Below are 44203 nucleotides of genomic sequence, written 5' to 3'. Positions count from 1 at the left end.
AAGCAGAATAAGCACATAGAAAACATGAGCCTATAAAATGCAAATAGCGTGTAACTCATTGAGCTACACGCTATTTGATAGTGTTTTGTTATGTCTTTACTTATTGGTCTCATTTGACCTCCTCGAAGTCTGCGTCCTGAACGTCGTCGGCACCGTTGCTCTGTGAGCCGGCGTTGTTCTGGGTGCCACCGGCGTTGGCTCCGTTGAAGCCGGCACCTGCGTCAGCACCTGGCTGAGCACCCTGATACATCTGCTGTGAGGCAGCCTGCATAACGGTGTTGAGGTTGTTGATGGCAGTGTCGATGGCAGCCACGTCACCACTCTTGTGAGCATCCTTGAGCTGCTGGAGAGCCTGTTCGATGCCTGGCTTCTTGTCGGCAGGAATCTTGTCGCCATTGTCCTTCAGGAAGTTCTCTGTGGTGAATATCATAGAGTCAGCCTGGTTCATCTTGTCGATCTTCTCGCGCTCAGCCTTGTCGGCAGCGGCGTTAGCCTCAGCCTCAGCCTTCATGCGGTTGATCTCATCCTCGCTCAGTCCTGACGAAGCCTCGATACGTATTGCCTGCTCCTTACCGGTGGCCTTGTCCTTTGCAGAAACGTTGAGGATACCGTTAGCATCGATATCGAATGTCACCTCAATCTGTGGCACACCACGACGAGCCGGTGCGATTCCCTCGAGGTTGAACTGACCGATACTCTTGTTCTGGGCAGCCATCGGACGCTCACCCTGCAGCACGTGGATAGTCACGGCAGTCTGGTTGTCGGCAGCTGTAGAGAATGTCTCACTCTTCTTGCAAGGGATTGTGGTGTTTGCGTCGATAAGCTTTGTCATCACGCCACCCATTGTCTCGATACCGAGAGTCAGAGGAGTAACGTCGAGCAATACGATGTCGCCAACTCCCTCTTCCTTGTTGAGGATGGCACCCTGGATAGCAGCACCCACTGCAACCACCTCGTCTGGGTTAACGCCCTTTGAAGGCTCCTTGCCGAAGTAGTTCTTCACGAGAGTCTGCACTGCTGGTATACGGCTTGAACCACCTACGAGGATTACCTCGTCGATATCTGAAGTCTGGAGCTTTGCGTCGCGGATAGCGTTCTGGCATGGCACAAGACAAGCCTGAATCAGGTTGTGGGCCAGCTGCTCAAACTGTGAACGTGTGAGAGTCTTTACCAAATGCTTTGGCACACCGCCTTCTGCCGTGATGTATGGCAGGTTGATTTCTGTAGACGAAGAGCTTGACAACTCGATCTTTGCCTTCTCGGCAGCCTCTTTCAGACGCTGCATAGCCATAGGATCCTTAGAGAGGTCGATGCCCTCGTCAGCCTTGAATCCGTTCACGAGCCAGTCGATGATCACCTGGTCGAAGTCATCACCACCGAGATGTGTGTCACCATTTGTAGAGAGCACCTCGAACACTCCGCCACCAAACTCGAGGATAGAGATATCGAATGTACCGCCACCGAGGTCGAACACAGCGATCTTCATGTCCTTGTTAGCCTTGTCCACTCCGTATGCCAGAGCGGCAGCCGTTGGCTCGTTCACGATACGGCGAACGTTCAATCCTGCGATCTGTCCAGCCTCCTTGGTTGCCTGACGCTGAGAGTCAGAGAAGTATGCAGGCACTGTGATGACAGCGTCTGTCACCTCCTGTCCGAGATAGTCCTCGGCAGTCTTCTTCATCTTCTGCAGCACCATGGCTGAAATTTCCTGTGGAGTATATTTACGTCCTTCGATGTCTACACGTGGGTAACCACCCTCGTTAACAACGGTGAATGGCACACGTCCTGTTTCCTTTTCACACTGTGCGTAGGTCTCACCCATGAAACGCTTGATAGAATAAACCGTATTCTTAGGGTTTGTGATGGCCTGACGCTTTGCCGGGTCACCAACCTTACGCTCACCGTCTTTTACGAAACCTACCACTGATGGAGTGGTGCGTTTACCTTCGCTGTTAGCGATTACTACCGGTTCGTTACCTTCGAACACTGCAACACATGAGTTTGTTGTACCCAAGTCGATTCCAATAATCTTTCCCATAATTGTATCTATTTTTTATTATTTCTTTGTTAACTGATTTCTCAGACTGCTTTCGCAATCCGTCAATCATTTTGCAAAGCCTGTGCCAATGTCACATTATGCCAAAGATATGACATCTTGTCAGACAGGAAGCGGCAATTTCCACTTCTGCCGCCCTTTCTGCGACATTATTTCATGCCCCATAGATACAACACTCCCCACCCTCTCATGCGCATCATCCGAAAATTTCATTATCAATCGTATTCTCCGCTCGGTTTAGATAGTTTGCCGCCCTGCAGCTGTTCCAATACTCACACATGAGCTATCAGCCAGTGAGCAGCGTTTGCGTTTTCGAGGGCAACGATGCCAAGACCGTGGTGGGAAGTCTGTAAACGCTGTAGACGCCATCTGGTATCGTGCCGCAGAAAAGACATAGCGGACAAACAATAAACCCAAATCGGTCATTAGGCCGTTCAATGTAATATCGACAAGGGGGATGACCAGTCAGTGCGACCGGTCATCCCCCATTTTTTTTCAGTTTCAGACGGTCATTATGCCGTCAGTGATAACAAATCAGCCTCATCCCACCCAGAAGATATAGGCAAGACTGACACAGCTGATGCTCACCCAAAGCAGCACGCCCAGAATGAGCGGCTTGATGCCAACGCTGCGCAGCGTCTCCCTGGTGAGCGACGCTCCGATGAAGAACAGCGAGAGAGTGATGAGATGCTTGGCGAGTTTCGCTACGGCACCGCTGAACTCGCCACCCACCGACGCTGCAGCATCACCGATCAGCGAGGCGTTGCTCAGGATGTAGGTATTGAAGATTATCGCCACCACAAACCAGATGATGAAGCGAGGCACACAGCTATACCATGGTTTCGAAGCCCCCTCTGCCTGAGCCAGCGAACGGCGGAAGAAGAACGGAGTGACCAGAGCGAGAACCACTATCCACAGCGCCCGTGTCAGTTTGATGGTGGTAGCCACCTCCAATGCGCTCACGCCCTGGCTCGCCACCAGGTCGGGATGCATCTGGTCGTATGCCGCACCGGCTCCCACTACAGAAGAGGTGTCGTGGATGGCAATCGCCGCCCACATTCCGAACTGCTTCATCGTCATCCCCAAGGCATCGCCGATGGATGGGAAGATGAATAGCGCTATGCCATTGAGCACGAACACAACGCCAAGTGCCACCGACATGCTCTCTGCCTTAGCCTTGATGATAGGGCCGACGGCAGCTATCGCCGAACCGCCACATATCGCCGTGCCGGAACTGAGCAGATAGCTCGTCTGCGAGTCCACACCGAGCAGTTTTCTGCCGAACAGCCATCCCAGGGCGAGCGTGCCGAACACGCTGACCACGGTGAATATCATTCCCTCGCTGCCAGAGGCGAGCGCCTTGTCCACATTCATTCCAAAACCGAGTCCGATGACGGAATACTGAAGGAGCTTTTTCGACATCGTTTTGTTGAACACCGGGAACGCCTTGCCCAGCAGCAACGCGAAGGCGAAACCGATGGCAAGAGCCACCGGCGACGACACCCAATGTGCTATCCACGACAGCGAACCCATGTCGAGTCCGAACACTTCTTCGGCGAATCCCAACAACAGCGACACGCCGATAACAGCCACAACAACGATGTAGCAGATTTCATTTCTTTTCATTACGATTGATGTTTTATCGATTGTTTCAAAAAACTTGCAAATTCATGCAAAGGTAATCATAATTAGTATATTTACAATGTTGCCTGCATTTTTTGTTTCTTTTTTATCTATAACCTTGATTCTGGAACCGATATTTTTCATAAATTTGCAGGATTGTATCGCAACGACAAGCAAAAAGAAGAACAAGGAAGGAGCATACTGTAAATGAAAAACAAATATATGATAATCGCCATACTCGCTGCCGTATGCTGCGCAGCGGCAATAGTCTATGCCCTGCGCTGGCGGATGGAAGAGGAGCTTCCACAGAAGCCCACCGCCGTGCGCCGCATAGCGACAAGGAAAAGGCAGGCACCGGAAAGGAAACCGGAAGAGAAGAAACCAGAGGAAAAGAAGGAGCCCACCACCCCACCGTTCATCAACGGCACCGTGACCGATACGGAAGGCAACCCGATGGCCGGCGTAGTGGTGAGCAACGGCATCGACTGCACCGCCACAGACTCGCTGGGACGCTACAAACTGCCCAACGACTCCACTGCACGCTTCGTATTCTTCACCGTGCCGGCAGACTGCGAGGTGCCCGTACACTCTGCAAAAGACCACACCGCACATTTCTACAAGCCCATCATCAAAGGTGTGTCGCGATACAGTTTCACACTGAAGAAGCTGGCGGGAGGAGTGGAGAAATACTACAAGATGATAGTGCTTGGCGATCCACAGGTGACCAACGACTTCAACCCATACTACAACGGCCCCGACGACAAGCCGCTGGAAATCGGCGATGTGGAGAGGTTTGCCACGGAAACGATGGCTGACATAAGGCGCACGATACGTTCGCTGCCACAAGAAACGCCGATCTACGGACTCAGCATGGGCGACGACGTGCAATACTACGGCGGTTTCAACCCGATGCTCGAACAGCAGATACGAGAAGTTCTCGGTTCGTCGAATATGAGGATATTCTCCGTCATCGGCAACCACGACCAGGACAACAACCCGGAATATCTGAACAAATGGGAAGAGGCATGGGGACCGACAGACTATTCATTCGACCGCGGCAACGAACACTATGTGTGTTTCAACAACGTGAGGTTCCACGGCAAATACGCCTCATACTATTCGCCCGGCGAACTCTCCGACAGTCAGATGAAATGGCTGCGACAAGACCTGGCGCTGACGCCCAAGAGCAAGAAGGTGGTGCTCTGCTACCACATCCCCTTCACCTTCGGCACCAGTCCCTTCGGCAAAGCCCGTCCTCTCAGCGCCGCTCATGAGAAGGGCCACTACTCATCATCGCGCCTGCCGGCATTGCTCTCGCTGCTCAGCGAATTCAGCGGAGGCTACGAGCTGTTCTGCGGACACACGCATTTCGCCATCAACCACGAGACGGAGATTGACGGCCACCACGTGATAGAACACTGCCATGCCGCCGCCTGCGGAAACATCTGGCAGTCGAACATCAACATCTGCGGCACTCCGAACGGATATTACGTTTACACCTTCAGAGGCGGCCGCATGGTGAGCTGCTACTACAAAGGCACCTTCTGGGACGCCCACAAGCAAATGACACTGTTTCATGCCGACACCGACTTCAACGGCGAGTCGTATGCCGCCGACTGGGACCTTCCTCGCGACCGCAGGATAATAGTAGCCAACGTATTCAATGCCGACTCCCGCTGGCGCATCACTGCCGAAGAGAACGGAGTGGAATATCCCATGCACCGCATCAACTCAAAGGGACAGGACGCCTTCGCCACCGGCTACCACCACAAATATGCCGTGGCAACGAGCTTCCGCTTCATCAGCAAGCAGAACAGCTATCTCATCATGAACCACCTATATTATTATGAGCCGAAGAGCGCCGAATCCAAGATAAGGATAATTGCCCGCGACCCCTACGGCCACACATTCACGGAAGATGCCGAAAACATCGTCACGGAACCTTTCTTCAACTATGCACATTATTATAAGTAGACGAGTTGACAAGTTGACGAGTAGACAAGAGGCAAGTTAACGAGAGGGCAAGAGACAAAAAGACGAGTAGACAAAGAACATTAGTATTGAAAACTTGCTATCACAAGCAATACTAATCTCCTTGTCTACTCGTCTACTTGTTTACTTGTCTACTCGCCAAGAATCACTTCCACATCACCTTGCGGCAAGTGCCATCAGAATATCTCACGATATACATTCCGCCATGACGAGGAGCGTCAGTCAGCTGTCCGCTGACAGTATATACCGATACCACCTTGGCATTCTGCTGCACATCAGAGCCGGCGGTCACTATGCCGTCCACCTTGCCCTTGTATTCCACACATGGAGCGATAGCCATCGACGTAGGGTCGTCGGTATTCTCAAACCACTTGAAGGAGCCGAGTCCGTTGCCATTTTCGTCCTGATCCTCCACGAGCTGCCATGCCGTGTTCTTGTTGCCTTCACCACGGCGCAGACAGAAGATGGAGATGTCGTCGCTGGTATACGGCGATTCTTCGAGAGAAGAGTTAGGGAATGGTCCCACCACTACAAAGAACTCCTCGCCGGCCTTCAGTTCCACCGTAGTGTCGAGATTGAACTTGGTGGCAAGATAGTCGTCGTCGCTATATTGCAAGTCTGCCGTCTTTACCGTAGATGTGGCGAGCACCTCTCCCGGTTCACCGTTGTCTGCCACGGCATTCACCGTGAGCACGATAGGACAATCGGCATCGAGAGCCGTTACCGAAGCGAAGTATACCGCAACCTCTGAAATGATGGCATTCGCCAGAGGCGCCTTGTATTTCTCTGCAAACTTGTTGATGCCGAGCCAGTTGCTACCGGCATAGTTGCCATACCAGCCCAGAGTGATCTTCTCAAGACTCTTGTTCTCCTCGCTGCTGATATTCCACACATACTGTGCGCCACCTGCCTGCACCGCATATTGCAATACGTCGTTGCTCTGTCCGGCGGCATTCTTCGCAGTCAGGCCCACGCTGACGGTGCCCTTCTTGATGAACGTCACCGTAGGATTCTGCTCCGTGCTCGTCTCCTTGTCGGCAAACTGGAACACCCAGTTCCATTCCGTAGGATTTCCAGTTGACAGGTCGCGGAACGTCACCGGAACGTCTGTAGGCACGAACACGCCAACCCACGGACTCTCATATCCCTCTTCCGGCAATCCGATGAGAGCCGTTGGAGCTTTCTGTGAAACCACCACCAGACCCTTGCGCTCCATCTTGTCGCTTTCGTCACCACGCTTCACGGTGAGAGTGACATCATAGGTTCCTGCCACGTTGTATCTCACCACAGGATTCTCCTCTGCAGAGGTCTCCGTGTCAGCACCAGGGAATTCCCATTGCAGCGTCTCCGGACTGCCCTTGGCAAGACTCTTGAACGTTATGCTCTCACCTTCGAAGATATGAATCTCATCTGCTGCGGCAGGGTCTGACTTGACAAGGCGGAAACCATCAAGGGCAAGATCCTCGCCTCCAAACGGATAGTCGAACACGAACTTCACTTTCTTGCCTGTGTATGCAGCAAGGTCGAACGAGAATTTATTCCAGCCAGGTCCTGTATAAGAATTATCCTGCGCCCAGTCGAAAGCATTCAGCAGAGTGGCGCTCTCATTGGTTTCTGTATCAATGATGTTGAATGTCCACTTGCCGAAAACGAGGTATGGCGCCTGGAAGTATGCGTAGAATTCAACGTTGCTCCCCTCCTCTATTGTCAGCTCCGGACTCGTGAGCTCTGCATTGCCCGTTTCCTGAGCATTATAGGATATTGCGATGGAATATGCGTCGTCTGCCTTTATAGAACTGAACTTCTTGTTTACAAGATTCCATCCGTTGTCTGCTGTCCAATCATTCATCTCCTCTGCAGAGTCAAACCCCTGGTCGTAGTATGCCGTCGCCGCCCTGTCGGTGGTGAAATCGGCCTTCAGCGGTTCGTTGATGACGAACTGTGCCGTAACGACCTCACTATTCTGGTTGTATCCACGTGTCATGACATACAGAGTGCAGCTCTTGTCTATAGTAAACGAGGTGGTCTTGCCTTCCACTACAGTGCTCTTCGTATAGTCATCCTGGAATTCCTCGGCATCCTTTACCTCGGTGGAATACCATATCGTCACGGCATTCTCGTCATCGGTAGTCACCGTAACCTCCTGCGGAGCGTCGAACGTGCCGCCCGGCGGAGTCACCACCGGAGTCTTCAGCGGCTGCTTGGCCTCAACGGTGACAAACATCTTTGCCGCTCCCGGCTTGAACTCGTCATTGCCGGCAAAGGTGGCAGTGATGATAACGGTCTGAGTGAACTCCACATACGAAGTGGCAAGAAATCCCTTGTCGTCAACCGAACATACGTCCCATTGCGACGAACTGTATTCTATCGGTGACAGCTTGTTCGGATTGAGCAGGTCGGCATATCCGTCATCGCCTGATGTGAGCGTGATTCTCTGCTGATAGAAGCTCAGCTGCGGATCTTTGCGTATCACATACTTTGCCTCAACCACATCACTGTATTCCTCTCCTTCCTGCGCCACGGCCTTTACGACGGTGGTCTCCGCGATATCCAGAGGAGCGGTGTAGGTCATACGGGAGCCGTCGGCCAGTTTAGGATTGCTGCCGTCGGTGGTATAATATATGATACGGTCAGCCGCCGTTGTCGCCTCTGTGGTTATCGCCACGCTCTGCGCCTCGTCGTAGGTTCCGGCGGCTGGTGTGAATACCGGCGGCATGACGGCAGACTGCTCCTTCTCGTAGTCCACTTCTATCTTGCGCAGATAGACAGGTCCCTTGTTCTCGCTCGTCTGGTTTATCGTGATTTCTATCTCTCCTTCCCGGGCATCGGCTATGGTGAATGCAAACTCCGTCTCTGCGGCAGAGAGACTTGCCGAAGCCGACTTGCCGCACTGATAACTGCTGCCGTTCACCTTCACTGAGACATCTCCGGCATATTCAGCTTTCTGCAGATAGGCTTTGACGCGCACTGCCGTCACCTTGCCGACTATGCCGCCGGTCCAGAGCCTGACGCTTGATGGCGGTTCGGAAGCAGAACCGACATACTGTCCTTTGTTTGCCGTATAAGCATAAGTTGTGGTACCCACTGCAGAGATGTTCCACTGCAGTCCGTTCAGCTCTGCGGTATAGAAATCCTTTTCCACACGGTTTGTGCCGAAGTTATAGAATCCCTGTCCGCCATTAGTTTTTGAAGTATTCCACTCAAACGACCATGTGTCGGCATTCACCACCTGGGGCAGCAATGCGAGCAGAAATGCAAATAAGAATAGATAGTTCCTCTTCATAAGCATAAATGTTGAGAGTAAGACAAAAATGTTTCTTTCTGTAAGCGAAACAACGCTACAAATATACAATAATTAATCATACAAGCAAAAAAAATTACGATTAATCAGTATATTTCTTGATAAATCCATAAAACCGAAATCGGCCAAGCAAAGATTACAACTCTTTGCTTGACCGATATCCTATTGTTCTTCCTTTAAACCCAAATCGACCATTAGGCCGTTTCAATGTGATATTTTACAACTGCTTGCAGTCTTTTGTCATTTATAAGGCGTCTTTTGCCTGTTTTTAATTCGCAATAGCCCGCTATTACTCATTAAAAGCCAAACAAAATCCACTCTTTTAAAAATCAAAATCCAAGCAAGCCCTAATGACCGTTTTGGGTTTATAGTGCCGCATCTGGAATCAATATGTGCTGCGAAGTATCATAGTATCATTCTTGGCCGCCGCCAAGCCTCTAAAGCTCTATAGACTAAAGACTTAACCAGATGATACTTTTCTGGATATTTTACAGAAAAGCATCACAGATGTATCATAGAAGTATCATGCCTTTCGGCATCCCATATTTTCCCCCACGCCAGGGGGAAGACATCCCCACATTAGGGGGTTCTGTTCCCCACGGCGTGGGGGAAATCCGAGGTCAATATTTTACGAATTACAAGTCTATGTTTTACGAATAGCAAGTCTATGTTTTATTCATGAAATGCCGGTTGTCCTTGTCATTGTTTATGGTTTTGTTTTGGCAAACATACCCAATAACAAAAATACAGGCAAAATACGTTCGTAAAGGAGATGCCAAAAGCGGACAAATGTAAATAAAACATTAAACTGTCCAGACAATTACCAGATGGTTTTTTCGCCATAAATAACACACAAGTATCTGATTCATAAGCACTTCCACTTACACGACCAAATGGTTGACGGTTTTCTTGAAAATTTCGTTGATATATGGAAATTCGCAATAGACTGTCATCACTCCACATCTCCCGGTCTCACTCCGTATTCCTCCTTGAATCTCTTGGCGAAATACGACGAAGTGGTGAAACCTACTTCGTAGGCTACTTCGGAGATGTTCTTGTCGGTGGTTTCGAGCAGGCGCTTTGCCTTTGCCAGACGGGCTTTGCGAAGGAGGTCTACCACAGAATAGCCGGTGAGCGCCTTCACCTTGCGATAGAGCTGCACACGGCTGAGGCCCATCTCGCTGCCAAGGTCTTCTACGGAATAGTCGGCATCGGGGATGTGGCGCTTTATGGCATCGCGCAACTGGGAGACGAAGGTCTGGTCTTTCTCGCCGAGAGCGTCCTGCTCCTGCTGTTCCTGCTGCGAACCGGAGAAGATGAGCTTCAGCTGCGAACGGCTCTTCAGCAGGTTGGCGACACGTGCCATAAGGGTGTCGACAGAGAATGGCTTGGTGATGTAGGAGTCGGCTCCCGTGTTGTAGCCCTCTATCCGCTGATCTTCCAAGGTTCTTGCCGTGAGAAGTATCACGGGGATGTGGCTCGTGGCGATGTCGGTCTTCATGCAGCGACAGAATTCCAGTCCGTCCATCACCGGCATCATGACATCGCATACCACCAGCTGCGGCACGTTCTTCTTTGCCACCGAGAGGCCCTCTTCGCCATTCTGCGCTTCCATCACATTGTATGAAGACGAGAGAACGGAACGTATATACGACCTCATGCCGGCATTGTCGTCGATGACGAGTACGAGAGGGCGGTCGCTGTCGTAGTCTTCGCTGCCTGTCACCAGCGAGAGGTTTCGTTCCGCCACGACATCCTTCACCGAATAATCGTCGATGAGCTGCGTGTCGGACTGTATCTCGGTCTGCTTGTCAAGCGTGGCGTCATATCCCGGCTGGGAGTCGGGGATGACGAAGGAGAAGGTGGATCCCCTGCCCTGCCGGCTCTCCACCTGCACCGTTCCATGGTGTAAGTCTACATAAGCCTTCACGATGGCGAGTCCGATACCCGTGCCACCCACGGAGTCGGCAGTCTGATAGAAGCGTTCGAAGATATGGCGTTGGTCTTCCTCCGACATTCCCTTTCCGGTGTCTGCAACGCTGACCGTGCATCTGCCGCCGGCATGAGCCAGCGTCACGGTGATGGTGCCCTTTGCCGGAGTGTATTTCAGGGCGTTGGTCATGAGGTTGAAGAACACATGAGCTATCTTCTCACGGTCGGCAATCACGATGCTGCGGTCCTCGCTTGTCTCCACACCTACGCTGATGCCCTTTCTCTCTGCCACGGCACTGAAATCCTCTGTCCATGCCTTCAGGTCGGCGGCGATGTCGAAGCGGTTGAGAGAGAGTTTCGCCTTCTCGTTCTGTATCTTGCGGAACTCCAGTATCTCACTCACCATCTGGGAGAGGATTCCAACGTTGCGACGTATCATCTCAACGAGTTTCCGCATTTCGCCACTGATGGTGGGACTATCCGCCAAGCGTTCGGCAGGTCCGGAGATGAGGGTGAGCGGAGTGCGCAGCTCATGTGAGATGTTGGTGAAGAAGCGCAACTGCGTCTGAGTCATCCTCTCCATGTCGTCGGTCATCTTCTTCTGCTTCTGAATGCTCTCCTGCAGCTGGGCATTGTATCGCTTCTTTGCCAGATATGCCTTCAGGGCAAGCACACAGACGATGATGAGCATCGCCACGAGGAAGAGCAGCATGAAGAGATAGCTGCGCTGGGTGTCGAAGGCATTGGTGGTGTTTTCCACCCTGCGGCTCAGCGATATCAGATTGTCGCTCTGGCGCTTCATTTCTTCGTCTTGCATGAGCAGCACGTTAGCGTTGTCGGTGGTGACGAGCGCCGAGGAGAGGAGGTTTTCTCTCTTGAACTTCCTCTTCTCTAATATGTCCAACGCCAGCTGCAACACTTTGTCGCCCCGTGTGGGATAGATATACGAAGCCAGCAGTTCGCCGTCTCTCACCATCTGCAGTCCGCCGCCTTCGAGCGCCACGGCGTCGATGCCGAGAAACTTTATCTTGCCGAGATCCAGATGATGCTTCCTGGCTGCCTCTATCGCCCCTTTTGCCATGCGGTCGTTATGGGCGAAGACGTAGTCGAACTCGGCATGAGGGCCCGACAGAAGGGAGTCCATCAGATGGTAGGCTCTCTCTTGGGTCCAGTCTGCCATCAGATGGCCCACGATATTCATGTTGGGATGAAGGGCTGTCTCATGGTCGAAACCGTCCAGACGGGATTTTGCCGGCGACGACGACTGCAGGCCGCAGATCTCGAGAATGCGTCCGCTCCCGTCGATACGAGAGGAGAGGAACTTTGCGATGTTGCGTCCCATCTCCTCGTTTTCGGCACCGATATATGCGGTGTATTTGGAGGATGACGTGCGGCGGTCGAACATTATCACCGGTATTCCCTTGTCGTAGGCTCTGTCCATTGCCTTCGCCACATCTCCCTGTATCGGCGCTACTATCAAGAGGTCTACGCCCTGTTCCACCAACTTGTCTATCTGCTTTATCTGTTTATCCACATCATCGTCGGCAGAGACGATACGGAGTTCTATGTTGTCATGGGGTAAGGTGGCGATGCGGAGTTCATCGTTCATCTTTTTGCGCCAAATGTCCTCGCTGCACTGCGACACGCCGATGACGTATTTGGGAGTGCGCTTTCCGCATGATATGAATGCGATGACGAGCAGTGCCACCAGCATCCAGCGTATTGGATTCAGAATTTTCATAGGCAGTAGTATTATACGGTTTTGCATCAGCTGATGCTTTTTTATTGGATATTATCTTATGGGTGTCTGCAACGGCTATTTCTTCCGGGTATCCGGAAGCAGTCCGGCCACGATGCCGAGCAGCGGGAGGAAGGCGCTGACACGGAAGATATAGTCAACGCTGGTCTTGTCGGCGAGCCATCCGAAGAAGGCGGCCCCCAGACCGCCAAGGCCGAACATCAGTCCGAAGAAGATACCGGCGATGAGTCCGAGCTTGTCGGGCATGAGGTCGGTGGCATACACCACGATGGAGGAGAACGCCGAAGCTATGACAAGTCCTGACATGAACGCCATGACCACCGTGAGCCACAGGCTATCTACAAACGGCAACGCCAAGGCGAAGGGAGCTGCACCGAGGATGGAGAACCATATCACGTACTTCCTGCCGAAACGGTCGCCGAATATGCCGCCAGCCACCGTGCCGATGGCGAATGCAGCGAGGAAGGCGAAGAGGCAGAGCTGTGAGGTCTGCACACTGACATGGAATTTGTCGATGAGGAAGAATGTGAAATAGTTGGTGATGCATGCCGTATAGAAGTATTTTGAGAATACCAGCACCACGAGGATAATGAGCGCCATGTGTTTGCGACGCTCCGAGATGCTCGTGTTGGGAGCTGGGGCGGCGATGGAATGATCCTCTCGGTAGGCTATCAACGCCTTATACCATCTGCCCACCTTCAGCATTATCAGCGAAGCGAATATTGCAGCGATGGCAAACCAGGAGATTGCCCACTGTCCGAAAGGGAGCACTATGACTGCCGCCAACAGCGGTCCGACGGCCGACCCGCCGTTGCCGCCCACCTGGAAGATAGACTGCGCAAGACTTTTCTTGCCTCCCGATGCCATCTGCGCCACTCGGGAGGCTTCGGGATGGAATACAGTGGAACCGAAGCCGATGACGCTCACCGCGAGGATGATCATCCAGAAATTGCCGGCAAAGGCAAGCAGGAGGAGTCCGGCCAGTGTGAAGCACATGCCCAGCGAGAGGGCATAAGGCCGCGGATGGCGGTCGGCATAGAGCCCGGTGAAGGGCTGCAGGATGGATGACGCCAACTGAAACACGAAGGTGATGAGTCCGATCTGGGCGAACGAAAGCGAGAAATCTTCTTTTATCATCGGATATATCGATGGTACCACCGACTGTATCATGTCGTTGAGGAAATGGGATATGCTTATGATTATAAGTATGGCATAGGCTGTGCCCTGCATAGCCTTCGTATTGTCAGCATTGCCGCCTGACGTTGATGTTGATGTAATAGTTCCTTTATCGTCCATCTTATCCTTTTCCATTTCAATTTAATTTGATTGTTATGCTGAGATGCAGCTTATCTTATGCAAAGATAATCCAAACCGAATGCAGAACAACAAGCTTGCTTGATTGTTATGCTGAGATGCAGCTTATCTTATGCAAAGATAATGCAAATCGAATGCAGAACAACAAGCTTGCTTGATTGTTATGCTGAGATGCAGCTTATCTTATGCAAAGATAATGCAAGGCGAGAGCAGAACGAAATAAATGTATTTATTTCTTATGCCTAGCCGAAGCTTATCTTATGCAAAGATACAAAATTCCGCGAATTACAAAGATAATTACACTAATGATTACAATGATAATTATGGTCCAACGGATTTGGGATAAAAAAAACTCGCTATCGGATGGATAACGAGTCTTGCTTTTGGTGGGCGTTGACGGATTCGAACCGCCGACCCTCTGCTTGTAAGGCAGATGCTCTAAACCAGCTGAGCTAAACGCCCGATTGTTATGTATCTTGGAATCGGACCAAGGCTTGATGAAGAGTTTGGTGGGCGTTGACGGATTCGAACCGCCGACCCTCTGCTTGTAAGGCAGATGCTCTAAACCAGCTGAGCTAAACGCCCTTGCTCTCATTAAGCGGTTGCAAAGGTAAGGAGTTTATTTTAAACTTCCAAACTTTTCTTGATATTTTTTTCACTTTCATTAAAAAAAGATTGTTTCCCGCTGAAAAGAGATGTCTACAAGACCGCAACACCATATTATATTTTAATCCAAACGACCGTTAGGCCATTTATCCCAAATCGGTCGTTAGGGCTTGGACTTTAGGTTTCAGAAGAGAGAACCGGCTCGGGGTTTAGCCACCAAAAGCGCTAAAGGAAAGCAATCGAGGTCAAGTAATCGACACTATTACACATATTATTAATAGGTTTGTTTGTACAACAAAATTATTTTTCATAATTTTGCAGCAGTAATTTTTCAAAAGCAAGTAAGACTCTATTCTGCCCATATCGTTTGCCGAGATGCGAATGTCGGTTACACGACAAGTGACTTGGGAAAAGACATTTTAAAAAGGTACAATAAGCAACGACATCAGACACAATAATCATTATTTAATTAATCAAGCTTAGCACTTTCCGTTTACGTCACACTGACAGAGCGGGTAGAAGTGTATTAATGCTTAACAAGTAATTAACATGACACTCAAACATTCAGGAAAATCAAAAAAATGGCACATATTGGCTGCCGCAATAGCACTGACGTGCTCTCCACTGCTGGCTGAAGCACAAAGGGTGGCACTCAAGACGAATGCGCTCTACTGGGCGGCGGCGACACCTAACATCGGTGCGGAATTCCGTATCAACCGCCACATCACATTCAATTTTGAAGCGGCTTACAACAGAATAAAAGTATTCAACATCGACACCCGTGGCGCTGCGATAACACCGGAGGTGAGATATTGGTTCAGCGCCCGTCCGCAGGCGGGACATTTTCTCGGCATTGCCGGAATAGGTTGCGACTACAACTTCGTTCACAACGGCAAAAGGCACATTGGCGACCTCTATGGAGGAGGACTCACCTATGGCTACAGCTTCGTATTGTCGAAACGCTGGAGCCTGGAGGCTACTATCGGAGCCGGAATGGCACACTGTCATGAAATGAGCTGGAACAAGGAGGAACCACAACCCAACTCAGCAAACGTGAAAGAATGGAAACCGATACCTGTGAAGGCAGGCATCTCATTTGTATATCTATTAAGGTAAAGTTACTTTTATGAACAATCAGGACTTTTTATCAAAGACGCTTCGAACCACTTCTATCATAATATTGCTATTCTCGCTTCTCTCTATCAATGCCTCCGCACAGGACGTGATAAGAGTGACGGGACTGGTGGTGGCAAAAAGCGACAACAAACCTTGCATCGGAGTGAATGTAACAGATGCCAAAGCACGCCGTGCACTCGCCACAACGGATCTGGACGGAAGGTTTGCCGTAAACGTGAGATCCAACGCAAGACTCCGCTTCTCAATGGTGGGAATGAAAACAAAAGAAGTGGACGTGAAGGGAAAGACAAGACTACACATCGTTCTCGACGAGGAGAACATCTCGCTCAGCGAGGTGACGATATCACAGAAAAGGATAACGGACAAGATCATGCCGGAGCCTACCGACATAGAGGTACACGGCAACTACTTCTACGTGAAGACAAGGGTGAGAGTGCCGAAGGAGATGTTCTCCCACAACACAAGACTCGTGGTGCAGCCGATTCTGAACAACGCCACACGCAACGAGAAGACTCTGATGAAGCCTATGGTATATGATGCCGGAGTATACAACAAGACCCAGGACAGACTATACAACTTCGACATGAACAATGAAGATAAAGGCGACCCGCTGGCGAAATACATCACAGTGAAGAGCAAGGGCACACGGGAGAAGGGACGAAGCAACGACATCATCGGATACAGCGACTCTATATACGTGGAGCATATCAAGGATGACTTCTCATGCGATGTGTATATGGCGATAGAGAACTACAACAGGATTCTATACCGCGACACCACGGTGATAGCACGCGGAACAGTGAACCCGCTGCGCTTCCTCGACTATAGCTTCGCATCAAAACAGCTCTCCGACTCGGCATTTCTACCAAAACCGGAGGCGCAGCTCCGCGACAGCAAGGGAGAGGTGAACCTGAAATTCCCTGTCGGCAAAGCGGTGTTCGACAGTTCAGACCCTCAGAACGCTGAGGAGATAGAGAAATTGAGTGCGCAAATCGAGACTATATCCCAATCTAAAGGAGCGACACTGAACTCTCTGGAACTGAGGGGACAGTCATCGCCAGAAGGAAAATACCGCCAGAACCTAACATTGGCAAAGGAGCGTATGGACTATGCTCTCGGCTTTCTGAAAAAGGCCCTGCCAAGAGGAATGACAAACGGCATGGAATTCAAGAGCCACGCTAATGTGGCACCATGGAAAGAGGTGGCTGACATGATGCGCCGCGACAGTCTGACCGACCAGGCCGCCAGCATTGAAAGAATCATTGACCGGCAGAAGAACATCGACATGCAGGGACAAGCGGTGAGAAAACTGCCATACTACAAGAAGCTGATTGCCAAGAACTACCTGCCGCATCTGCGCCGGGTGGAATACACGCTGCACTACAACATATACCGCACACTGACGGCGGACGAGATAAACGAACTGTATCAGCAGGACTACAAGCAGCTCTCTAAATTCGAGTTCTTCAAACTTTACCGCTCTGAGACCGACTCGCTGAAGCGGCAGACAATCATGCGACAGGCACTGGAGGTGTATCCATCATTCATGGCGGCAGCCAACGACCTCTCAGCCTCACTCATCAGCAGCAGAAAGGCTGACCCGTCGCTGCTGAGACCATTCGCCGGAGAAAAGGCGCCACAGGAGGTGAACATAAACCAGGTGATAGCACTGCTCAACGAAGGTCTGTTCACGGAGTCCGACTCCGTGGCACGCTTCATCACCGACAATGACGCAACACACACGATGCTCGCCGTGAACGCCGTGCTGAACGGCAGATTCGACGACAACTACGCAACGATAGCCAAGACAAGCACACGCAACGAAGTGGTGATGCTGCTCGCCATGAAACGCAACGACGAGGCTCTGAAACTCAGCAAGCAGCTTCCCGACGAGGATGCCACAACACACTATCTGCGTGCCATCTGCCTGAACAGGACCAACGACCCGGCTGAGGCATACAAAGAACTGAAAAAGTCGTTCGACATGGATCCATCGCTGAAAGAAACGGCAAAGGTGGACGGCGACGTGAACGACCTCTTGTCTATGGATAAATAAAAGGACATAAACATGAAAAGAAAAAACATCATCATAATATGCGCACTGATGGCAGTTGGCGCACCACTCAGCTCCTACGCACAGCTGGACAGCAGTGCGCTGAACTATATGCTGCAGAGACCACAGGTGGCGAAATCATACAAGAACAAGAAGTTCATGGACCACATGTTCATGGAATTCGGATTTGGCGGCAACCTCATGGGACGCCACGACGTAGCACTGGGACCTACGGCAGAACTGGGCATCGGTGACTGGATATCACCAGAACACGGACTGCGCCTCAACTTCAATGGGGGTGCATACAGAATTGCCGACAAGAAAGTGAAATTCGCCACTGCTGCCCTTGACTACATGCTCAACATCACGGCGATAGCACAGCCGGGAAGCACTTACCGCCAGAAGCCTTTCGAACTGTATGGCATCGCCGGAATCGACGCCACATATTCACGAGCATACAACAACAACGACCACGGATTCGGTGCGCACCTCGGAATGAGGGGACAGTTCGCATTCTCTGACATCACATATTTCTATCTCGAACCGCGTGTGGGAGTGGCACAAGACAATGTGGCGCAGACTGCCACATGGCGCAACCTGCACCCCATGGCAAGCGTGACAATGGGATTCGGAGTGCGTATGCCCGACGAGAGGCGCAGCAACACCCGCGGCAACTACGTTTCCCCACATTCTTTCGCCGACGGCTTATTCGCCAGCGTCATGGCAGGACCAATGTATATGGGAAGTGCAGCCATCGACGAATGGAAAGAGAATATGGGAATGACCGTAGGGGTGTCGCTCGGAAAATGGATGGACAACTGCAACGCTCTGCAGATAAACCTCAACACCACAACGTTTGACCAACACAACGGCACAAGGGTGAGAGCCATAGGAGCAAGACTCGACTATCTGCTGAACCTGCACAATGCCTTCGGCGGACTGAATCCGGACCGCAGATTCTGGATGAACACCATAGCGGGTGTGGGATACAACTATTCGAGAGACGCTCGTTCAAGCAACAGATATACATGGAATGCCGGTGCCGGACTGCAGGCAAACTTCCGCCTGTCGCGCGACATCAACTTCGTGTTGGAACCGCGCGTCGACGCATACAACCACAGATGGGCGCCTAAAGCATATACCTTCGGCAACATCGACGCCACGGCATCTCTGCTTGCCGGATTCGTATATACATACCACGAGGGACTGTCAAGGAAGATACACGACAACGAGGGAGCAGCGGCAATGAGGAGGAGCAGCTTCGCCCTGACTGGAGGAGCGGCAGTAAGACTGTTCCAATACAACGAATGGAAACGCTACATGCCTGTCGTCAGAATGAGCTACACTCATTGGACAGCACCGATGACGGGATGGAGATACAGTCTGCAGGGTATGTTCGGCAGACCGATAAACAAGAACTACTATGGTGTGGCTACGGCTGGCTTCGACTGGATGACTGACCTCACTGCACTGACTTATGGATGCGACAACACAAGAACGCTCTCCGTGAGATCTCTATTGGGTGTGAACCTCGGTGCTGACCACTCCGACTACACTCGTCTGAACACCGATGTGCATGGTGGCGGACAGCTCGCATTCAGGGTGTCGCCGAATGTGAACATACTGGCAGAGACACAGTTGGGATATGAACTGACATCACGCTACAAAGGAGCACGCTCCCACCGTCTGCAACCACAGGTGCAGGTGGGTGTGGAATATTTCTTGCAGCGCAGCGACCGCAACAAGGACCTCGACGAGGCTCCGACGAAGAAGAACTTCGTATTCCTCGGTGCAGGAACGGGTATATACTCCGGAAACCTGGCTTTGGGCGGCAGCTTAGGAAGAAACCTGACGATTCTTACCGATGTGGGATATGGCCGATGGTTCAATCAGGTGAGTGGTATACAGGCTTCGGTGGGCAACACGGTGGTGCCGTCGCACAGATTGGGAAGCAAGACCGTAACTGCTCTACGTGCCGACTATATGATGAACCTGAAGAGTGCCATAACCGGAGAATCTACTGAAGACCAGTCTATACAGCTGACTGGACTGATAGGAGCTCAGGTGGCAGCAAGCACCAAGAAACACCGCTCAACGAACTTCGCTCCTGGAATCCACGCCGCCATCCAGACCGGTGTCATGGTGACGCCCCATACGGAACTGTATTTCGAACCTTCAGCCACAATGTATACAAAGAATCTCGAAACATCCGTCTGCTGCAGTCCGATAAAGGTGGAACTGCGATTCAGCATCGGTACGAAATATCACTTCTAATATACGAACGATTTGTCCGGTATCACAGCGTGGCAAGTTCAGCTTGCCACGCTGATTCTGAAGACACAAACAGTATGACGACACAGATACTGGAGCACAAACGGTCTGACGACGCTGATAATGAAAGCGCAAACAACCTAACGATGCTGATAATGGAAATACAAACGCTCTGACGCCGAAAATACAGAAAACGCAAACAGCCTAAGACAGAGAACATATCAACTGTCTTAGGCTGTTATTATTTTGCCACAATCAGCCAGATATCAGGCTTGCCTGGGCTTTGTCCCGAAATGGTCAGCCGGCCGCTTATTGTAGTAGCAGTATAACTGCTTGCAAGTAAGCCCTAATGACTGGTTTGGATTTGTTTCAGAAGAGTGGAACGTCCCTACTCCATTGTCCACAGAGAGGAAGCATGGTCTTTGGCGTTCTGATCGGGCACTACTGCTCCCGGATGATAATATCCGAGAAGCTTGATGTCCCATATCAGCACACTGTATGCCGGAATTCCATTGTAATCCGTTGTGCCATATCCCATTGTCCATGGCATATACACACGCCAGCGGTCTCCGATGTGCATGCGCTGCAATGCTGTGACATATCCGTCAACCAATATGTTTACCGCCCATTTCTTTGCCCGTGCCGTCAGCGGATTGTAGCTGTCGAAGTCTCCCTCGTAGCTCTTCTCGAAGAAATATCCCTGCGGATGGCTTGTAGAAGGCAGCAGTTTACCTTGGTTATGCACGAGCACGGAGTCGGAGTATAGCGGACAACCGCTTCCGGTGCCCACCTCCTCTTTGTGCACCACGATATAGTTCGTGCGAGAGAGCGTAGTGTTGTTCTCGCTCATCGACCAGCAGCGTATGGTATCCCACATACCGTCTCTGTTCTCTATCGCCACATTGTAGATACTGTCGAAATAGGCAACGTTGCGTTTCTCCCAGTTGGGATATTCAATCAGTTCGTTGTCTGTCTCGCTACATGCCGTGACGAGTCCGAGTGCCATTCCGCACAGGATGGCTAAGGCGAAAAAATATTTGTTCTTCATCTATAATCGTTATATTACTGCAATTTCTTGAGCAGACTTGCAATGCTCACCTTGTCTTCGATGATGCTGTTGAGATCGTCGATGCTTACGCGCTCCTGTTCCATTGTGTCACGGAAACGCAGCGTCACGCAGTTGTCCTTGAGTGTGTCGTAGTCAACGGTAACGCAGTATGGTGTTCCGATGGCATCCTGACGACGGTAGCGCTTGCCGATGGTGTCCTTCTCGTCGTACTGGCAGTTGAAATGGAACTTCAGGTTGTTGATGATTTCGCGAGCCTTCTCTGGCAGTCCGTCTTTCTTCACCAACGGCAATACAGCGAGTTTCACCGGAGCGAGTGCTGCCGGCAACTTGAGCACAACACGTGTCTCGCCGTTCTCCAGCTTCTCCTCCTCGTATGAGTGACACATGATAGAGAGGAACATACGGTCGACACCGATACTTGTCTCGATGTCATACGGAGTATAGCTCTCGTTTGTCTGTGGGTCGAAGTATTTGATTGAACGGCCGGAGAATTTCTCGTGCTGCTTCAGGTCATAGTCGGTACGGCTGTGGATACCCTCAACCTCCTTGAATCCAAACGGCATCTTGAACTCGATGTCGGTAGCTGCATTGGCATAGAAGGCGAGTTTCTCGTGGTCGTGGAAACGATAATTGTCAGCTCCGAAGCCCAGTGCCTGATGCCATTTCATACGGAACTCCTTCCATTTCGAGAACCACTCCTTCTCTGTGCCCGGCTTCACGAAGAACTGCATCTCCATCTGTTCGAACTCTCTCATACGGAAAATGAACTGGCGTGCCACAATCTCGTTGCGGAATGCCTTTCCGATCTGTGCGATACCGAATGGAATCTTCATACGTCCGGTCTTCTGCACATTGAGATAGTTAACGAAGATACCCTGTGCTGTTTCAGGACGCAGATAAATCTTGCTTGCTGCATCAGAAGTGGAACCCATCTCTGTAGAGAACATGAGGTTGAACTGACGCACGTCGGTCCAGTTCTTTGTTCCGCTGATAGGGTCAACGATTTCCTCGTCAATGATAATCTGCTTCAGAGCCTCCAGGTTTGGTCCCTGCATTGCCTCTGTGTAGCGTGCATGAAGGTCGTCACGCTTCTTCTGATGCTCCAGCACGCGAGGGTTGGTCTCGCGGAACTTAGCCTCATCAAAGCTGTCGCCGAAGCGTTTGCGTGCCTTGGCGATTTCCTTTTCTATCTTCTCCTCATACTTGCCGATCTGGTCTTCGATGAGCACATCAGCACGATAGCGCTTCTTTGAGTCGCGGTTGTCGATTAGCGGGTCGTTGAAGGCGTCAACGTGTCCGCTGGCCTTCCATATCGTAGGGTGCATGAAGATTGCAGAGTCAATGCCCACGATGTTGTCGTGGAGCAACACCATGCTCTTCCACCAATATTCCTTGATGTTGTTCTTCAGTTCCACACCATTCTGTCCATAGTCATACACTGCTGCCAGTCCGTCGTAGATATCGCTGCTTGGGAACACGAATCCGTATTCCTTGCAGTGAGAGACGATTTTCTTGAAAACATCTTCTTGTGCCATAATCTTATATAGGTTTTATTTATTTTCTTTTCTCAATTGTCAGCATCCTGACCGTCAAATGTCAGTATCCTGATTCTTAATTGCCTGTATTCTTATTGTCAATCGTCATTATTCTGACGAAATCATTTTGCAAAGTTACACTTTTTCCAACATTTACGTGCCGCATTCTCGTTAAATGTTATCAAAATGGGGTTTCAATGCCTGTTTCATTGCCTTGCCAGCATACGGGCAAATTCTATTATCGTGTCGATGCCGAGAGCCATGTCGGCATCGGAAATCTGCACATTGTAATCTGGTTCTATGCCGAATTCCGTGCTTTGCCTGTCGCGGTTGTACATGGGGCATGCACTGAACCTCACTCCCCACCCGTTTGGCAGTTCGCTGCTGAAAGGCATCCCTGCTCCGCCCCCCGTCTTGTCGCCGACAACGATGCATTGTGGAGCACATTTCATGTATTTCACGAATTCGTTTGCGGCACTGTATACAGAACGGTTTGTCAGCACAAACACTTTCTTCTGCCAACGCAGACGGCCTGACGGTTTCAGTCTCTGTTCTCTCATGGATGAGAAGTCGGAGTGTCCCGTTCCTGTCTTATGCTGCATATATCCCACAAGTGTCTCATTGTTGATGAACCGTGCAGCCAGACGCTCCGCCATAGTGAGTTGCCCTCCCCCATTGTTGCGGATGTCAATGACAAGGGCATTGCATGGAGCGAGATACATCAGCACGTCGTCAAGGTTGCCGTCGCCAATGGCTGCATCAAAAGATGAGCAGCGGATGTATCCCACGTTGTCGTCGAGACGGCGATAGCGCAGCGCCCCGGCTATACGATAATCGGTGGCGAGATAGCGGCGCTCCAGCGAGTCGCTGAAATTCTTGGGATAGTCTTCATGCCATCGCCAATAGCGTGCTGAATTGAAACTGGCATACATGTTGACATGTCCGTCACGCAGTTCGCCGAGCATGTTTCCCAACACTTCGAAGAGCTGCTCGTCGTTCATCCTGTCGTCAATCTGACAGGAATAGCGGTCGTGTACCTCATCCCAATCGAGACCGTATGCCTGCCGTTTATAGTCGAAAAAGCAGTATCTCTCATTAACTATCTTCCATAGCGCCTCAAAGTTTCCGCGTGGCGTGTCACTCATCTCCTCCTCATCCACACACGACGGGAATGACACCGCCACGGAGAGCAGCATGGCGAGCAGCAACAATGCATGGGTTATCTTTCTCATGGCTGCAGTCTTGTTAGTCTGAACGTCCGCGTCATTCCGATGACGAACAGATGTGAGTAACTGTGATATTTCAGATTGTTCACCTTTGCCTGTCTGTAGTCGCCCATATATCCGAGGCGCAGAGTAGTCTTGGCAATGTTGAAGTCGAGAGAGAGGGTATTGCGCAGCGAGGGTGTGGCGATGAATGTCGTGGGCACTGCGTTGTGGTCGTAGTTGCCTTTTGAGAATATCTCATAATACGACTGTCCGTAGTTGGGACTGAACATCAGTCCGCAGAGCGGCACACTCACCTCATAGTTCAGCGTGAATGGTTTTCCCGCTACAGTGAACTTGTATGCAGCCATCGCCACTGGGGAGATGTCGAAGCTCAGACGAGCCTGTGCCGGATTGTTGCCGTTGCGGGTATTATAGAGGAATCCGATATTGGCATCCGCCATACCGCCGGCTCTGACGGTCAGTCTGTCGCCGAAGAGCGTCCATCGGCGCAGGAAACCATAGCAGAAATCGTAGGAACCAGCCATTTCGTTGGCATTGTCGGCACGGTTGCGGGAAAACGATGCCATGCCTTGATGCACGATGAGTCGGCGCCACTTCCGATGTTCGCTTCCGCGGACAGTCTGTGATATGTAACGAAGCTCCGTACCCGAATATTTCTCCGGCGAGAGATAGGTATCAAGGACGTTCACGCCTCCCACTCCCAGAAGTCTCGTGTTCGTTATCACCTTGCCTCTTGACCAGGCGACGCTGTCGTTGCTCTGGGCATGACACGACAGACCGCTTCCGCACAATGGCGGAAGCATAAGCGAGAGGACTGCCAGAAGCAATATCCTCTGCGGTTTCCTGACATACTGCCGTAGATGTTTCATTGTTGTGTATCGCTATTGGGAATCGGGTATAAGCCGTGTGTCATCGTCATTCATCGAAAAGACTCAGCTGCCCTGTTATCTCGTCTATTATCTGCTGTTTCGACTTGCCTGCATCCGGGTCGAGATTCTCCGAAGCCTTATTATCGGCTGTCCCGTCAGCATCTGCCGGCGGCACATCGCCGCCATCAGCAGGTTCAGAATCCTCCGGTTCGGCAGCTACAGGTTCCAGTTCTTCGATCTTTGCAAGTTCAAAGGTGGTGAGTCGTTTGCCTCTTGCCTTGTATCCCTTGACGAGGGCGAATTCGTTGACATCCAGTTCCAGCGTTCCTCTGAAAGCATCGTTGCCGCCAAATGTGAGAAGCAGATGTGGAGCCGGAGTGTCGGTCAGCAGCAGCAGTTCATTCTTCGGGTTCTCGCCGATATAGCTCTGCCTGCGTTTTGTCATCTCGAAAAGGAAACGCTTGATATATGGCGTTCCGCCCTGGTCGGCATCCCTCACCACGGCACACCACACCTTATGAGGAACGAATTTCTCTATCCTCATGATGTTGTCCTCGTAGTGGTTGTTGGCATCGAAATTGGTCATATAGTATTCTCCGCTCTTGAGCACCACGAGGATATGCTCGCCCTCGTTGAACTCGCCGAGCAGAGTGCCGTGGTCGTCGTAGTTGAGACGGTTCACGTCGGCGTCGAACCACACCTTCCTGCCGCCCAGCGTACTGTGTCCGTGGCTCTTCAGCGAGATGCGGTGCACAGGGTATTTCGTCAGTATGTTTCCCATTGCCGTTCTGCTCTTCACGAGGATTTTCGAGAAATCCTTCTCTATGAATATGTTCTTGAGTTTCGGCGTCGGGTCGAGCGTCACTTTGATTATCTCTGCCTCACCGTTAGGATTGGCTGTGAAATAGTTCACTCTTGACCCTGGTTTGCCCTGCGTCAGGTCGTAGTCGCGATCGCGTGTCACGGTAGGCACATTAAAGCGCTTGATATAGTAGTTGCCCTGCTTTCCATCACGATACACCACATTATATATCGTGCGCTTGTCGTTCTTCTTGAACACGGCTACATGAATGATATTCTTGCCCACGAACACCTTGTCGGCAACTTTTATCACCTTGTATTTTCCGTCTTTATAGAAGATTATGATGTCATCGATGTCTGAACAGTTGCACACGAACTCGTCTTTCTTCAGACCAGTGCCCACAAAGCCTTCCTGGCGGTTGATATAGAGTTTCTCGTTCGCCTCCACCACTTTAGTCGCCTCGATGGTGTCGAAGTTGCGGATTTCGGTGAGACGGGGATGGTTCTTGCCGTATTTTTCCTTGAGGTATGTAAACCAGGCTGCCGTCACCTCCACCATGTTCGAGAGGTCGCGGTCGATGCTGTCTATCTCCGCCTTTATCTTCGCCATCAGCTCGTCGGCTTTGTCTTTGTTGAATTTCAGGATGCGCTGCATCTTGATTTCCATTAGGCGCAGGATGTCGTCCTTTGTCACCTCTCTGATCATCTGAGGATAGTATGGCGTGAGCCTTTCGTCTATATGTGCGCATGCAGCGTCCATGTCGGGAGCGTTCTCGAATTTCTTGTCCTTATATATGCGCTCCTCGATGAATATCTTTTCGAGCGACGCGAAGTGCAGCTGTTCGAGCAGCTCCGCCTTGCGTATCTCAAGTTCCTTGCGTATGAGTGCCTTTGTGCGCTCCACCGAACTGCGCAACACGTCGCTGACGGTGAGGAACTGTGGTTTGTCGTCCTCTATCACGCAGCAGTTTGGCGATATGTTCATCTCGCAGTCGGAGAAGGCGTATAGGGCGTCGAGTGTCTTGTCCGACGACACTCCCGGGGCGAGATGCACCTGTATCTCCACTTCGGCGGCTGTGTTGTCGTCCACTTTGCGCGCCTTTATCTTTCCCTTCTCGATTGCTTTCAGTATTGAGTCTATAAGCGTTGTAGTGGTCTTGCCGAACGGTATCTCGCGGACGACGAGGGTCTTGTTGTCGAGTTTCTCTATCTTTGCTCTCACCTTGAGCACTCCGCCTCGCTGTCCGTCATTGTATTTGCTCACGTCGATGCTGCCGCCAGTGGGGAAATCAGGATACAGCTGGAACGGCTCGCCATGGAGATAGCTCACAGCGGCATCGCAGATGTCGTTGAAGTTGTGGGGCAGTATCTTTGACGACAGTCCCACGGCGATTCCTTCTGCTCCCTGTGCCAGGAGAAGCGGGAACTTGGCAGGCAGAGTGATAGGTTCCTTGTTTCTGCCGTCGTAGGAGAGCTGCCAGTCGGTGGTCTTCTGGTTGAACACCACGTCGAGGGCAAACTTAGAGAGTCTCGCCTCTATATATCGCGGTGCGGCGGCACGGTCGCCGGTGAGGATATTTCCCCAGTTTCCCTGACAGTCAACGAGCAGGTCTTTCTGTCCGAGCTGCACCAGGGCGTCGCCGATAGAGGCGTCGCCGTGGGGATGGAACTGCATGGTGTGTCCCACGATGTTTGCCACCTTGTTGTAGCGTCCGTCGTCCATGCGCTTCATGGAGTGCAGGATACGTCGCTGCACGGGTTTGAGTCCGTCTTCGATATGCGGCACGGCTCTCTCCAGGATTACGTAAGAGGCGTAATCCAGAAACCAGTTCTTGTACATACCGCTCAGGTGATGTACGGCGGAGGCATCGAAGCGGTTCGTCGGCTTGTAGTCGGAATGCTCCGCAGGCTGGTCGTCGGCATCGTTGTCTGTCTGCCCATCGCTGCCCTCGCCAGCCGGCTGGTCCTCGCTGCCGGCTGCCATGGCTTCGCCGTCTCCGGGCATATCGCCGTCGTTGTTTCGGGTCAACTCATTGTCGTCTCTTGTCTCGTCATCTCTTGTCTCGTCGCTCATATATGTATTTTCTGATACCTGTGGTTTGTCATGACACCGCAAGCGTTAACCCCACTACCACATGGCGGGCAGCCCACACTTGCGAAACTCATGTCGTTTGTATTATCTCATTGTTCCATCTCCCGCCATCGGCAGGCTTCCACACTACGGCAGACTGCCTCAAATTGGCAAAAAGGAAAATTTCTTCAAAAGTACTGATTTTTCCCGACAATGGCAAATTTATTTTTCAAAAGCCCCATCACAGTGCCTTCAATCTTCCACATTCCCGACAAATCAATGATAATGAACTATTTTTCAATGCTTTTCATTGCTCTGTCGAATAATTGTCTTATATTTGCAATGCCTTACCGCCAGTGCCGCAGAGCGGCGAGCAAAACGATGAAAAACAAAGCTGTCATGACGGAGACAAACGAGAGAAAACTGCCTGTAGGAATACAGTCGTTCAAGAAAATCAGAGAAGAGGGCTACCTCTATGTTGACAAGACCGAAATGGTATGGAATCTTGCCAACAATGGGGCGAGGTATGACTATCTGAGTCGTCCCAGACGATTCGGCAAGTCGGTGCTTGTCGATACTCTGCAATGCTATTTCGAAGGCAGGAAAGAACTGTTCGAGGGTCTGAAAATCATGGAGATGGAAAAGGACTGGACCTGCCACCCCGTGATACGCCTCGACATGAGCAACGGCAGCGACAACGCCAAAGACCTTGAGGCTTATCTCGACTTCGTGTTCTCAAAATACGAGAAGCTCTACGAAACGAAACTCCCCGACACGGCAAGTCTCACGGTGCGTTTCAGCAATATTATAGAAACGGCAAACAAGATGACGGGCAAACAGGTGGTGATTCTCATCGACGAATACGACTCTCCCCTTCAGCATTCGTGGAAGACTCCTGAACATGAGAATTGCACACGGGTATACCGCAGCGTGTTCTCTGTATTGAAGACTCTCGACGAGATTGAGCGCTTTGTCTTCATAACGGGCATAACGAAATTCACACAGATTTCACTGTTCTCGGTACTCAACAACTTGTCGAACATCAGTTTCGATGCTGAATATGCCGGCATTTGCGGCATCACGCAGCAGGAGCTTGCCGACAATTTCATGCCTGAAATCAACCAGATGGCTGAAGCCAACGGATGGACTACGGAGGAAACCTTGCGCCAGCTGAAGGCGTATTATGACGGATATCATTTCTGCCGCAAGAATATGATTGATGTCTATAACCCATATAGTCTCGTACACGCCTTAGCGACAAAAGATCTCCGGAGTTTCTGGGCATCTTCCGGTGCCACAACAGCCCTCGCCAAGTTTGTCAACGACATGGAGATCAGACTGAAAGACCTCGACCAATGCGCCATCATCAGCACCACAATAGAATCTTCCGACGTTACCGGTGGAGGAGCGGAGCTGTTCATGTATCAGTCGGGATACCTCACGATAAAAGGATACACCGGAGGCACATACATGCTCGGCATACCGAACCACGAGGTGAGACAGGCTCTCTACGAGATGGTTCTTCCTGCATTGGCGATGCGAAAAGGCAGCGACATACAGTCGGCACAGGCTTTCCTGAATCTTAACCTCTACAACGGCAACATGCCCGAGGCGATGAAACAGCTGAAGGCGCTCGTCGCCGATGTGCCATACAGCAACAAGAAGCTTGCGAGCATGGATATGGAAGAGCGCTACCGCCTCATCATAAGCACTATATTGAATGCCATCGGCTTGAGGGTGGAAGTGGAGAAAATGATTTCTACAGGAAGGATTGACATCGTGGCTGAAAACAGTACATTTATATATGTAATGGAATTGAAACTCACGAAGAACGGAGGTGTCAACGCTGCCGAAAAGCAAATAACCGACAACCGTTACACCGAGCCGTTCAAAGCTGACAAACGCAAGACCATAGCCCTCGCCATCGAACTCGACGACCTGGGCAAGGGATTGCTGGAATGGAAACAACTTTGACAAATAAGGCAAAAAGGGAAAACACACGGCAAAGAAACCTGCCGCCCGACTGTCCACAAGTGCAATTCTACGAGAGTTCCGCCACAATAGGAGAAGCTGAGAACGACAGAAGAAGCATACGGGCGAAACGTTTCACCTGTTAACCGACAGCATATTGCTGACATGCAAAACACTCTAATGAAAGAAAGAGAAAAACAATATAAACAGATAAAAGAAAAATGAACAAGAAAATTTTCCTCGCGGGCCTGATGCTCGCAGCAATGTCGATGAACGTATCGGCACAGAAGAAAGACGGCGGCATCTCGCAGCAGATGCTCCAGCAGATCAAGGGATCACAGTCGAAGGGTGCGGCAGACAAGGCTATCTTCAACGCCATCGCAGCCAACAACATCAACGACCTGGCAAAGAACTTCGCCAATGCAGGAGAGTTCGACACTCACTTCAGCGTGGAGACCAAGGCGCAGAGCATCATGAACCAGAAGCAGAGCGGAAGATGCTGGATGTTCAGCGGATTCAACGTGATCCGCGGTAACTTCGCACACGAGAGCGACTCGCTCAAGGTGGAGCTTTCACAAGACTACCTCTTCTTCTACGACCAGTTGGAGAAGGCTAACCTCTTCTTGCAGGGAGTGATCGACTGCGCCGGCAAGCCTATGGACGACACAAGAGTGCAGTTCTTCTTCAAGAACCCAATCAACGACGGCGGTACCTTCTGCGGTGTTGCCGACCTCACCGAGAAGTATGGCGTGGTGCCGACAAGCGTGATGCCGGAGACTTACTCTGCTGAGAACACCAGCAAGATGGCTGCTCTCGTATCTTCAAAACTGCGCGAATACGGACTGAAGCTGCGCAAGATGGTGGCTGAGAAGAAATCCAAGCAGGCTATCCAGACAGAGAAGACCAACATGCTCGGCACTATCTACCACATGCTGAAACTCACTCTCGGCGAGCCTGTGACAGAGTTCACATTCGCTTTCAAAGACAAGAACGGCAAGGCGCTGGAGGCCAAGAAATACACTCCTAAGTCGTTCTTCAAGGAACTGACCGGCAAGGAGACTCTCAACGGCACATTCATCATGGTAATGAACGACCCTCGCCGCGAATACTACAAGACTTACGAGGTGGACTTCGACCGCCACACATACGACGGACACAACTGGAAATATCTCAACCTGCCTATGGACGAGATTGCCAACCTCGCCATCGCATCTCTGAAGGACGGCAAGAAGATGTACAGCTCTTACGACGTGGGCAAGTTCCTCGACGGCAAGCGCGGATACAGCGACATCAACAACTTCGACTACGGTTCGCTCTTCTCTACAACATTCCCAATGAACAAGGCTGACCGCATCGCCACATTCGACAGCGGTTCTACACACGCCATGACTCTCGTGGCTGTCGACCTCGACGCTCAGGGCAAACCTACAAAGTGGAAGGTGGAGAACAGCTGGGGACCTGAGTGGGGACACAAGGGCTGTCTGATTATGACCAACGAGTGGTTCAACGAGTATATGTTCCGTCTCGTAGTGGACAGAAAATATGCTTCTGAGAAAATCCTGAAGCTCGCCGACCAGAAGCCTATAATGGTAATGCCAGAGGATCCTCTCTTCGGTGCAGACAACTAATACCCGCCACGTCCTTCTCTTGAAGACAAGGACCGGACGGCAAAAGAATGAGCAACCTGTCGCAATAGCGACGGCATACTCATGACCCAACCAACAGAATCGGAATATGTCAAACGTATCTGGCATATTCCGATTCTTGCTTTTTTGACAAGAATATCCATACCACATGCCCGGCACAAAGCCACAATTTATTTATTGACAGTAAACAAAATCACCTGTTTTTATTTATTAGCGGTAAATAAAATCATGCAAATACGACGAAAAGGACCACATCGTCGAAGACAAACTGTATATTGATGTAGTGCCTGTATGGAAGTGGCTGCTGACTGATTTCGTCTAAAAATAGGAAAAAACAAAATTTCGTCCAAAACTGTCAGATTGTCTGGTTTTACCTCATAATACACTGGCATACAGATAAATACAGACCTGACAATTGCTTTCAATTGTCTGGATGGTTTGCCAGCACGAAATTTTTCCATTTCTCATCAAATCATAACTAGTTATTATTTTTTTCGCCACTAAATAGCATCGTAGTGGATAAAAACCGGCTTTTTTATCCACTACAGCACAATTATTGGATAAAAAGCAGTATATTGCCATTATCAAAGAGCAAAGATACAAATCACCAAGCCACAATCATTGGAAAAGATAACAAAACTTCAGGAAATGGGCAGCACGCTTGCCCGAGTGGGGCAAGCAGCGTTCTCAACATGGGCAAGCACCTTGCCCCAAGTGGGCACGGGTGGTGCCCAAGACTGTGCCCAAAGTTTCCATGGAATGAAACTTGTATTTTAGTAATCAAAAGTCTGTATTTCAGCCTTTGAAAACAACTGGTATATACCAACAAACATAATGAAACACACCCCATCCTCAACTGGAATGCCAGAGAGAATGGGGTGTGTCGTATTTATCCAAAATCGGTCATTAGACCGTTTGGGGATTATGAGGTTATGCTGATTGCAGCGGATTATCCGTAGATGATCTTGCCGTTCTCGTCGCGGTTGTCGTCGATGAACGACTTGTTGTACTGCGTCATACCGCGTAGCGACATACCCATGCTTGAGAATCCTCCGTCGTGGAAGAGGGTCTGCATGGTGACTTTCCTGGTGAGGTCGGAGAACATCACTACGCAGTAGTCAGCACACTCGTCAGCGCTGGCGTTACCGAGTGGCGACATGCGGTCGGAGAAGTCGTAGAGTCCGTCGAAACCCTTGATGCCGCTGCCGGCAGTGGTGAAGGTAGGCGACTGTGAGATGGTGTTGATGCGCACGTGCTTCTCGCGGCCATAGATATATCCAAAGCTGCGGGCGATGGATTCGAGCAGCGACTTGGCGTCTGCCATGTCGTTGTAGCCGAAGAATGTGCGGTGTGAAGCCACGTATGTGAGGGCGAGCACGGAAGCACCTTCGCTCAGGGCGTCGAGCTTCTTGGCAGCCTGCAGCATCTTGTGGAATGATATAGCCGAGATGTCGAGAGTCTTGTTCAGGAAAGAGTAGTCGAGATCGTCGTATGTACGCTTCTTGCGCATGTTAACGCTCATGGCACAAGAGTGCAGCACGAAGTCAATCTTGCCTCCCATTGCCTCCTGGGCTTTCTCAAAGAGGTTTGTGAGATCCTCCACCGATGTCGCATCAGCAGGGATGACGGTAGCGTTGGTCTTCTTGGCAAGCTCGTCGATGGTACCCATGCGGCAAGCCACTGCCGTGTTTGTCAACACGATCTGAGCGCCTTCTTCTACGGCACGCTCTGCTACTTTCCACGCGATAGACGCGTCGTTCAATGCGCCGAAGATAATACCGCGCTTTCCTTTCAATAAATTAAAAGACATAATTTTCTATTGTTATGATTTGTTTGAAATTAATCCGATTCCGGCTTGCCGAGCCACCGCTTTTCCGGACGGAACGACTCGTCTCCTATGCGCCTTATCGGTGTTTAAGCATACGGCAAATGCCGCTTAGTTTGCTGAAAAAACGGTGCAAAGGTATAATTTTCTGCACATAAACAAGGGATTATGTGCAGAAAAATGACTTTTTATTGTGTTTTTGAATGTTTAGAGTGCTTGTTTTTGCACATTCTCTTCATTGTGTGCACCTCCCAAGATGCGTTCCACGTCGGCAAGAATGCGTCTGAAGGGTTCGGAGTCCATATATCCCATGTTCTTCTTCAGCATCTGCGTGATGTCTTGAATGCTGTTGGTGTAGCACGAGAGTTCGTTGCGCCGCTGGGTGTCGTGTACCGCCTGCCGGCGTATCTCCCCTTCGCGCTCCTGCACGAGGATGTTGCACACGCGCCCCAGGATCGGCAGCACTATCTTGTTGAAGAGGTGATGACCCTGTATATACATATATGTGGTCTGCGGCGTGACGCCCATCCTGATGAGTTCGCTCTTCAGGGCGAGATACGACTCCTTGGCTTCAGGATGGCGCTGCTGCAGCTGTCTCACCTTGTTGTGCACCTTACGGCGCATGTTGTCGATGGAATACTGCGGGTTGTGGATGGAGAAGCCGCCGAGTTCCACGATGCGGTTGAGGTCGGTGATGGTGAACTGTCCGTATATGCTTCTGCGATAATGCCATATCGACCATACGAAGAGTGGGAATATCGCCTCGCTGAGCTGCCGCATGTAGTCTTCGAAGTCGAAGATGGAATGGTCGTTCAGGGTTACCATCACGCAGACGTTGTGTAGCGACGGCGCAAAACACTGGTAGCTCTCTATGGCATAGGCATAGGTATGGAGCACGTAGGGATTGGATATCACCGCACGCGAGGTTGGCGTGGCTCCGTTCATGAGATAGTCGTAGTCGGCATCCACACAGGCTATCATACACTCGCCGAGGCGGTCGCCGAGCTCATTCATGAGCACCGACTTCTTGCCTCGCTCCAGGGTGGTGTGCGAGGGGAGCATCACTTCGAAGTAGCGTGTAGAGTTTTCGTAGCGGCTGAGCACGGTGCGCCAGAAGAACACGTCGTCATAGCTCTCCACGTATGCCACGATGCGCTTGCGGGAACGCTTGGAGTTGAGCCGGTTTGCCGCCTCAATATAGGCGGAAGTGAGGTTATGGGTAAGTCGCTTGTTCATAGAGTTTTCCTCCTGATGGTCAGTCCATGGTGATGTCGCTGACTTCTGTCACGTTGTCCATCCAACCGTTCATTATCACCGCCGGGGCGTGGGTTGAGAGGATAATCTGGACGTTGGGGTTCAGTTCCAGAATGATGTCAATGAGGCGCTGCTGCCAGTCCACATGCAGGCTCACCTCGGGTTCGTCCATGAAGAGCACGTATGGCTTCTGGTCTTCTATCAGCACCGTGAGCAGGATGACGAGCATCTGCTTCTCGCCGCTCGACAGCTGGTATGGCTGCAGGGTCTCGCCTATCTGCGTGAGGCATATCTCGTTTGCCGTGCGCACGATGGTCTTGCCGGTGTCGGCGAATAGGTCGTCTACGAGGTCCTGGAATTTCTTCTTTGGCTCCGACAGTTTCTGGGCGCGCTCGGCGGCATCCGGTTCTCCGCTCTGCAGGGCGGCGATGATGCGGTTGCCGATGTTCACCTGATAGTCGAGATATTTGCGCTGCAGCACGTACAACTGCCAGTCGAGCTCGGTGACGAGGCTGATGCCCACCTTGCTGAGCAGTTCCTGGTTGACCATAGGATTGTCGAAGGAACGGATGATGTCGAAGCGTATCCATTTGGCATCCTCGGGACTCACCTTGAGATGCACGCCTTTGAGGAGATGGCTCGGAAACTCTCCGCCTGCAGAGAGTCCTTTCACCACCTTGTTTATAATGGTGCTCTTGCCCACGCCGTTGACTCCACTCAATATGTTCACCCTTCTGTCGAGATTCCATATCACGTGTTTTCTGCCGCTCCACAGGGAGTCTATCTCTATCTGACGTATGTAATCCGCGTATTTCTGCATAGCAAACTATTTTAATGATTTATCAATTACAAATATAAGGTTTTCTATCATAATTAAGTACCTTTGCAGCCGCAATTTAACGATATTAAGGAAAAAATGAACAATTTACGCAACAATAGCCGTGTCTTGATTGCCCACCTGAGCATCTTCCTTGCTTGTGCTTTCTGGGGACTGATGGCACCGCTCGGCAAGGATGCCATGACGCATGGCGTGACGGGACTCGACATGGTGTCGTTCCGTGTGGCAGGAGGAGCAGTCCTGTTCTGGATAACATCACTGTTCACTACACGTGAGCACGTGCCGACAAAAGACAAGCTGATGTTCATAGCAGCCGGAATCTTCGGTCTCGTGACCAACCAATGCTGCTATACCGTGGGACTGAGCATCACGTCGCCCATCAACTCCAGCGTGGTGACCACCTCGATGCCTATCTTCGCCATGATTCTCTCGGCGATAATACTGAAGGAGCCTATCACCGGAAAGAAGGCTCTGGGAGTGTTGTTCGGATGCACGGGAGCCGTGGCACTGGTGATGTCGAGCGCCGCGGCTATGAGCGACAAGGTGGGCGACCTGCGTGGCGACCTGCTCTGCATGGCGGCACAGCTGTCGTTTGCCCTCTATCTGGCGCTCTTCAGCAAGCTGGTGAGGAAATACTCGGTGATAACGGTGAACAAATGGATGTTCACATGGGCTGCACTCATCATCCTGCCGTTCACCATGCCACACGTGGCAAGCATAGACTTCGGCAGCGTGCCGGCGAAGACATTGTGGGAATCGGCATTCGTGGTGGTTTTCGGAACGTATCTCGGATACATCCTCATGATGATAGGACAGAGCACGCTGCGCCCTACGGTGGTGGGAGTGTACAACTATGTGCAGCCTGCCGTGTCGGTGACGGTCAGCATACTGACCGGCATGGGTGTGATGACGCTGCAGAAGGGCATCGCCATATTGCTCGTATGTCTGGGTGTGTGGCTCGTGATAAAGAGCAAGTCGAAACGCGACATGGAAAGAGAAAAGAACGAGGAAGGAAACGAACGGGAAGACAAATAGAACTTGTCAACTAAGATATCAATATGTCACAAAAGAACGCTAAAGAGAACAAGTTGCTGGCGATGATCCGCAACGGACAGGAGATGACCGACGGCGACAAGCTGCGCCTCATCGTGCAGCTCAGCATACCGTCGATACTGTCTCAGATGTCGTCGATACTCATGTTCTTCATCGACGCTTCAATGGTGGGTTCGCTCGGAGCGAAGGCTTCGGCGGCAATAGGACTGATAGAGACCACTACATGGCTTTTCGGCGGACTGGCATCGGCGGCGATAATGGGATTCTCGGTGCAGGCGGCACATTTCATAGGTGCCAACGATGAGAAGAAGACGCGGCAGGTGTTCCGTCTGGGACTGATGGCGATGACCGTCATGTCGCTGCTGTTCATGGCATTAGGAGCGGCAATAGCAAAGCCTCTGCCCTACTGGCTCGGAGGCGGAAGCGACATCGCTCCGCTGTCGACAAGCTATTTCCTGGTCTACAGCATCGCCCTACCTATATATATGGTGGGCATGATGGCGTCGGCAATGCTGAAAAGCTCGGGCAACATGAAGATACCGAGCATGATGAGCGTATTGATGTGTCTGCTCGACGTGATGTTCAATTTCATAGCCATATTCCCGACGAGAGACATCACGATACTGGGAACGACGATACACATGCCCGGACTGGGACTCGGACTGACGGGTGCCGCCGTGGGAACGGCATTGGCGTTTCTCGTCACCGGACTGATTCTGATATGGATTGCCGTGAGGAAGGCTCCGATGATATCGCTCAAAGGGGAGAGATGGATATGGAGACCATGCCGCGGATATATCAAGAATGCCATAAGAATAAGTTTTCCGATGGCGATACAGTATATGCTGATGAGCGGCGCACAGATAGTGAGCACCATGATCGTGGCGCCGCTTGGCAACTTTGCCATCGCCGCCAACACCTTCGCAATCACGGCAGAGAGCCTGTGCTACATGCCGGGATATGGCATCGGCGAGGCTGCCACTACGCTGATAGGACAGAGCATGGGAGCGCAGCGACACGACCTGACGAAGCGGTTCGCATATATGACGCTGGCTCTGGGAATGATGATAATGGCGGTGATGGGAGCTATAATGTATTGCTTTGCACCAGAAATGATAGGCATCATGACACCGGTGACGGAAATCAGAGTGCTCGGCATCGGAGCACTGCGCATAGAGGCTTTTGCCGAACCGATGTTCGCGGCAGCTATCGTGGGCAACTGCATCTGCATAGGAGCCGGCGACACGAAGATTCCGTCGGTGATGAACTTCGGCAGCATGTGGCTCATACGCCTCTCGCTCGCTGCTTATCTGGCACCGAAATACGGACTGGCTGGCGTGTGGTCGGCAATGGCGATAGAACTGACGTTCCGAGGAATCATCTTCCTCATTCGCATCTACAGGGGGAAATGGATGAACCACAAGGTGAGCGTAGACAAGTAAGCCTCTGTCTGGCATGTAATCGTTTACGTATGATTTAAGGCGGAAAGCGATACAACATCCACCTTTATTTCATATTTTTGCATCGACATAGACAGGTAAAAAGGACAAAGGATAACAAAAACATAAAATAGGGAGCCGGCATGACTACATGTTGTCTTCCTATTTTTGGTTTAAACCACATCGGGCATTAGGGCTTGCTTGGATATTGTTTTTTTTAGAAGAGTGGATTTTGTTTGTCTTTTAACCCAAAACGGTCATTAGGCCGTTCAATGTAATATTTTATAACTGCTTGCAGTCTTTTGCTTTTTATAAGGCGTCTTTTGCTTGTTTTTAATTCGCAATAGCTCGCTATTACTCATTAAAAGCCAAACAAAATCCATCCTTCTAAAAAATCAAAATCCAAGCAAGCCCTAATGACCGATTTGGGTTTAACCCAATGAACACAACAGGAAAAAAGAAGAAATCGTTTGCATTTGTGTGGATAACAAAAATACTTTGATTTACATCAAGATATTATGGAAAAGTATGTTATTTAGCATGTTTTTGTTTGTTGTGTGCGCAAACAATACTATCTTTGCAACGTCAAAACAAACAAGGAGGCACACAAGAAGACCTCCACAACGCCAATAGAAGAAATAACAAACAGATAGGTTATTAGAGGTAAAAAGATTGAAGATAGGTTATTAGAAAGGTAAAGAAGATTGGAAATAGGCCATTAGAAGGTAAAAGACAAAGATTGAAGGAAGGATAACAAAGACGCAGAGATGACCAGAAAGGTATTAGAAACAAGGAAACGATAGTTTTTCAGGTAATGAAGATTGAGGATAACAAAGTTGGTCATTGATGATAATAAAGATAAGGATAACAGAAAGACCATAGAAATATTAGGTAATGAAAGATTGTGAAATAGGTAATTAGTGGTAAAGGATTGTTTAAAGCCGCTCGACGGCAAGGATAACGAAGAAGATAGGTATGATTCCCCCGCTATGAAAAGCGGTGGGAAAAAGGATTAAGGTAAAGATAAAAGATTGTTTTTCAAGGATTGAATGATGCCCAAGGGGATTGAAAACGATTATTAGTTAGGTTATTATAGATTTAGGTAAGATTAGTTGTTTGATTTTAGTTAGTCACACCTGTTTGCTGTAAATACAGCAACAGGCACGTGGGTAACGGTCAAAAAAGAAAGAAAAGAAAGTGAATGTCAGTAATGTTATACAAAATACAGAAGCCACCCAAACGGGTGGCTTTTTCGTTTTTATCCCCCTGGGGGGAAATTAGAATCTGACACGCTAATGTTCACGCAAAGGCAAAGATACCAAGACCTATCATTCCGCGTCTTTTGCCTCGGCAAGTCCCTTCTGATAGAGGTCGTTTACTACGAGGCTGGCGAGGGTGAAACCGAAAATCGCCGTGATATGTGCCGCAGTACCGTTTATCTGCGCTTTGGAATTGTTCCAGTTATGGTCGGCAAGCGCAGGGTCGCCGGACACCTCCTCTTTGTTGGAGCATACACACTGGTCTGTACCGCAGGTGAAGCTGGTGCCGAGATTATGCAGGAGCTCATCGCTGTATACACATTTGAACTTATGTGCCGGACGCACCTTCATCTTGCGGAACTTGTTTCTCAACGCACGTGCCAACGGACAGCCTTTCACCTTCCAGAATTCGGCAACGGCAATCTTGCTCGCATCCATCTTCAGTGCTGCTCCCATAGAGGAGAGAAGCACCGAATCGGTCTTGCAAGCCTCCAGAATCAGCAATGCCTTGTCTTTCAGACTGTCGATGGCGTCGATGATATAGTCGTAGCTGCCGATATTGAAAGAGCCGGCAGTGGTCTCGTCGTAGATTTTCTGCAGGGCAACGATTTCTGCCGTAGGGTTTATCTCCAGCAGTCGTTCCTTGAGCACCTCAACCTTCACCCGTCCGATGGTCTTGGTGGTTGCCATGAGCTGGCGGTTCACGTTGGTTATGCACACCCTGTCGGAGTCGACGATGGTGAGATGTCTGACTCCAGACCTCACAAGACTCTCGGCACACCAACTGCCCACTCCGCCTACGCCGAAGATTATCACCCGTGCCTCAGCGGTTTTCTGCATCACACGCTCGCCGACGAGCAGTTCCATTCTCTTGAATATACCTTTTTCTATACCCATTTCTTGTTATTCCTCCATTATTTCATTGAGTGGCGTCATCACGAAGTCTCTCTCGTGCATCAGCGGATGCGGTATCTTCAGGTCGGGTTCATCGATATGCAGGTCGCCATAGAGCAGTATGTCGATGTCGATTATGCGGTCGTGGTATTCACCGCCGTCGGATTTCAGCGTGCGCCCCATCTCCCTCTCTATGCGCTGTGTCACTTCGAGCAGCCGGCGGGGTGAGAGCTGTGTGTCCACACATACGGCAGCGTTGACGAAGCGGTTGTCTGACCTGAAGCCCCAAGGCTCCGTTTCATAAAGAGCTGACTGGCGCACTACGTCGCCAACCAGCTCTCCGATATTTTTTATTGCCTCGGCGATGTTCTTGCGTTTGTCGCCGAGGTTTGTTCCCAAAGAAAGATATGCTATCATCTGCGTCAGTCGTTCAAAATCAGCATGGCGTCACCGTAGCATCCGAACTTGTAGCCGTTTTCCACCGCCTTCTTGTATGCCTCCATTATCAGTTCGTATCCTCCGAAAGCGCATGTTGCCATGAGCAGCGGCGACATCGGCTGATAGAAGTTGGCAATCATAGTGTCGGCGAGTCCGCATTCGTATGGAGGGAAGATGAACTTGTTTGTCCATCCCTCATATTCCTTCAGCATCTTGTCTGTGCCGATGGCGGTCTCTGTAGCCTTGAGCACACTTGTACCCACGGCGCATACATGTCTGCCATTGCGCTTTGCCTCGTTCACCACGCTGCATGCCTCGGCTCCGATGTGCATCTGCTCGGAGTCCATCTTGTGTTTGGTGAGGTCTTCCACCTCTATGCTATGGAAGTTGCCGAGTGCGCAGTGCAGGGTGATGAATGCGAAGTTCACGCCCTTGATTTCCATCCTCTTCATCAGCTCACGGCTGAAATGCAGTCCGCTTGCCGGTGCTGTGACAGCTCCCTCGTTCTTTGCGAATATACACTGGAATCTGTCCAGGTCTTCGTCGGTGGCTTTTCTCCTGTCCACGATATAGTGTGGCAGCGGAGCCTCACCGAGCGCGAAGAGGTCGCGTTTGAACTCATCGTGTGGTGCATCGTAGAGGAATCGCAGTGTGCGTCCACGGCTTGTGGTATTGTCGATCACCTCTGCCACCATCGAACTGCTCTCGTCGAAGAAGAGCTTGTTGCCTATTCTTATCTTTCTTGCCGGCTCCACGAGCACGTCCCACAGGCGCATCTCCTCGTTTAGCTCACGCAGCAAGAACACTTCAATCTTTGCCTCTGTCTTCTCCTTCGTGCCGTAGAGACGTGCCGGGAAGACTTTCGTGTCGTTGAATATGAATGCGTCGTGCTCATCAAAATAGTCGAGCACGTTGCGGAAGTCCATGTACACGGGGTTGCCGTCTGCATCCTTCAGCTCATGTCCCTTATCGTCTTTCTGAAACATGTCGATGGTGCCCGACTTGCGGTGTACCACCATCAGCCTGCACTCGTCGCGATGGTATGACGGTTCAAGTGCGATAAGCTCCTCTGGAAGTTTAAATTTGAATTGCGATAGTTTCATATTCTTGCTTTACCTTTATATATTTTCAATTTTCTTCTGTGTTCTCCTCTATGTCCTGCTCAGCGAGCCACTGCGGAAAGTCATCCAGCGTGATGCAGTCTTCCACTCTCACATCGCCCACCCTTGTGCGCCGCAGGGCTGTGAGATAGGCTCCGCTGCCGAGAGCTTCGCCGATGTCGCGTGCCAGGGCGCGGATATATGTCCCCTTGCCGCATACCACTCTGACAGACAGCTGCATTGCCTCTTCGTCGAAGTGGGTCATCTCTATCTCGTCCACTCGCAGGGTCTTGGCCTTGAGCGGCACGTCTTGGCCTTCGCGCATGAGCTTGTAGGCGCGGTCTCCGTTTATCTTGCATGCCGAATATGCAGGCGGCACCTGCTGTATCTCTCCCACGAACTTTGGCAGCGTCTCCTCTATCAGTTCACGTGTGATGTGCGCCGTGGGATAGGTATGGTCAACGGTGTGCTCCATGTCGAAACTTGGCGTCGTGGCACCGAGCTGCAGCGTGGCGGTATATTCCTTGGTGTGCGCCTGCAGTTCATCGATGCGCTTGGTAGCCTTGCCGGTGCATAGGATGAGTACTCCGGTGGCAAGCGGATCGAGTGTGCCGGCATGTCCGGTCTTCACCCTCTTCACTCCCATCCTCTTTGAAATCAAAAAACGGATGTGGGCAAGTGCCCCGAAGCTCGACATGCGGTATGGCTTGTCGATGCAGATTATCTCTCCTTTGTTGAAGTTCATCTGTATGTCTGTTCTTTTCTGTTATGCAAATGAGCAGATTATGGTCACCGCACCGGCGATGCCGCAATATATTCCGAAATATACGAGCTTGCCTTTCTTCACGATGTTTATCATCCACTTGCAGGCGAAGCATCCGGATATGAATGCGGCGCAGAAGCCCACCACGAGTGGCAGTGTGTCTACTCCGCCGAAGGCCTGCTCGCCTTTGAGTCCCTTGAGCAGGTCGAGCAATGCCTCACCGAGGATTGGAGGAATGACCATGAGGAAGGAGAACTGTGCCAGCTTCTCTTTCTTGTTGCCGAGCAGCAGTCCTGTAGCTATGGTGCTGCCGGAGCGTGAGAGTCCCGGCATCACTGCCACTGCCTGTGCGAGACCGATGATGAAGGCATCTTTAAGGCTGATTTTCTCTTTCTGGCGTGGTTTGGCGTAGTATGAGAATATCAGCAGCAATGCTGTTACGAGCAACATGCAGCCCACGATGAGGAGTCCGGAACCGAATATCTCCTCCACAGTGTCTTTGAAAAACACGCCCACGATGCCGACCGGTATCATTGAGATGAGGATATTGAGGAAATATTTCGTCTCTTCGTTCATCTTGAACTTGAACACGCCCTTCACGATCCAGTCAATCTCCTTCCACAGTATCACGAGGGTGCTGAGCACCGTTGCCACATGCACCATTACAGTGAATGCGAGATTGTCTTCACCGTTCACTCCGAAGAGTGTGGCGCTGATAGCCAGATGGCCGCTGCTGCTCACAGGCAGGTATTCCGTCAGTCCCTGCACGAGACCGAGGATCAATGCTTCAAACCAATTCATTTCTATTCCTTATGTTATGCCTTAATCGTCTTTAGGTTTTCTCATCACTCCGTATATCATCGACACGAAACCGATGAAGCATACTATAGGCGCTACGGTAGTGTGCATAGTGTTGAATATCTCGGGGTCGAACTTTTCTTCGGTCGAACCGCCGCCGCTCATCAATATGAAGCCGACTATCACTATCAGCATGCTGATGCCGATAAGCATGAAGTTCACGCGGTCAAATGCAAAATTTCTCTTGTCCATTATTATGTAACGTTTTTAATGTATGTCTTATTTAATCCCGACAAGGGCCGGGAAGTGGCGCTTAAGGCTGGAGCCAGCCAAGGGGCCTTAAATCTTGTAGAGGTCTCCGGCTTTCATCCTCAGGAACTTGTTCACCGAGAGCCATGAGCAGAAGAGCGTGATGAGCAGTCCGAAGAGCAGCACCGACACTCCCGTAATCGCCATCACCTGCCATGTGAGCACCACGAGCACATCGGGCTCATACATATACAGGGCATACACTCCACCGGCAAGCACCGCATCGGCGAGCACCGCGGCGAGCAGTCCCTGCCACATGGCGCTTCTGACGAACGGCCAGCGTATGAATCCCCATGACGCTCCCACGAGTTTCATCGTGTTGATCAGGAAACGGCGGGCATACATGGCGAGGCGCACGGTGTTGTTTATCAGCGAGAACGACACAAAGGAGAGCAGTACGGCAAGCACCAGCAGCACCAGGTTGATGCGCTGCAGATTGTCGTTCACACTGTCCATGAGGTCTTGCGGATAAGTGATGTCGGTCACTTTGCTGTCAGCCTTAAGATTCTTGGTAATCCATTTCAGCGAGTCCTTGTTGGCATAATCCGCCTTGAGCTGCAGCTCCATGGAACCGACAAAGGGGTTCTCACCGATAAACTCGCTCGGGTCTGTGCCCATGGCGGCAGTCTGCTCCTTGAGCACCTGTTCCTTGCTGACGTAGGTCACACGGTGTACATAGGGCAGCTTCTGCAGGGCAACGGTCATCTGCCTTGCCTGCGGATCGGTAACTTCCTCGCTCAGCACCATCGTCACAGTGAGGTTCTCCTTCACATAAGAGGAGAGATTCTGCGCCGTAAGCACGGAGGTTACCACCATTCCCAATAAAATCAGTACCATTGCGGTACTTATACATAGCGTTATCGCCTGCAGACCAATGCGTCTGCCGGACTTTCTTCTTTTCTTGCTCATTTCACAATTTGGCTATATAACCTGAATTCGCTGCAAAGATAACCATTTTAGAGAGAAACAAGAAATTTTTCTTGTATAATATCACATTG

Annotated in this window: 28 protein-coding genes and 2 tRNA genes; 8 read left to right on the top strand and 22 right to left on the bottom strand. The window is 50.9% G+C overall.

What is annotated here, in order from left to right:
• Positions 1–109: 109 nt before the first annotated feature.
• Both dnaK and ST42_RS04990 read right to left on the bottom strand, forming a co-directional pair.
• Positions 110–2038 (bottom strand): molecular chaperone DnaK, encoded by a 1929-nt coding sequence (gene dnaK, locus ST42_RS04995; protein ID WP_044072619.1) that lies wholly within the window; start codon positions 2036–2038, stop codon positions 110–112.
• A gap of 558 nt (positions 2039–2596) precedes the next feature.
• The gene (locus ST42_RS04990; protein WP_044072616.1) at positions 2597–3682 is read right to left on the bottom strand and encodes a YeiH family protein; all 1086 of its coding nucleotides are present in this window, start codon (positions 3680–3682) and stop codon (positions 2597–2599) included.
• A gap of 204 nt (positions 3683–3886) precedes the next feature.
• Here ST42_RS04990 and ST42_RS04985 point away from each other — a divergent pair, with 204 nt between their 5' ends.
• Complete coding sequence (locus ST42_RS04985) at positions 3887–5653, top strand: calcineurin-like phosphoesterase C-terminal domain-containing protein (protein ID WP_052488235.1); 1767 nt, start codon at positions 3887–3889, stop codon at positions 5651–5653.
• Between the two features lie 163 nt (positions 5654–5816).
• On the opposite strand, the gene ST42_RS13120 is transcribed toward ST42_RS04985, so the two are convergent.
• The 5 genes from ST42_RS13120 to ST42_RS04960 form a co-directional block, all read right to left on the bottom strand.
• Positions 5817–8954, bottom strand: coding sequence for a chitobiase/beta-hexosaminidase C-terminal domain-containing protein (locus tag ST42_RS13120; protein WP_197068908.1), 3138 nt, complete (start codon positions 8952–8954; stop codon positions 5817–5819).
• 970 nt (positions 8955–9924) lie between these two features.
• Positions 9925–12645 (bottom strand): hybrid sensor histidine kinase/response regulator transcription factor, encoded by a 2721-nt coding sequence (locus ST42_RS04975; protein WP_044072614.1) that lies wholly within the window; start codon positions 12643–12645, stop codon positions 9925–9927.
• A gap of 75 nt (positions 12646–12720) precedes the next feature.
• A complete protein-coding gene (locus ST42_RS04970) occupies positions 12721–13893 on the bottom strand; it encodes an MFS transporter (protein ID WP_044072623.1) in 1173 nt (390 codons plus the stop codon).
• Positions 13894–14361: 468 nt separating this feature from the next.
• Positions 14362–14439 (bottom strand) — tRNA-Val (locus tag ST42_RS04965).
• A gap of 45 nt (positions 14440–14484) precedes the next feature.
• A tRNA-Val gene (locus ST42_RS04960) sits at positions 14485–14562 on the bottom strand.
• A 570-nt stretch (positions 14563–15132) separates the two neighbouring features.
• Here ST42_RS04960 and ST42_RS04955 point away from each other — a divergent pair.
• From ST42_RS04955 to ST42_RS04945, 3 genes are read left to right on the top strand one after another with little or no spacing between them, the layout of a single operon-like run.
• The gene (locus ST42_RS04955; protein WP_052484658.1) at positions 15133–15699 is read left to right on the top strand and encodes a DUF3575 domain-containing protein; all 567 of its coding nucleotides are present in this window, start codon (positions 15133–15135) and stop codon (positions 15697–15699) included.
• 10 nt (positions 15700–15709) lie between these two features.
• Positions 15710–17776, top strand: a complete 2067-nt coding sequence (locus tag ST42_RS04950; protein WP_044072613.1) for a carboxypeptidase-like regulatory domain-containing protein — start codon at positions 15710–15712, stop codon at positions 17774–17776.
• Positions 17777–17788: 12 nt separating this feature from the next.
• Positions 17789–20047: a hypothetical protein gene (locus tag ST42_RS04945; RefSeq protein WP_044072611.1), complete on the top strand. Its 2259-nt coding sequence runs from the start codon at positions 17789–17791 to the stop codon at positions 20045–20047.
• Between the two features lie 385 nt (positions 20048–20432).
• Here ST42_RS04945 and ST42_RS04940 read toward each other — a convergent pair whose 3' ends face one another.
• The 5 genes from ST42_RS04940 to ST42_RS04920 form a co-directional block, all read right to left on the bottom strand.
• On the bottom strand, positions 20433–21092 hold the full coding sequence (locus ST42_RS04940) for an FKBP-type peptidyl-prolyl cis-trans isomerase (protein WP_042520102.1): 660 nt from the start codon (positions 21090–21092) through the stop codon (positions 20433–20435).
• 14 nt (positions 21093–21106) lie between these two features.
• Entirely contained in the window at positions 21107–22648 is a 1542-nt protein-coding gene (locus tag ST42_RS04935) for a glycine--tRNA ligase (protein ID WP_022316270.1), read from the bottom strand.
• Positions 22649–22854: 206 nt separating this feature from the next.
• A complete protein-coding gene (locus ST42_RS04930; RefSeq protein ID WP_044072609.1) occupies positions 22855–23880 on the bottom strand; it encodes a S41 family peptidase in 1026 nt (341 codons plus the stop codon).
• Positions 23877–24746: a DUF3316 domain-containing protein gene (locus ST42_RS04925; protein ID WP_156139297.1), complete on the bottom strand. Its 870-nt coding sequence runs from the start codon at positions 24744–24746 to the stop codon at positions 23877–23879. Before ST42_RS04925 ends, ST42_RS04930 begins: the two co-directional genes overlap by 4 nt.
• 46 nt (positions 24747–24792) lie before the next feature.
• Positions 24793–27621 (bottom strand): DNA gyrase/topoisomerase IV subunit A, encoded by a 2829-nt coding sequence (locus tag ST42_RS04920; RefSeq protein WP_231556917.1) that lies wholly within the window; start codon positions 27619–27621, stop codon positions 24793–24795.
• A 378-nt stretch (positions 27622–27999) separates the two neighbouring features.
• Between ST42_RS04920 and ST42_RS04915 the strand changes: the two genes are divergently transcribed.
• Together ST42_RS04915 and ST42_RS04910 are read left to right on the top strand one after the other, a co-directional pair.
• Entirely contained in the window at positions 28000–29592 is a 1593-nt protein-coding gene (locus ST42_RS04915; protein WP_231556915.1) for an ATP-binding protein, read from the top strand.
• 218 nt (positions 29593–29810) lie between these two features.
• Positions 29811–31217, top strand: coding sequence for a C1 family peptidase (locus tag ST42_RS04910; RefSeq protein WP_022316275.1), 1407 nt, complete (start codon positions 29811–29813; stop codon positions 31215–31217).
• A gap of 967 nt (positions 31218–32184) precedes the next feature.
• Here ST42_RS04910 and ST42_RS04905 read toward each other — a convergent pair.
• The 3 genes from ST42_RS04905 to ST42_RS04895 form a co-directional block, all read right to left on the bottom strand.
• Positions 32185–33045 carry an enoyl-ACP reductase FabI gene (locus ST42_RS04905; RefSeq protein ID WP_044066071.1) on the bottom strand — a complete coding sequence of 287 codons (861 nt, stop codon included), beginning with the start codon at positions 33043–33045 and terminating at the stop codon, positions 32185–32187.
• Positions 33046–33267: 222 nt separating this feature from the next.
• Entirely contained in the window at positions 33268–34296 is a 1029-nt protein-coding gene (locus ST42_RS04900) for a DUF4435 domain-containing protein (protein ID WP_042520105.1), read from the bottom strand.
• 19 nt (positions 34297–34315) lie between these two features.
• The gene (locus ST42_RS04895; RefSeq protein WP_022316278.1) at positions 34316–35134 is read right to left on the bottom strand and encodes an AAA family ATPase; all 819 of its coding nucleotides are present in this window, start codon (positions 35132–35134) and stop codon (positions 34316–34318) included.
• Between the two features lie 96 nt (positions 35135–35230).
• Here ST42_RS04895 and ST42_RS04890 point away from each other — a divergent pair, with 96 nt between their 5' ends.
• Entirely contained in the window at positions 35231–36187 is a 957-nt protein-coding gene (locus ST42_RS04890) for a DMT family transporter (RefSeq protein WP_044072607.1), read from the top strand.
• 23 nt (positions 36188–36210) lie between these two features.
• Complete coding sequence (locus ST42_RS04885) at positions 36211–37647, top strand: MATE family efflux transporter (protein ID WP_044072606.1); 1437 nt, start codon at positions 36211–36213, stop codon at positions 37645–37647.
• A gap of 1325 nt (positions 37648–38972) precedes the next feature.
• Here ST42_RS04885 and ST42_RS04880 read toward each other — a convergent pair.
• From ST42_RS04880 to ST42_RS04850, 7 genes are all read right to left on the bottom strand, one after another.
• The gene (locus ST42_RS04880) at positions 38973–39800 is read right to left on the bottom strand and encodes a tRNA threonylcarbamoyladenosine dehydratase (RefSeq protein WP_044072605.1); all 828 of its coding nucleotides are present in this window, start codon (positions 39798–39800) and stop codon (positions 38973–38975) included.
• 6 nt (positions 39801–39806) lie between these two features.
• Positions 39807–40214, bottom strand: a complete 408-nt coding sequence (gene folK / locus ST42_RS04875; RefSeq protein ID WP_042520110.1) for a 2-amino-4-hydroxy-6-hydroxymethyldihydropteridine diphosphokinase — start codon at positions 40212–40214, stop codon at positions 39807–39809.
• 5 nt (positions 40215–40219) lie between these two features.
• Positions 40220–41338, bottom strand: a complete 1119-nt coding sequence (gene queA / locus ST42_RS04870) for a tRNA preQ1(34) S-adenosylmethionine ribosyltransferase-isomerase QueA (RefSeq protein ID WP_022316283.1) — start codon at positions 41336–41338, stop codon at positions 40220–40222.
• 25 nt (positions 41339–41363) lie between these two features.
• The gene (gene truB, locus ST42_RS04865) at positions 41364–42080 is read right to left on the bottom strand and encodes a tRNA pseudouridine(55) synthase TruB (RefSeq protein ID WP_022316284.1); all 717 of its coding nucleotides are present in this window, start codon (positions 42078–42080) and stop codon (positions 41364–41366) included.
• A 21-nt stretch (positions 42081–42101) separates the two neighbouring features.
• Complete coding sequence (locus ST42_RS04860) at positions 42102–42899, bottom strand: undecaprenyl-diphosphate phosphatase (RefSeq protein WP_044072603.1); 798 nt, start codon at positions 42897–42899, stop codon at positions 42102–42104.
• Between the two features lie 21 nt (positions 42900–42920).
• Positions 42921–43148, bottom strand: coding sequence for a DUF3098 domain-containing protein (locus ST42_RS04855; protein ID WP_022316286.1), 228 nt, complete (start codon positions 43146–43148; stop codon positions 42921–42923).
• An 87-nt stretch (positions 43149–43235) separates the two neighbouring features.
• Positions 43236–44114, bottom strand: a complete 879-nt coding sequence (locus ST42_RS04850; RefSeq protein WP_042520112.1) for a cell division protein FtsX — start codon at positions 44112–44114, stop codon at positions 43236–43238.
• Positions 44115–44203 lie beyond the last annotated feature (89 nt).

Origin of the sequence: Prevotella pectinovora (assembly GCF_000834015.1) — a bacterium.
Taxonomy (GTDB): Bacteria; Bacteroidota; Bacteroidia; order Bacteroidales; family Bacteroidaceae; genus Prevotella; species Prevotella pectinovora.
The sequence above is the reverse complement of the archived record's forward strand: the minus strand, read 5'-3'. Positions and strand labels throughout refer to the sequence as shown.

What these genes read in the sequence shown, in the direction of transcription:
- dnaK (WP_044072619.1), bottom strand. Translation starts at nt 2,038, where the DNA reads ATGGGAAAGATTATTGGAATCGACTTGGGTACAACAAACTCATGTGTT.
- ST42_RS04990 (WP_044072616.1), bottom strand. Translation starts at nt 3,682, where the DNA reads ATGAAAAGAAATGAAATCTGCTACATCGTTGTTGTGGCTGTTATCGGC.
- ST42_RS04985 (WP_052488235.1), top strand. Translation starts at nt 3,887, where the DNA reads ATGAAAAACAAATATATGATAATCGCCATACTCGCTGCCGTATGCTGC.
- ST42_RS13120 (WP_197068908.1), bottom strand. Translation starts at nt 8,954, where the DNA reads ATGAAGAGGAACTATCTATTCTTATTTGCATTTCTGCTCGCATTGCTG.
- ST42_RS04975 (WP_044072614.1), bottom strand. Translation starts at nt 12,645, where the DNA reads ATGAAAATTCTGAATCCAATACGCTGGATGCTGGTGGCACTGCTCGTC.
- ST42_RS04970 (WP_044072623.1), bottom strand. Translation starts at nt 13,893, where the DNA reads ATGCAGGGCACAGCCTATGCCATACTTATAATCATAAGCATATCCCAT.
- ST42_RS04955 (WP_052484658.1), top strand. Translation starts at nt 15,133, where the DNA reads ATGACACTCAAACATTCAGGAAAATCAAAAAAATGGCACATATTGGCT.
- ST42_RS04950 (WP_044072613.1), top strand. Translation starts at nt 15,710, where the DNA reads ATGAACAATCAGGACTTTTTATCAAAGACGCTTCGAACCACTTCTATC.
- ST42_RS04945 (WP_044072611.1), top strand. Translation starts at nt 17,789, where the DNA reads ATGAAAAGAAAAAACATCATCATAATATGCGCACTGATGGCAGTTGGC.
- ST42_RS04940 (WP_042520102.1), bottom strand. Translation starts at nt 21,092, where the DNA reads ATGAAGAACAAATATTTTTTCGCCTTAGCCATCCTGTGCGGAATGGCA.
- ST42_RS04935 (WP_022316270.1), bottom strand. Translation starts at nt 22,648, where the DNA reads ATGGCACAAGAAGATGTTTTCAAGAAAATCGTCTCTCACTGCAAGGAA.
- ST42_RS04930 (WP_044072609.1), bottom strand. Translation starts at nt 23,880, where the DNA reads ATGAGAAAGATAACCCATGCATTGTTGCTGCTCGCCATGCTGCTCTCC.
- ST42_RS04925 (WP_156139297.1), bottom strand. Translation starts at nt 24,746, where the DNA reads ATGAAACATCTACGGCAGTATGTCAGGAAACCGCAGAGGATATTGCTT.
- ST42_RS04920 (WP_231556917.1), bottom strand. Translation starts at nt 27,621, where the DNA reads ATGAGCGACGAGACAAGAGATGACGAGACAAGAGACGACAATGAGTTG.
- ST42_RS04915 (WP_231556915.1), top strand. Translation starts at nt 28,000, where the DNA reads ATGAAAAACAAAGCTGTCATGACGGAGACAAACGAGAGAAAACTGCCT.
- ST42_RS04910 (WP_022316275.1), top strand. Translation starts at nt 29,811, where the DNA reads ATGAACAAGAAAATTTTCCTCGCGGGCCTGATGCTCGCAGCAATGTCG.
- ST42_RS04905 (WP_044066071.1), bottom strand. Translation starts at nt 33,045, where the DNA reads ATGTCTTTTAATTTATTGAAAGGAAAGCGCGGTATTATCTTCGGCGCA.
- ST42_RS04900 (WP_042520105.1), bottom strand. Translation starts at nt 34,296, where the DNA reads ATGAACAAGCGACTTACCCATAACCTCACTTCCGCCTATATTGAGGCG.
- ST42_RS04895 (WP_022316278.1), bottom strand. Translation starts at nt 35,134, where the DNA reads ATGCAGAAATACGCGGATTACATACGTCAGATAGAGATAGACTCCCTG.
- ST42_RS04890 (WP_044072607.1), top strand. Translation starts at nt 35,231, where the DNA reads ATGAACAATTTACGCAACAATAGCCGTGTCTTGATTGCCCACCTGAGC.
- ST42_RS04885 (WP_044072606.1), top strand. Translation starts at nt 36,211, where the DNA reads ATGTCACAAAAGAACGCTAAAGAGAACAAGTTGCTGGCGATGATCCGC.
- ST42_RS04880 (WP_044072605.1), bottom strand. Translation starts at nt 39,800, where the DNA reads ATGGGTATAGAAAAAGGTATATTCAAGAGAATGGAACTGCTCGTCGGC.
- folK (WP_042520110.1), bottom strand. Translation starts at nt 40,214, where the DNA reads ATGATAGCATATCTTTCTTTGGGAACAAACCTCGGCGACAAACGCAAG.
- queA (WP_022316283.1), bottom strand. Translation starts at nt 41,338, where the DNA reads ATGAAACTATCGCAATTCAAATTTAAACTTCCAGAGGAGCTTATCGCA.
- truB (WP_022316284.1), bottom strand. Translation starts at nt 42,080, where the DNA reads ATGAACTTCAACAAAGGAGAGATAATCTGCATCGACAAGCCATACCGC.
- ST42_RS04860 (WP_044072603.1), bottom strand. Translation starts at nt 42,899, where the DNA reads ATGAATTGGTTTGAAGCATTGATCCTCGGTCTCGTGCAGGGACTGACG.
- ST42_RS04855 (WP_022316286.1), bottom strand. Translation starts at nt 43,148, where the DNA reads ATGGACAAGAGAAATTTTGCATTTGACCGCGTGAACTTCATGCTTATC.
- ST42_RS04850 (WP_042520112.1), bottom strand. Translation starts at nt 44,114, where the DNA reads ATGAGCAAGAAAAGAAGAAAGTCCGGCAGACGCATTGGTCTGCAGGCG.